This is a genomic window from Rhizobium sp. SVR5-9E (assembly GCF_056755095.1).
On sequence record NZ_JBNDHS010000026.1, the window covers coordinates 1 to 54675 of the forward strand.

The window sequence follows — 54675 nt, forward strand, 5'->3', positions numbered from 1 at the left end:
GACTTCGCTATATCGGCAATCGTAGCGCACGAGCTGTTCCACGGTGCCTACAAGAGCCTGCGGACAAGCGAAAATCTTGCGCGTATCGACGCATTGCAATTCCAAATTCTCGAATTCGATCAAGACGACGCCCGGAAGGCCGGCGAGATCCGCGCTATGCTCGACGCCGCCGGAACGCCGATCGGTCCTTATGATGTGTTGATTGCAGGCCAGGCCGTATCACGAGACCTGACGCTTATCACGCATAATTTCAAGGAGTTCGGGCGTATTGCCGGGCTACGGATCGAGGATTGGGAAAAATAGCGGCATCAGAGATGCCGCGTTTCAGCCGGCGGACGATCAAAGCGATCGTCGCGGCCGTCGAAATAGCCGACAGGAAAGGAGGCGAGCTCCTCGTCGGTGGCATCGTCGAGGCAGCTGACGCTGATCGCATAGAACTTGCCAGGATTTTCGCCCCAATTGAAGGAGCTGATTCCGCAATTCTTGCAGAACAGATGATGCAATCTGTGTGAGCCGAACTGATATTCGCTGATGCTGTCTTCGCCCGAGATCAGGCGGAAATCGGCCAGCGTGGCAACTGCCAGCCAATTGCGTTTCTTCTTGCAGATCGAGCAGTTGCATTTGAACGTGCCCCCCTGCAGATCAAGATCGGCCTCGTAGCTGACAGCGCCGCAATGGCAGCTTCCATGATAGGTTCTCTTCATCATTTCCTCCCTTTGGCGGCGGCTTCCGCATAGGCGGTGGCCTTATCGAGCGCCTCGCTCCAGCCTTCCGACTGCAATTTGAACTCGGTGTCGTTCGGCAGCTCGCGCTTGCGGAAGATGAGGCGCGTACCCTCGCCTTTTTCCTCCAGCTCGACGGTTACCTGCATCTCGTGCTCGGGCTGGCCGGCATCATTTTCCCAGGCGAAGGTGAAGACGAGGCGTTCCGGTGGGCTGATCTCGATGTAACGGCCCTGGCTCCAATATTCCTTGCCATCCGGCCCGAGAATGCAGTGACGCCAGGCGCCGCCTTCGCGCAGATCGACCGAAACCGAGGGTGCCGAACAATTGTGCGGGCCCCACCATTGCAGCAGATGCTCCGGCTCGGTCCAAAGGCTGAATACCAGTTCGCGCGGGGCGTCGATCTCGCGGGTAAGCAGGATCTCCCGGCTGCGGCCGGAGAGGCGGATTTCATTTGCGGTGTTCATCGTCATTCCTCCTCTGCTTGACGGTGGCGGCGTAGGCTTCGAGTTTGTCGAGGCTTTCGCTCCAGAACCGGCGGTAGGTTTCCAGCCAGTCGTCCACACCGCGAAGTGGCCCGGTTTCCAGTCTGCAGGGTCGCCACTGGGCTTCCCTTCCCTTCGCAACAAGGCCAGCTTTTTCGAGCACCTTCAGATGCTTCGATACGGCAACGAGCGACATGTCGAAGGGTTCGGCGAGTTCCGACACCGAGGCCTCGCCGAGCGCCAGCCGCGCAAGGATCGCCCGGCGCGTGGGATCCGCAAGGGCTGAAAACGTCATGCTCAGTCGATCGGCAGGCATAATAAACTCATCTGTTAATTAACTTTTGAGTTAAGTAATGCGGATGAACACGCGTGTCAAGCCCAGTTGCGCTTAACCGATACGCTTCGAGAGGCTGCGTGCGGTGCAGGCTGCCGCAAAGGCAAAAGCCAGCATGGCGAGCGTGAAGAAGACGACGGCAGACCAGCCTTCGATCGCAAAGAACCAGCCGCCAGCCGAACCAGCAACGCTGGAGCCGATGTAATAGGCCAGCAGATAGAGCGAGGAGGCATGCCCCTTGGTGCCGCGGGCAAGCCGACCGACCAGCGCGCTGGCGGCTGAATGCGCCATGAAGAAGCCAACCGTCAGAAACACGATGCCAAGAACAATCAGCGGCAGCGGTGCAAGAAGCGTAACCGCGACGCCGATCGCGGCGCAGAGGATGCCGGCGAGCAACACGACGAAATGACCGAACCTGTCGCCCAGCAGGCCCGCCGCCCAGGAGGCCGCGATACCGAAGAGGTAGACGGTGAAGATCAGGCCCAGCTCGGTCTGGTTCAGGCTGTAGGGCGGCTGCACGAGGCGGAAACCGGCATAGTTATAGATCGTCACGAAGGCGCCCATGACCAGGAAGCCGATGGCGAAGAGGAAGGGCAGCGCCGGGCTGCGGATATGACCGATCCAGGCCATCAGGTGGAAATGCGCGTTGAAGCCCTTGCGCGGCTTGAAATTGCGGGAGGCGGGCAGCAGCAGCCGGAAGCCGATAGCGGCGGCAAGGCCGAGCAGGCCGATGACGGCAAGCGCCGGGCGCCAGGAGAAATATTCGGCGAGCGTGCCGGTGACGACGCGCCCCGCCATGCCGCCGAAGGCATTGCCGGCGATATAGAGGCCCATCGAAGCGCCGAGGCCGCGCGGTTCGACCTCTTCCGAGAGATAGGCCATGGCGACGGCCGGCACACCGCCGAGCAGGAAGCCCTGCAGTGCGCGGATGGCGAGCAGCATATGCCAGTCCGGAACGATGGCGCAGGCGATCGTACAGAGCGCCGAGCCAAGCAGCGAGACGAACATCATGCTGCGGCGTCCGACGCCTTCGGAGATGGCCGCCGCACAGAAGATCGCGACGGCGAGGAAGCCGGTCGCAAGCGACAGCGACAGCGAGCTTGCCGCCGGGCTGACTCCGAAATCCTCGGCGAAGATCGGCATCAGCGGCTGAACGCAATAGAGCAGCGAGAAGGTGGCGAAGCCGGAGAGGAAAAGCGCCAGGCTGGCCCGGCGATAGGCCGGCGTGCCTCGAACGAGGAACTGGCTGGCCTGCGCCTCGTCGCTCTCGGTCGCGACATGGAGCGGCGGGCGGGCAGGCTGTGCGGCTTCTGGGGGTATGTCGGACATCTTCGTGGAGGTAATGCGGGGCATAGGAGAACCAACCTTTCGCCCTGCTATCTAGCCAGCGACGCATCATTTGTCCAATATATGGCACCGGCAATCGCAATAGCTTTTGGAGATACCATGGAACTGCGCCATATCCGCTATTTCCTCGCCGTCGCCGAAGAGGGCAATTTCACCCGGGCGGCAGCCAGGCTCGGCATCGGTCAGCCGCCGCTCAGCCAGCAAATCCGCGACCTCGAGGAGGAAATCGGCGCGCAGCTCTTCCACCGCGTGCCGCACGGGGCGGAGCTGACGGCGGCGGGTAGCGCCTTCCTCCCGGAAGCGCGCGACGCGGTCGCGGCTGCCGAAAAGGCGAAACTTGCAGCGCAGCGGGCGATGCGCGGCGAGACCGGCCGGCTGCTTCTCGGCTTTACGGCCTCCTCCGCCTTCAATCCCGCCGTCAGCGGCGTGATCCGCCGGTTTCGCGGCCGATGGCCGGATATCGGGCTCTCGCTCACCGAAATGAACAGCAATGGCCTGATGGAAAAGCTGATGCGCGAGGAGATAGACGCCGCTTTCATCCGCCCCGGACTGGAGGACCCCAAGGATGTGCGGCTGAAGCGGCTGGCGGACGAACCGATGCTCGTTGCCCTACCCGCACATCATGCGCTCGCGCGCCACGCAGAGGTACCGCTCTCGGCACTTGCGGGCGAGCCCTTCATCCTCTTTCCGCGCACCGTCGGTCTCAGCCTCTATGACGATATCGTGCGCGCCTGCCGGGATGCTGGCTTCGAGCTCGTCGTGACACAGGAGGCGCCGCAGATCCCTTCCGTCGTCAACCTCGTGGCAGCCGATCTCGGCGTTTCGATCGTGCCTGCCTCGATCGCCCAGATCAAGCTCGACGGCGTCGCCTACCGGCCGATCGAGGGGCCGTCGCTCGTCGCGAGACTAGGGCTCGCGGTGCTGAAGGCGCAGCGCTCACCCGTGACGGAAAACCTCATGAGTCTGCTCTAACCTGCCGGATCCCAATACGGCGGATCGCCGAAAGCCTTTTTCAGGTGATCAGCGATGGCGCGGAGCTTGGCGGAGGGATTGCGACCTTCGGGATGTGCCATGTAGATGAATTCGGCTTCCGGCTTGTAGCCGACATCGATTTCGACGAGCTTGCCTTCGCGGATCGCCGGACCGGCAATGAAGGCAGGCAGCAGCGCAATCCCGAGTCCGGCGATTGCCGCATCGCGCAGCATATCGCCGTTGTTCATGCCCATGGCCAGCCTGGCACGCACGATGGTCGCGCCCTCCGCAGTCTGGAAGCGCCAATCGGCGATACCGCGGTTGGTGTAGAACAGGCCCTGGTGGTCATCGAGATCGGTCAGCGTCGCCGGCGTCCCGTAGCGGTCGAGATAGTCGGGCGAGGCCGTCAGAAGACGGCGGCTGCGCGTAAGCTTCCAGGCAACGAGACGTGAGTCAGCGATTGGACCATTTCGGATGACGGCGTCATAGCCTTCCGAAGACGCATCCACTCGCCGGTCGTCTATATCGAGCGTCAGCGCGATTTCGGGATGCTTCGCCAGAAATGGATAAAGCGCCGGCCCGAGATGCATGCGGCCGAACGTGACAGGGGCAGCGATGCGCAAGGGGCCGGCGAGCGTGCCGCGCCGTTCGGCCATATCGGCCGTCGCTTCATCGATCTCGCGGACGATGCGCAGTGCGCGTTCGAGGAAGGCCGTGCCGTCCTCCGTCAGCGTCAGCTTACGCGTTGTGCGGTGGAGCAGCGTTCCGCCAAGAGTTCTTTCCAGTTCCGCCAGCCTTTCGCTAACGACGGACTTCGATAGCCGCAGACGCCTTGCCGCCTCGCTGACGGACCCTGATTCCACCACGGCGACGAAAGCAGCTACCCCTTCGATCCTTATCATCGTTCGGTGTTTCCGAATTCGAGTTCCACTATATGGAGACTAATCCGAACGGCGGGAAAATGCCATCTTCCGAGCATCGAATGGGACTGCAGACGCCAGCCCATCCTCAAATCAGGAGATGGAACCATGAACCGCTTGAGTAACAAAGTCGCAATCGTCACCGGCGCAAGCTCCGGCATCGGGCGCTCGACAGCAAAGCTTTTCGCCGCCGAAGGCGCCAAGGTCGTCGTTGGCGCTCGCCGTCAGGCGGAACTCGACAGCCTTGTTGCAGAAATCAAGGCAGGCGGCGGCGAAGCCGTTGCAGTCGCCGGCGACGTTCGCTCGGAAGACTATCACAAGACGCTCGTTGCTGCCGCCGTCCAAAACTACGGCAAACTCGACATCGCCTTCAACAATGCCGGTGTCATCGGCGAAGCCGGCCCGAGCACCGAAGTTTCCGAAGCAGGCTTCAGCGAGGCGCTGACGATCAATCTGACCGCCTCCTTCCTAGCCGCCAAACACCAGATTGCCGAAATGGCGAAACATGGCGGCGGTTCGGTGATCTTTACCTCCACCTTCGTCGGCTACAGCTTCGCCTTCCCGGGAGTCGCCGCCTATGCCGCCAGCAAATCCGGCCTCATCGGCCTGACGCAGGCGCTTGCCGCCGAATTCGGCCAGCAGAATGTCCGTGTCAACGCCATCCTGCCCGGTGCGGTCGATACCGATATGTACCGCGAGATGAACGACACGCCGGACAAGCAGGGGTTCATCACCAATCTGCACGCGCTGAAGCGTGTCGCCACACCGGAGGAGATTGCCCGCTCGGTTCTCTACCTCGCTTCCGACGATTCGAGCTTCGTGACAGGCACAGCTTCGCTGCTCGACGGCGGCGCTTCGATCACCCGCACCTGAAGTCTTCGTAAATCGAATGAAAAGGCCGCGGTCCGCGGCCTTTTCGCCTTCGATCAACGTGCGGACGGTTGCCTCGAAGGTCGTCTTCCCCTTGCGCGGACCGGGATTCTGCATGCCAATATGAGGATCCGCTGACCGGCAAACCCTTCGAATGGGCGTTGTGGCGAGGCAAGGAGGTCGTGCCGATCGAGATGCGGCGGCATCACGTGCCGGCCAAGGTCCGCGCCTTCATCGACTTCTGTGTCGAAATCATCGGATAGATGTCGCAGGCGAGACTTGTTTCTCGCCTCCATCCCGCCTACCACCCGGAGACACTGCCTTCCTCTTCTTCCGGCAATCTCGCCCGCGGGTGAACCATGCTTCTCGGTATTCTTTGCGGCCTCGCCACATGCGCCTTGTGGGGGCTGACGTTCGTCGTGCCGCGCGCCATCGCACCTTTCAACACGATGGACCTGACAATCGCGCGCTACGGCCTCTTTGCGCTCGCGAGCATCGTGCTGATGGTCAGTCCGCGGTTCCGGCCGAAGAACATCGAGCCACGCATGGCAATCACTGCGCTACTCCTCGGCGGCATTGGTTATGTCGGCTATTTCGTCAGCATTGCCTATGCCGTGCGGCTTGCCGGCGCCGCCATTCCGCCGCTCGTCATCGGCACCATGCCGGTGCTCCTTGCAATCATTGCAAATTTTCGTGACCACTCCGTTGCCTGGCGGCTGCTCGCCTTGCCGCTGATGTTGATCGCCGCCGGCATCGGCTGGGTGAATGTCTCGATCTTTTCCTCCGCGCCTTCCGGCGATCAGGCGGCGATCGTCCTCGGTATCGGCTCCGCGCTGATAGGCCTTGCACTATGGGTCGCTTATGGGCTTGCGAGTACAGCGGCGATGCAATCGCCGAATCCGCCGGATATTCTGCAATGGACCGGCCTTCAGGGCATCGGCGCGGGGATCGGCAGCCTCATCTTGATCCCTTTCACATCGATCGGCACGGATATCGCCTTCACCGGTGCAGAATTGCTTCGTTTCATCCTCTGGTCGCTGATCATGGGCCTCGCTGGCGCCTGGCTCGCCACGCTTCTTTGGATGATCGCCTCGAAGCGCCTGCCGCTTGCGCTTGCAGCGCAGCTGATCGTGGCCGAAACCGTCTTCGGACTGATCTTCGGTTTCCTCTTCGAGCAGCGCCTGCCGACGATCGCCGAAGCGGGCGGCTCCATCCTTCAGCTTGCGGGCGTCGGGCTTGCCATCGCGATCTTCACGCCCGGCGGCCGCAAGGCTTAGGCGTTAAGCCCGGCCTCTTCCGCGAATAGCCGGCATGCCGGGCGATTGCATGTTATCCGCCAAAGGCTTAGGGTCGACGGCGGTCAACAGGGCAACGGGTAGAAGGCCATGGTTCTCAGCGGCAAACGCATCCTGCTTATCATTTCGGGCGGCATCGCGGCCTACAAGAGCCTCGATCTCATCCGGCGCCTGCGGGAGCGGGGCGCTTCCGTGCGTCCGGTGATGACGAAAGGTGCGCAGGAGTTCGTGACGCCGCTCGCCGTCGGCGCCCTTGCGGCCGACCACGTCTTCACCGATCTCTTTTCACGGCAGGACGAACAGGATGTCGGCCATATCCGCCTTGCGCGCGACTGCGACCTCGTTCTGATCGCGCCGGCGACGGCCGATCTGCTGGCGAAAATGGCAAACGGCCTCGCCGACGATCTGGCCTCGACGATATTGCTTGCGACCGACAAGACCGTTCTCGTGGCCCCCGCCATGAACCCGAAGATGTGGTCGCATGCGGCGACGAAACGCAATTCCGAGACTTTGAGAGGCGACGGCGTCCATTTCATCGGCCCGATGGCGGGCGAGATGGCGGAAAGCAGAGAAGCTGGTCTTGGGCGCATGGCCGAACCGCTGGAGATCGTCGCGGCAGCCGAGGCGCTTTTCGACGGCGGGCCGAAGCCGCTTGCAGGGCGGAAGGCCGTCGTCACCTCGGGGCCGACGCATGAGCCGATCGACCCTGTGCGTTACATCGCCAACCGCTCTTCCGGCAGACAGGGTCACGCAATCGCCGCAGCACTCGCCAAACTCGGCGCGGAGGTGACGCTCGTTTCCGGCCCTGTGACGATTGCCGACCCGGTTGGCGTCAGGATGATCCATGTCGAGCGGGCCGAGGAAATGCGCGACGCCGTGCTTGCTGCCCTGCCCGCCGATATCGCTGTCATGGTCGCAGCCGTCGCCGACTGGCGCGTCGCCTCCGCATCCGACCAGAAGATCAAGAAGCATCCGGGCGAATCCATTCCCACGCTGGCGCTGACCGAAAACCCGGACATCCTGAAGACCGTCGGTCACCACACGATGCGGCCGAAGCTGGTGATCGGCTTTGCCGCCGAGACACAGGACGTCGAAAGCAACGCCAGGGCCAAGCTCGAGCGCAAGGGCGCCGATCTCATCGTTGCCAACGACGTGTCGCCGGCCACAGGCATCATGGGCGGCACGCGCAATAGCGTGAAGCTGATTAGCCAAAGCGGCGTCGAGCAATGGCCCGATCTCGCCAAGGAAGAGGTTGCGGAAAAGCTGGCGAGACTGATCGCCGAACGCATCAAGCAGGGATAGCCAGATCCGGCGTCGCGCTGAGGCGCCTTTCCGGCCGAAAGGGCGCAATCTCGATTCCCATTTCGCTCACCGTAACGGCGCTGCCATCGGGTATTTCGGTCCAGGCATCGACGTCGTCGTTCAGCGGTTCCGAGACAAGACAATAGCCTTTGCCCATCGGCGAGGCATAAAGCGTCGGGGCCTTGCGATCAGTCGCATAGCGAATGCCGAAGAGTGACCGCCCGTCCGAGAGGGCTGCGGTGAAACGCAGATGAACACTGCCCAGAATGCTATCCGCAAGTCCCTCGACGAAGCTCACCATTTCGGCCATCGCGGCAAGGGGCGCGCGGCGCAGACCGAACTGCAGCGCGAGCAGGAACATCAGCTCGGAATCGGTCGTGCCGCTCCGGGCGTTGAAGAGCGCGTCATCCAGCATCGCCTCCATCGGGCGGCGCAGGCGCTCGAAGCCGCCGATCTGGCCGTTGTGCATGAAAGACCAGTTTTCATGCGTGAAGGGATGGCAATTGTCGCGCCGGGTGCCGCCGCCGGTGGCCGCCCGCACGTGGGCAAGAAAGAGCGGCGAGCGGATCTGCCGCGCGAGGCTCTTCAGATTGCAATCCGACCAGGCCGGAAGGATGTCGCGGTAGCGGCCCGGTTCCGGCCGGTCGCCATACCAGGCGATGCCGAAGCCATCGCCGTTCGTTGCGGTCTTGGCGCGAGTGGCGCAGTGGGATTGTTCGATGAGGGAATGCGCGGGCGAGGACACCAGCTCCTCCAGATAGAGGGGGTCTCCACGATAGGCTGCCCAGCGACACATGCTCTCTTGCTCCGAACCCCGCCCTTGCCCGGCAGGACTGCTTGGAATTGCCTGCTCGATTGTCGAGCGCGATGGTGAATAAAAACTTAATGATTGCAGGTTTTGCAATGGATTCGTGGGAATTGGCGAGGCCTCCGACGATCACTTTCGGCGATCAGGCATCTTCTTTTGTGAACACTGAGTTCTGTCCGCCACGGGTTTCGCGCCGTTCAGCACTACCGATATAGTCGCCAGCAAGTTGAACCCACATAAGAGGATTCCATGTCGATCCGTCCCGTCAAACACGAAAGCACAGCCGTCCCCACGATGGAAGGCGCAGGCGTGAAGCTGCACCGCGTCTTTGGTTTCGGCGATCCGTCGATGACCGATCCCTTCCTGATGATGGATGATTTCCGCAACGACAATCCGGCCGAATACATCCGCGGCTTTCCATGGCACCCGCATCGCGGGATCGAGACGATTACCTACGTGCTCGCCGGAACCGTCGAGCATGGCGATAGTCTCGGCAATCGCGGCCTTCTCGGCGCGGGCGACATCCAGTGGATGACGGCCGGCAGCGGCATCATGCATCAGGAAATGCCGAAGGGCGATTTCGCGGGCCGCATGCACGGCTTCCAGCTTTGGGCCAATCTGCCCTCTTCCCTCAAGATGACCGCACCGCGCTATCAGGACGTCAAATCCTCCGACATCCCGGTCGTCGTCGATGACGACGGCACCGCCGTCCGTGTTATCTGCGGCAATTTCTGGGGCAAGGGCGGTCCCGTGGACGGGGTCGCCGCCGAGCCGATCTATCTGGACGTTTCAGTACCTCCGGGTAAGAAGAAGCGCTTGCCGGTCGATACCTACCGCAATGCCTTCGCCTATATCTTTGCCGGCTCAGGGACGTTCCGCGACGCCTCGAAACCCTTCGGCGTCCGGGTCGAGAAGGAAGTGAACGGCGAAGAGATCAACATTCGCGACATGTCCGGCAACCGCACGCTCGTCGTCTTCGACAGCGGCGATGAAGTGACCGTCCAGGCGGGCGACGAGGGAATCCGCTTCCTACTCGTCTCCGGAAAACCAATCGAAGAGCCGGTCGCCTGGCACGGTCCTATCGTGATGAATTCGCGCGAGGAAATCATGCAGGCCATGCGCGAACTGCAGAACGGAACCTTCATCAAGGCGGGACATTAAGACGATTTGTCTTGCATCGCCGAAATTTTTACCTACCTTCCAACTATCGACAACAGAACGAAAGGAAGGTGATCCAATGTCTAATGAGATTTCGGACCTCGCAACGGGCATGGGAGAGGTGAAGAAGGCGAGGCAGCCCTCGCTTTAATCCCGCCTTCCTGGGGCCGCCTTTGCGGTCCAGGCCAGTTAGAGGCCAAACTCATGGAAAGGGTCGCTGACGCGGCCCTTTTTTATTGCTGAAATTTTCTTTGACTGACGCCGAGTTCTGCCATATTCATCAAGTCATCTGATGACTTGATGAATGGCCATGCAACCTCTCAACAAAACAAATCTCGCGGATACGGCAATCGAAGCGATCCGTGGCGAGATTCTCGCAAGGCGGTGGAACGTCGGCGACAAGCTGCCGAATGAAGCGGCTCTTTCCGCCGCGCTGTCGGTCAGCCGGGGCACGATCCGTGAGGCCGTGCGCGTGCTTGTCTCGCAGGGCCTGCTCGAAACACGGCAAGGATCCGGGACCTATGTGGTCTCGACAACGGATGCGAGCCGGGCATTGACGATGGCCCGGCGGGCGAGTCTGCGCGATCAATTCCAGGCGCGTTGTGCTTTGGACGTCGAGGCAGCCCGCCTCGCCTCGCTGCGCCAGACGCCGGAAATTATTGCTGCCTTGCGCGACCTCCTCGCAAAGCGAGGCAATTACGAAGGTGGCGATAAAGCGGCTTTCGTCGAGCGCGATCTTGCCTTTCACCGGGCGATCATCGCGGCGTCTGGCAATCGGGCGATGATCGAGATCTACGAATTCTTTTCGGCTTCCATCGCCGAAACGATCGAAGCGACACTCGGCCAGGATATCCCCGAGCCCGACATGAAAGCGCATGCCGATATCATCAACGCTATCGAAACGGGGCAGCCCGCGAAAGCGGATGCCGCCGTGCGACGGTTCATGGCTCCTGTGATTGCCGCCCTTGAAAGAATGATCCTGTCATGAACACCTCCATTTCCGAAAGTGCCCCGGCTCTCGATGCCATCGACGAGCAGTTGATCGATGCCGAGGCGGATAGCGTTCCCGCACCGCAAGCGCCGGCACAGCCGACAGCGGCAAGCCGCGTTATTCTCGGCGTCAGCCTGGTGCTCATCGCCTTCAACCTCCGCCCCATCTTTTCCAGCGCCTCGGCGCTGTTGCCGGAAATTCGCGCGGGACTCGGTCTTTCGGCTCTTGGCGCAAGCCTGCTGACCACACTTCCTGTTGTTTGCCTGGGCGCCTTCTCCCCGCTTGCGCCAAAACTGGCGCAGCGCATCGGCACCGAACGAACGCTGCTCGGCGTGCTCTTGCTGCTGGCGCTCGGAACGGCCTTGCGCGGGCTGTCCTCCATCCCGCTTCTCTTTTTCGGAACCGCGCTTGCGGGCGCCTGTATCGCAATCGGCAACGTCCTGCTTCCGGGCTTGGTCAAGCGCGATTTCGCCGATCGCGCGGCGCTGATGACCGGTTGTTACACAATGGCGCTTTGTGCCGGCGCCGCAAGTGCCGCCGGCTTCAGCCTGCCGATCGAGCACGCGCTAGGCGGCTCGCTGGAAGGGGCTCTTGCTGCCTGGGCGTTGCCCGCGTTCATCGTCGCCTTCCTCTGGCTCCCGCAGGTTCTTGGAATTCCGGCTCAAGCGCGGCGAAGCGGCTTCCGGGTCGAGGGCCTTTGGCGGGACCGGCTTGCCTGGCAGGTCACTCTTTTCATGGGCCTCCAATCGGCGCTGGCTTACTGCGTCTTCGGCTGGCTCGTGCCGATCCTGCGCGAGCGCGGGCTTGATGGCGTAACGGCCGGCGCCATCGTTTCCGTATCCGTCATGGTGCAGGCGACGGCCTGCCTCGTCGCGCCGCAGATCGCCGTGCGCGGCAAGGATCAGCGGCTAATCAACGCTTCGCTATGCATCATTGCGGTGGTTGCCCTGCTCGGCCTGCTCTTTGCGCCGCTTTCGACCGTCTGGCTCTGGGCGGTGCTGCAGGGGATAGGGCAAGGCGGCCTGATCGCGGTGGCGATGACGGTGATCGTGTTGCGCTCACGCGATCCCCATGTCGCGGCGCATCTCTCCGGCATGGCACAGTGCGTCGGCTATCTGCTGGCCGCCGTCGGCCCGCTGATCGTCGGCCTCATTCGCGGCGCCACAGGCGGTTTCGCCTGGAGCGCCGTGCTCTTCGTGCTGCTCGGACTGGGAGCCGCAATCAACGGCTGGAACGCCGGACGTGCGCTTCATGTCGAGGCCCGGACGATCGAGAAGCCGTAAGCGCGCGGTCCTCACGTCTGCATCACCATCTCTTGATGTCTCTGCAAGGCAGCGGATGCTACGCTATCTCCGGTCGCGCAATTGCCCGGGAGTAAACGAGTGTATCTACGATCTGCAATCCTGTTCGCCCTGCTGACCGTTGCCATACCGGCTGCCTCGAATGCCCAAGAGCGGCCGGGGGTGCTGAAACTGCTGCCGTCCGATTCCGTCACGCAGCATGAGGCCAATATCGGCGGCCGCAGCCTGGCCTATACCGCGACAGCTGGAACGCTTGATATCTTTGGTCAGGATGGCACCCAGACCGGGGCTATATTCTACACCGCCTATGTCGCCAAAAACGGTGCCGCCAACAGGCCGATCACCTTCGCCTTCAACGGTGGCCCAGGTGCTGCCTCGGCATTCCTGCATCTTGGAGTCGTCGGCCCGCGCGTACTGGACTTTGGTCCGCAGGGCCGGGACGGCGCAGATGCCAAACTGGTCGACAACCCGCAAAGCTGGCTGGATTTCACCGATCTCGTGCTGATCGATCCGATCGGCACGGGATGGAGCCGCACGGCAAAGGCCGACGACGCTTCGAATTACTACAACGTCAACGCCGATGCGCAGAGCATTGCCAAGGCGATTGCGCTTTACGTGGCGCATAACAACCGCTCGGACTCTCCAAAGTATCTTCTCGGCGAAAGCTACGGCGGCTTCCGTGCGGCAAAGGTCGCCGCCACCCTGAAGGAGAGCCAGGGCATCATCGTCACCGGTGCTGTCATGCTCTCGCCGTTGCTCGAAGGGCGGCTGATGTTCGATGCCGATCAGTTTGCGTTGGGAGCTGCTCTCGAACTCCCCTCGCTCGTTGCCGCAGAAGCCGAACGGCGCAAAACCTTCAGCGAAAAGACCCAGCAGGAGGCCGAAAAATTTGCCCTCGGCGAATATCTGACGACATTGGCTGGGCCTGCCCCGAAGGGAGATGCCGCCAAAGCCTTCTATGGCAAGGTCTCAACGATGACCGGCATTCCCGCGGATATCGTTACCCGAACTCGCGGCTTCCTCGGCAATGCCTTTGCCAAAAACTCCGCCAGGCAGCAGGGCGAGGTGATGAGCCCCTACGACGCGTCGTTCGCCACGCCCGATGCCTACCCGGAATCGGACTCTGATCGGGGCGACGATGCCATCCTCGACGGCTTCGCCCGCGCTTATGGCGGCGCGTTTTCCAGCTACGCGCGCAACGAGCTCGGCTTCAAGACCGAGATGACCTATACGTTGCTCGACGGCGATGTCAGCCGGCAGTGGCAATGGGGCGGTGGACACGGCAGCGGCCGCCTGCAGGCGAGCGCAACGGACGACATCCGCGAACTTCTCGCGTCCAATCCGGCATTTCACCTGATGATCGCGCATGGCTATAGCGATCTCGTCACGCCCTACGGCGTCAGCCGCTACGTTGTGGATCACCTGCCGGAAACTCTGACGAGGGGCCGCGTGAGCCTGGACGTCTATCGCGGCGGCCATATGTTCTACACCAATGCCGAGGAGCGTGCCGCTTTCACGGCCGATGCCAAAACTTTCTATGGCCAGCATCAGGCGGCGCAGATGGCGGAATGAGGAAGGCATGCGCGTTACCGGAGGATGCCATTGCGGCGCAATTGCCTATGAGGCCGAAATCGATCCCGAGCGCGTCAGCATCTGCCATTGCACCGACTGCCAGCGGCTGACGGGAACGGCCTATCGCGTCAGCACGGTCGCGCGGCAAGAGGATTTCCGGCTTCTCCGCGGGACGCCCAAAACCTACGTCAAGCGCGGCGATAGCGGGGCGCCGAGCCAGCAGTTCTTCTGCCCCGACTGCGGCTCGCATCTCTATCGCAAGGGAGAAGACAACGCCTTCGTCGGCATCCGTGTCGGCACGATCGACCAGCGGGCCGAACTGCAGCCGCGCAAGCAGATCTGGTGTTGCTCAGCACTGCCCTGGACAGCCAATATCGAAGCCCTGCCGCGCTTCGAGACAGAAAGCTAGGGTTGCCGGAAGGGGGCGCTGACATAGATAGAGCCTCATGTCATACCAGAAGCAGTCTCTCAGCACCTCGAAATCGGATGCGGTTTCAGGGAAGGACTCTATTCTCGCCGCTCTCTCTGACAATCCGCAGAGCTGGGCTCTCTTCCTCGATATCGACGGCACTTTGCTTGACATCGCACAAACGCCGGACGCGATAGCCGTTCCGCCGTCTCTTCCGGCAAATCTCGATGCCTTGTCGAACAAGCTCGGGGGTGCCCTGGCGCTCGTGACTGGCCGCGGGCTTGATTTTGTGGACGGCGCTTTTTCACCGTTTCGTTTTCCGATCGCGGGACTTCATGGTGCCGAGCGCCGCGATCCGAACGGGCATGTTCACAAAATCGAAACGACGGCGGACTTCGAGCGACTGAAGGCAGACCTTGTTGCTGAGACGGCCGGCTGGACGGGCGTCCTGATCGAGGACAAGGGAGCGGCCGTCGCCGCGCATTACCGGCTTGCGCCGGAGAGACATGTTGAACTTGAACCGCTGATGGAGCGGGCGCTCAGCCGAGCAGGACCGAACTGGACCATCCAGCACGGCAAGATGGTGATCGAGATCCGCCCGGCGGCCGCCGACAAAGGCCATGCCATGGAGGCATTTCTGGCGCAACCGGTTTTCGCCGGCAGACGCCCGATCGCGATCGGCGATGATGTGACCGACGAAGCGATGTTTCGCACGGCCAACCGGATCGGCGGTCATTCGATCCGCATCGGGCCGCTTTCGCCTGCCAGCGAAGCGCGCTGGTCCATCCCCTCCTCCCAGGAACTGCGGGCCATTATCGCTGAGTTAGTCTCCTAAGATTTGAGTACCTGACATTTTATTCGCGTTTGAAAGGAATTTGGCATGAGCCGCCTCGTCATTGTGTCCAATCGCGTGCCCGTTCCGGATAAGGGCGGCATTGCGCCCGCCGGAGGGCTGGCGGTCGCGCTGAAAGCGGCTCTCGAAGAGCGTGGCGGCATATGGATGGGCTGGTCGGGAAAATCGAGCGGCGAACATGAGCCGCAGCCACTTGCGCAGCTGCAGCAAGGTAATATCACCTACGCACTTACGGACCTGACCGATACCGATGTGCAGGAATATTACCACGGCTTCGCCAACCGCGTTCTCTGGCCGATCTGCCATTACCGGCTGGATCTTGCCGAGTACGGCCGGAAGGAAATGGCCGGCTATTTTCGCGTCAACCGCTTCTTCGCGCATCGGCTGGCGCCGCTTATCGAGCCTGATGACGTCATCTGGGTGCACGACTACCACCTGATTCCGCTTGCCGCGGAGCTGCGTCAGATGGGCTTGAAGAACCGCATCGGCTTCTTCCTCCATATTCCCTGGCCGCCTGCCGACGTGCTCTTCACGATGCCGGTCCACGAGGAGATCATGCGCGGCCTGTCCCATTACGATCTCGTCGGCTTCCAGACCGATCACGACCTCGAGAACTTCGCCGGCTGTCTGAGGCGTGAAGGCATCGGCGATGATCTCGGCGACGGCCGCTTCAGCTCCCATGGCCGGACCTTCAAGGGCGGAGCCTATGCAATCAGCATCGAGACTGAGGCCTTTGCCGAATTTGCGAGAAAGGCATCGACCAACAGCATGGTCAAGAAGGCGCGGGAAAGCGTCGAAGGCCGCAGCCTGATCATCGGCGTCGATCGCCTCGACTATTCCAAGGGAATTACGCAGCGCATCGATGCCTTCGAGCGTTTCATCCTGACCAATCCGGCACAGCAGGGACGCGTCACCTATCTGCAGATCACTCCGAAATCGCGCTCCGAAGTCCCGGAGTATGAAGCCATGCAGCGTACCGTTGCTGAACAGGCCGGCAGGGTGAACGGAGCCTTGAGCGCCGTCGACTGGGTGCCGATCCGCTACATCAACCGCTCCGTGGGCCGCCATATTCTTGCAGGACTCTACCGGCTCGCCAAAGTCGGGTTGGTGACGCCGCTTCGAGACGGGATGAACCTCGTCGCGAAAGAATATGTGGCGGCGCAGGATCCAAACGATCCGGGCGTGCTGGTGCTTTCGCGTTTCGCCGGTGCGGCGCGCGAGCTAAAGGGAGCGCTGCTGGTCAATCCCTACGACATTGAAGGGGCCGCAAATGCATTGGCGCGGGCACTCAGCATGCCGCTGGAAGAGCGGCTTGAGCGTTGGAAGGTGATGATGGATCATTTGCTGGAGCATGACGTTTCTCGCTGGTGCCGGGACTTTCTGAATGATCTTGCACCACGATCAGTTCAGTCGAGCTGAGCCTCTGAGATCAGCCAGGCTACCAGCCGATCGGTTTCAGCGCTCCGCGATTTCGGCGGCAGAAGCCAGTAGCCGCGGTCCTGCGCTTCAAGTATCGGTCCGGCCGCGACAAGCATGCGGGACGACAGCAGCGAATCCACCAGGCCGAGCCAGCCGATTGCCAGCCCCTGCTCGCCGATCGCCGCCTGCACGACAAGCGAGTAGGTGTTGAAACTAAGCTCTCCGTGCCCTGCGGCCGGATCGCGGCCGATCCCGAGTTCGGCGAGATAGCTCTTCCAATCGAACCAGGGCGACGGCCCGCGCGTATCGAGATGCAGAAGGCGTGCCTTGGCAAGATCGGCGGGGTCGGTTAAAGGGCCGTTTCGATCGAGAAAGCCCTGCGTACAGACCGGGACCACTTTTTCCGGCAGGAGCAGTTGCGTGTCGCCGCCGAACTCGCCCCGCGTCCCGAAGACAACGGCAAAGTCGGCGCCGTCCAGCAGGCCCTCCATCCGCTGTGTCGCAACGATCTGGATATCCATTTCCGGGTAGAGCAGGCGGAAGGCATGCATGCGCGGTATCAGCCACAAAGAGGAGAAGGCATAGTCCGTTCTCAGCCTGATTGCCGGGCGTTCGGATTGGTTGCGGAAGCTGCGCACCAGCGTGTCGATATCACCAACGGTGCGTGAGGCGATGTCGAAAAGCCTCCGTCCTTCGGGTGTCAACTCCACCCCGCGATGTTGCCGCTGCAGGAGATCGACGCCCATCTGCTCTTCCAGGCGACGAATCTGATAGCTGACGGCAGGCTGGGTGAGACCCAGAATTTCGGCGGCGGACGACAGACTGCCGAGCTTGCCGACCGCGGCAAATACGCGAACCCACCCCAGGTCAACCGGCCGCTCTGCCATAAAATTTCCTTTGGCCATCCATCGAAAAAACCCAGCTTCACAAGGGAAACCAAGTTGATGTTCAATAAATTGCTCGAATAACAGGGGAACTGCAATGAAAAGAATTTCGCGCATGAACCGGTTTGCTGCCGGCCTCCTCCTTTCCGTCGTCTCTTTCGGCGCTGCTTCCGCTGCCGACGACGCATCCTGCAAAACCATTCGCATGTCCGATCCGGGCTGGACCGACATCACTGCCACCAACGGCGTGACCTCGGTCGTTCTGGCTGCGCTCGGCTACGAAGCCGACGTCAAGACGCTCTCGGTCCCGATCGGCTACCAATCGATGAAGAATGGCGAGATCGATGTCTTCCTTGGCAACTGGATGCCGGCGCAGAAGGCTTTCATCGACGACCTGACATCTGCGAAGGCAACCGTGGTGCTGAACAAGAACCTCGAAGGTGCAAAGTTCACGCTCGCCGTCCCGACCTACGTCGCCGAAAAGGGCGTGAAGGACTTCGCCGACCTGCAGAAGCACGCCGACGAATTCGATCACAAGATCTACGGCATCGAGCCGGGCGCTCCGGCGAACTCCAATATCCAGAAAATGATTGACGCCAACGACTTCGGCCTCAAGGACTGGAAGCTCGTCGAATCCGGCGAGCAGGCAATGCTGGCGCAGGTCGAGCGAGCCGGGAAGGACAAGAGCGCGGTTGTCTTCCTTGCCTGGGCGCCGCATCCCATGAACGAGCAGTTCTCGCTCGAATACCTGTCCGGCGGCGACGCCTATTTCGGCCCGAATTTCGGCGGCGCCGAGGTCTATACGCTGGCGCGCACCGGTTGGCCGGAAAAGTGCCCGAACGCGGCCGCGCTGTTCAAGAACCTCAAGTTCGAAATCGGCATGGAGAACTCGCTGATGGGCTCGATCCTGGGCGGCGACGATCCGAAGGCCGCGGCAACGGCATGGCTGAAGGCCAATCCGAAGGCCGTCGATCCCTGGCTTGCCGGCGTGACGACGATCGACGGGAAACCCGCTGCAGACGCAGTGAAGAGCTCTCTCGGCCTCTAAGACCCAAGGACAGAATACCCATGGCGCGCCCCAACATCCTTATCCTCATGGTTGACCAGTTCAACGGAACGCTGTTTCCGGATGGGCCAGCCGAGTTTCTTCACGCGCCGCATCTGAAGGCATTGGCGAAGCGCTCCGTGCGCTTTGCCAATACCTATACGGCGAGCCCGCTCTGCGCGCCGGCGCGGGCCTCCTTCATGTCGGGCCAGCTTCCGAGCCGCACGCGTGTCTATGATAACGCCGCGGAATTCGCCTCCGACATCCCCACCTATGCGCATCATCTACGGGCCGCCGGTTATCAGACGGCGCTATCCGGCAAGATGCACTTCGTCGGCCCGGATCAGCTTCACGGCTTTGAGGAACGGCTGACGACCGATATCTACCCTGCCGATTTCGGTTGGACCCCCGACTACACGAAGCCCGGCGAACGCATCGACTGGTGGTATCACAATCTCGGTTCCGTCACCGGCGCCGGCGTCGCCGAAATCACCAACCAGATGGAATATGACGACGAGGTCGCCCACCACGCCGTCCGCAAGCTTTATGACCTTTCCCGCCGGCAGGACGAGCGGCCTTGGTGTCTCACCGTGAGCTTCACGCATCCCCACGACCCTTATGTCGCGCGGCGGAAATTTTGGGATCTCTACGAGGATTGCGCGGCGCTCGACCCGGAAGTGGGGCCGATCCCGTTCGATCGGCTTGATCCGCATTCCCAGCGCCTGCTCGAAGCCTGCGATTACAAGGCTTTTGACATTTCACCCGAAGAGATCCGGCGTGCGCGCAGAGGCTACTTCGCCAATATCTCCTACATCGATGAGAAGATCGGCGAGATCCTCGACGTGCTGGAACGCGGACGGATGGCCGAGAACACCATCATTCTCTTTGTCTCCGACCACGGCGACATGCTCGGTGAACGCGGGCTCTGGTTCAAGATGTGCTTCTTCGACGGCTCGGCGCGCGTGCCGCTGATGATCGCCGCACCGGGCTGGAATGCGGCCCGCATCGATCAGCCGGTTTCGACACTGGACGTGACGCCGACGCTGGCTGGTCTTGCCGGTCTCGACATTACCTCGCTGAAGAAATGGACCGACGGAGAAGACCTTGGCCCGCTCGCAACCGGCACAGGCGGCCGCGGCGCGGTACCGATGGAATATGCAGCGGAGGGCTCGATCGCGCCGCTCGTCTGCCTGCGCGACGGCCGCTACAAGCTGTCGCTCTGCGAAAAAGACCCGCCGATGCTCTTCGACCTCGATGCCGATCCGCACGAGTTGAAGAACCTGGCCAACGACCCTGCCTACGCCGGAACTCTGGAAGAGTTGACCAAACAGGCCGGCAAGCGCTGGAACCTCGCAAGCTACGACGCAGCCGTGCGCGAAAGCCAGGCGCGCCGTTGGGTCGTCTATGCGGCGCTGCGTAACGGCGCCTATTATCCCTGGGACTATCAGCCGCTGCAGAAGGCCTCGGAGCGCTATATGCGTAACCACATGGACCTGAACGTGCTGGAAGAAAACCAGCGCTATCCGCGCGGGGAGTAGGATTGCTGCGGCTAATCTCCGCCGCTACACTTAGTCGTTGCGAAACGGGAGGCGTCTCATGAAGATCAGTGCACGCAATCGACTGAAAGGCCGAATCGTCGAGGTGAAGAAGGGTGCGACCACGGCGCATGTCCGAATCGATATCGGCGGTGGATCGATCGTTACGGCTTCCATCACCAACGAGTCCGTCGACGAACTCGGGCTTGCGGTCGGTCGTGAGGCCTATGCAGTCGTCAAGGCCTCCGATGTCATGATCGCCGTCGACTGATCGTCAGGCCTTCTTGCAATAGTGCGCCACGTCGTCGCCGGTCTGGAAATCGCCGGCCTGCGGCGGCGCGATGGGCTTAAACAATGTGCGATCCGGCTTCAGATCGAGAAGCGGCGTGCCGTCGAGGCAGTCCATCCCGCGAACCAGCAAAGTGTCGTCATCAATGCCCTCCAGCTTGACGATGGCCGTCCCGATCGGATTCGGGCGGACGGGCGAGCGAAGCGAAAATGTGCCATGCACCTTCCCGCTATTGGCGGGGCTCTGAAGCACGAGATCGCGCCGTGCTCTGTCCAGCCAATAGAGCACTTCCAGCCGTTCGAACGCCTCCACGCCCTGGAGCGCCTGTTTCCACGGCTCGAAGATCTCGATCCTGCAGAGCGGACCGTCGTGCCGCCCCTGACGCGGCGTCTCCATGCGCGACGTCCAGGGCGTCAGGATACGCCCGATAAACACCAGCCCCGCGTCGGTCGCCGACGGCGATTCGACAGCGACTTCGTTTTCCCTGATTTCGTTTTCTCGAACCATGATCTTCCCCTTCGGTGCAGGGCATCATGACAGATCGTTATATCTCATCCAATATCACGCTGCCTTGGCGACGTGATATTCCTTGATCGCAGCCATCTTGATCGCCGGGTAGCGCTCCGCCTCATAGCGCAGGGAGAAGCCGTCCTGCGCCAGAAACACCGGATCGCCATCGAGATCGCGGGCGATATCGCCGCGCTTGGCCGTGAGAAACTTGTCGAGTTCGCTCGGCTGGTCGGACGAGACCCAGCGGCAGACGGAGAAGCGCGACATTTCGAACGAGACCGGCAAGCCGTATTCCGCCTGCAGACGCTCCTTCAGAACGTCGAGCTGCAGGGCACCAACGACGCCGACGATAGCCGGGGAGCCGTCTTCCGGAGAAAACAGCTGGACAACGCCCTCTTCGGCCATCTGCTGCAGGGCTTCCTTCAGCTTCTTCGCCTTCATCGCATCTTCGAGACGGACGCGGCGAAGAATCTCCGGCGAAAAGTTCGGCACCCCTTGGAACACCAGAGGTTCACCCTCGGTCAGCGTATCGCCGATGCGCAGCGTGCCGTGGTTCGGAATGCCGACGACATCGCCGGCATAGGCGGTGTCGGCGAGCTGCCGCTGCGAGGCGAAGAAGAATTGCGGCGCGGTGAGGCCGAGCTGCTTGCCCGTGCGCGAAAGACGCGCCTTCATGCCGCGCTCGAGCTTGCCCGAGCAGATACGGGCAAAGGCGATGCGGTCGCGGTGGTTCGGGTCCATATTGGCCTGGATCTTGAAGACGAAGGCCGTCATCTTGTCTTCGCTTGCATGCACCTTGCGAATATCGGCAATTTGATCGCGCGGCGGCGGCGCGAATTCGCCGAGCGCGTTGATCAGATCGCGGACCCCGAAGTTGCGCAGCGCCGAGCCAAAGAACACCGGCGTCATGTGGCCTTCGAGGAATGCCTGGCGGTCGAACGGCCGGCAAGCTTCGATCGCAAGTTCCGTTTCATCAATGAACGCCTGCCGCTCGTTTTCCGGCAGCCTGTCGGCGACGCTCTGCGGACCGTTCACCGGCGTCGCCTCGACTTCCGTATCTGAGCCGCGCACCGTATTGGTCGCCAGATGATAGGAGCCGCAGAAGGTCTTGGAGCGGCCGATCGGCCAGGTAATCGGCGCAGTGTCCAGCGCGAGCTTCTCTTCCACCTCGTCGAGAATTTCGAAGGGATCGCGGCTCTCGCGGTCCATCTTGTTGATGAAGGTGATGATCGGAATGTCGCGCATGCGGCAGACTTCGAAGAGCTTCAGCGTGCGCGGCTCGATGCCCTTGGCCGCATCGATGACCATGACCGCCGCGTCCACCGCCGTCAGCGTGCGATAGGTATCGTCCGCGAAGTCTTCGTGGCCGGGCGTATCCAGGATGTTGAAGACGTTGTCGTCATACTCGAAGGTCATGACGGAGGTGACCACCGAAATGCCGCGCTCGCGCTCGATCTTCATCCAGTCCGACCGAGTCTGGATGCGGTCCTTCTTCGCCTTGACTTCGCCGGCGAGCTGGATCGCCCCGCCGAAGAGCAGCAGCTTTTCGGTGAGCGTGGTCTTACCCGCATCCGGGTGCGCGATAATAGCGAATGTGCGGCGGCGGGAAACCGCCTCGGCGAGACTTTCGGCCATGATGTGAATCCTGTGGAATTGCGGCGTATCTAGCGATTAAAGCCCGCCATTGCAATTGACCTTGGCCTTTCCGGTGCAAAGTAATGCCCGCATGACCATTCATGACGACATCCGCCCCAAGCTCAACCTTATCCGTTTGCCGAACGGCGAAGGCCTCGACCTGCCCGCCTATGAAACGAGCGGTGCCGCCGGCATGGACCTACGCGCGGCCGTGGCTGTTGACGCGCCGCTGACCATCGCGCCGGGCAAGCGCGCGCTGGTGCCGACCGGCTTCATCTTCGAGATTCCCGATGGCTACGAGGCGCAGATCCGCCCGCGCTCCGGGCTCGCCTTCAAGCACGGCATCACCTGCCTCAACACGCCCGGAACGATCGACAGTGATTATCGCGGCGAAGTGAAGGTCCTCCTCATCAATCTCGGCGAAGATCCCTTTGAGATTACGCGCGGCATGCGCATTGCCCAGATGGTGATCGCACCGGTCACTCAGGTGCGCGTCGCCGAGATAACCGAAGGCAGCGCGACGACGCGTGGCGCCGGCGGCTTCGGCTCAACCGGCGTATGAGCAAGCCATTCGACGGCTCAGGGCTGACCTTCCGTCAGGACTATTTTCATGATCCCGTCGCGTGGAGGGCACTCGTTTCTCTCCTCGACGACACGTTCGGTATCGACATCGGTCCGCTGCAAGACCTCGGCGGCCCTGATCCGACGAGCATGCCCTTTGGCTGGTTTGCCGCCGATGGGACGCTTGCCGCCAACCTATCCGCCTTTGCCATGCCGCTCGTCATGAACGGCCGGCAGATCAACGCGGCCGCCTTTCAATCCGGCGCGGTTCGTCCGCCATGGCGAGGGCGCGGGCTTTACCGTGATCTGACACGGAAGGCGCTTGAGTGGTGCGGAAGCCGGGAGTTCGAGGCGATCGTCCTCTACACCGACAAACCCTCACTCTACGAACCTTACGGCTTTCGCAGCCTGCCGATGCACCGCCACTCCGGAAAGGCGCCGAGGCCCAATTTCACGGCAAAGCCTGCCCAACCGCTCGATCCGCGAAACAGCGGCGATTTCGCTCTCCTGCAGGAAGCGCTGAAAACGCGCGCTCCGGTTTCGGACGTGCTCGCCGTCTCACACAACGCGGCAATGTTTCTCATCAATACGCAACTCGATCCCGAGGTCTCCCTGAGCTGGCTCGATGAGGAGCACGCCGTGATCGCTTGGAAACAGGATGAGCCGGGCCGCTTCAGTCTCCTTGATGTCGTCGCCAAGAAAATTCCGCCTCTTGGTGTCATCCTCGGCGGGCTCGGCGTGGCCCCTGCGCAGGTCGACGTCTTCTTTGCGCCGGACAAGCTTGATTGGCACGGCGAGGCCCTCTTCCTCGAAAGCGGCACGGTCTTCATGCTGCGCGGCGCGGAGGACCTGGCACCCGCGGCTGCCGCCATGCTGTCGCCGATGGCGGACTTCTAGACAACGCAGAACCGCCGCGACTTACGGGCTATCGGTCTTCCGATTGGCAAGCGGCGGGAGGCGGCGCTTGACCGGCGAGGCCTTGATCATCGAGGTATTCGTCTCCGCCTTCTCGGCCACCTTGTCCAGAATGCCGTCAAGCTCTCCCATCGAGCGAACGACCAGGCGTGCGATGAAGCAATCGTCGCCCGTTACCTTGTCGCATTCGATGAATTCCGGTGTGTCCTGGATAATCCGTTCGACGACGTGGAGTTGCCCCGGCAGCGGCCGGACCCGGACGATGGCCTGCAGCGGATACCCGAGAGCCGCCGGGTCTATATCGATCGTGAAGCCCTTGATGACGCCGCGCTCCTCAAGCCGGCGCAACCGCTCCGCCGCACTTGGCGACGAGAGATTGGCGGCCTGCGCCAGCTCCTTCAGGGAAATGCGTGCGTTCTCAGCCAGCGCATCGAGGAGCCGCTGATCGATGCCGTCCAAGCGAAACACGTCATTAGCCATTTATACCAATTCGCCTTTTATTTTTAGGGAAAACAGCATTCATACACCTTCCATATTATAGAAACAGGCGCGCATAGGCAATAATCTCCAGCAGATCAGAGGAGATGGTGATGCAGAACGACATAGGCAGAGGCGCCGCGGAGATGACGGCAGCCATGGTGATTTCCGGGACAATCGGCTGGTTTGTCGTCATGTCTGGACAGCCGGTGAGCGGTGTCGTCTTCTGGCGCTGCCTCTTCGGCGCGGCGAGCCTGCTTGTCATCTGCGGCGCCTTGGGGTTCCTGAAACCGTGTATTCTCTCGCCGAAAGCCTTTGGCATAGCCGTCCTCGGCGGGATCGCCATCGTGCTGAACTGGCTGCTGCTTTTCGCCTCCTATTCCCACGCATCCATTTCGATCGCGACGACCGTCTACAACACGCAGCCCTTCATGCTGCTGGCGCTTGGTGCCGCGTTTCTCGGAGAGAGGATCACGGCGGCCAAACTGTTCTGGCTGGCGCTTGCCTTTGCCGGCATGTTGGCGATTGTCGAAGCCAAGCCTGAGGCCGGGGCCGTTTCAGGCAGCTATGGTGTGGGTATTGCGCTGGCGCTCGGAGCGGCCTTCTTCTATGCACTCGCCGCACTCGCCGCAAAGTGGCTGAAGGGCACGCCGCCGCATCTGATCGCACTCATTCAGGTATCGACCGGAGTGCTGATGCTGCTGCCGACCATGAATTTCTCTGACCTGCCCACGGATGGCCAGTCATGGTCGATCCTGATCACAATGGGCATCGTGCATACAGGGCTGATGTATGTGCTGCTCTACGGCGCGATCCAGAAGCTGCCGATCCATCTGACCGGGGCGCTGTCATTCATCTATCCGATCGCCGCAATTCTCGTGGATCGACTGGCATTCGGACACGAATTGCAGCCTCTGCAACTGGTCGGCGAAGCCATCATCCTGGTCGCCGCGGCAGGCATGAACCTTGGTTGGACGCCCGCGCAGCTGTTGCGCGCGCGGGCGGGCTGATGATCTGAGAAACGAGCGAGGCTATTTCGGCTGGCGGGTCGTCTCGAACAGGAACCAGGTCCGGCGCTCGGCCTCGTCGATCCACACTTCCAGCAGGCTCGTGGTGGCGAAATCATTGTGCTCGGAGCAGACATCGTGGGTCTCGCGCAACAGCGATACCAGCTGCCTGTTGTCGTCGCGCAGTTCCGCCAGCATATCCTCCGGCGTGACGTACTCCGCGTCATTGTCATTGATGCGCTGCAGGCGACCGATATGGCCGATGGAACGCAGCGTCGTGCCGCCGATCTTGCGGGCGCGTTCGGCAATCGCATCGGTCGTAGCAAAAATCTGCTCAGCCTGCTCGTCCAGCATCAGGTGATAGTCGCGAAAATGCGGCCCTGACATATGCCAATGGAAATTCTTGGTCTTCATGTAAAGCGCAAAGACATCTGCCAGCAGCGCAGCCAGAGCGCCCGAAATATCCTGAATGGCATTGCTTTTCAGGTCCGTGGGGGTGGCAAGCGGGGCGAGTTTGCGCTTTTCGGCGTCTGTGGGGCTCATAAGGTGTCTCCTTTGGCGAGCGTCAGTGTCAGGCAATGGCAAGTGCCGGAACGGCTTGTGGTCCCGGATTTGGCGGCTCCGGCAGTGCCGGCTTCGATCGGCGATCAACCACCGCCTTGGAACTAGAACCGCGCCAGCCAGCGTCAATAGCGGCAAGCGACCGCAGCATGATGACAAAGTGCCGGGTGTTGAAACCAACGGGTTGCAGGCGTAGAAGGCGATGGAAGCAGGAGCCACATCATGTCGTTCACCGCCCTATTCGCCTATGCAGCGGCGCTCTTCATCGCGGCGGCAATCCCCGGGCCGGGCATCACTGCGATCGTCGCCCGCGCGCTCGGCTCGAATTTTCGCGAGACGTTTTTCATGGGGCTAGGCCTTGTTCTTGGCGACATCACTTACCTGACAGCGGTGATCCTCGGCCTTGCCTTCGTGGCGCAGACCTTCACCGGAATTTTCCTCGTCATCAAATTCGCCGGCGTGCTTTATCTCTGCTATATCGCGTACAAGCTATGGACGGCCGGGCTCCTGCCGCAGAATATTGCCGCGCGCAAATCAAGCAGCATTGGCATGAGCTTCCTGTCCGGCCTGCTGGTGACGCTCGGCAACCCGAAGACGATGCTCTTCTATGTCGCCCTCGTCCCGACGTTGATCGACATAAGTCACATCGGGCTCCGCGAATACAGCATCCTCCTGGCAACCACCTTCATCGTGTTGCTGGTTGTTCTGGTGCCCTATATGCTCCTTGCCTCGCGCGCGCGAATGATGCTCAAGCAACCACGCGCGCTACGGGCGCTGAACAAGACGGCCGCCGGCATTCTGGCCGGCACTGCCGCTTTCATCGCCACCCGCGCGGCCTGAAAAATTCGTTCTGCAAAGCAGCTGTTCCAAACGATATTTTCCCTCCAATCATGCTCCCGTGAAGCAAGGCACTCTGGCCTGCTTCAGACTTTGACCCTATTCTCTTCCCCAACCATCATTAAGGGAGCGTATTCATGCTGAGGAAACCGGGCCGTGGCCGCATCTACTCGTCGATCACCGAGACCATCGGCGATACGCCGATTGTTCGCCTCGACAAGCTCGCCAAGGAAAAGGGCGTCAGGGCAAATCTTCTTGCCAAGCTCGAATTCTTCAACCCGATTGCCTCGGTCAAGGATCGCATCGGCGTCGCCATGATCGAGAGTCTCGAAGCTCAGGGCAAAATTACGCCCGGCCGCTCGACGCTCATCGAACCGACCTCGGGCAATACTGGCATCGCGCTCGCCTTCGCAGCCGCGGCCAAGGGCTATAAGCTCATCCTTACCATGCCGGAGACCATGTCGGTCGAGCGCCGCAAGATGCTGGCGCTGCTCGGCGCCGAACTCGTGCTGACCGAAGGGTCGAAGGGCATGAAGGGCGCAATCGCCAAGGCGGAAGAACTTGCCGCGTCGCTTCCCGACGCCATCATCCCCCAGCAGTTCGAGAATCCGGCAAACCCGGAAATCCACCGCAAGACAACGGCCGAGGAAATCTGGAACGATACCGAAGGCACCGTCGACATTCTCGTTTCCGGCATTGGCACGGGCGGCACAATCACAGGGGCCGGCCAGGTTCTGAAGTCGAAGAAGCCGGAAATCAAGGTGATTGCGGTCGAACCGGAAGAGTCTCCTGTTCTATCCGGCGGCCAGCCAGGCCCGCACAAGATCCAGGGCATCGGCGCCGGCTTTGCCCCTGCGATCCTCGATACCAAGATCTATGACGAGATCGTCACCGTCAACAGCGCCCAGTCCATGGAGATAGCCCGCCTCGTCGCCAAGCTCGAGGGTGTTCCCGTCGGCATTTCCTCTGGTGCGGCGCTGGCGGCTGCCATCGAGATCGGTCGCCGCGAGGAGAATGCGGGCAAGAATATCGTCGTTATCATTCCGTCTTTCGCAGAGCGCTATCTTTCGACGGCGCTATTTGAAGGACTAGGGAACTGAATAGCGAGAGGCTACCGCCTTCGAGGCTGCAGGCAAGCCATGTAACTATTCGCTATTTGCGACTTCCTACTCGCTCATCTCACGCAGCCACCGTCAACCGCTCGCCGGCAATCCGGTAGGAAATGGCTTCCGCAAGATGAATACGCCCGACCATGGGCTTGCCGTCGAGATCGGCAAGTGTCCGCGCCACCTTCAGCACGCGGTGATAGCCGCGTGCTGAAAACCGCATTTTCTCGGCGGCGTCGCGCAGTAGCTGCAGGCCGCCGGCATCCGGTTCGGCATATTTTTCGATCGCTGCCGTCGAACAGCGGGCATTCGTGACAATCCCTGCAAGACCCGCCGCAATGAAGCGATCCTGCTGGATCTCCCGGGCGAGCGCGACGCGGGCTGCCACCGCGGCACTTGTCTCGGCTGCCATCGGGCGAATGAGGTCGGCTGCGGACACCGCAGGAACGTCGATGCGGATATCGATGCGGTCCATCAAGGGTCCGGAAATTCGCGCCTGGTAATCCGACTGGCAACGCGGGCCGCGGGCGCAGCTGTGGCCCGGTTCGCCGGCCATGCCGCAGCGGCAGGGGTTCATAGCCGCGACAAGCTGGATGCTCGCCGGATAGGAAACCCGGTGGTTGGCACGGGCGATGATGCACTCACCCGTTTCCAGCGGCTGGCGCAGTGCATCCAGCGCCTGCGGCGAAAATTCGGGAAACTCGTCCAGGAAGAGGACGCCGTGATGCGCCAGCGACGCTTCGCCGGGCCTCGCACGCAGGCCGCCGCCGACCATCGCCGCCATCGTCGCGGAATGATGCGGCGTGCGGAACGGACGGCGATCCGAGAGCTTGCCGCCGGAAAGCTGGCCGGCAATGGAATGGATCATCGAGACTTCGAGAAGCTCGGCCGCCGAAAGCGGTGGCAGGATGGAGGGTAGCCGCGCTGCCAGCATCGACTTGCCGGAGCCGGGCGGACCGACCATCAGGAGATTATGCCCGCCGGCGGCTGCCACTTCGAGCGCGCGCTTGGCGCTCTCCTGCCCCTTGATGTCGGCAAGGTCCGGCAGGTTGGCCGCATTGGCGCGGATAGATGGCTCCGGTCGCGAAAGCACCTGCGTTCCCCGGAAATGATTGGCGAGCGCGATCAGGCTGCGCGGTGCGAGGATGTCGAGGTCGGCGCCTGCCCATGCGGCTTCCGCGCCACTTTCAGCCGGACATATCAGGCCCTTGCCCATAGCGTTGGCGCCGATCGCCGCCGGGAGCGCGCCGGAAACCGGCGCAATCGTGCCGTCGAGATTGAGTTCGCCAAGCACGACGAACTCGGAAAGCGCATCCGCCGGTATGGCCCCAAGCGCCGCCATCAGGCCGAGCGCGATCGGCAGATCGAAGTGGCTGCCTTCCTTCGGCAGATCGGCAGGCGCGAGATTGACCGTTACTCTCTTTGCCGGCAACGCGAGACCGGAAGCATGGAGTGCCGCCTGCACACGATCGCGGCTTTCCGCCACGGCCTTGTCGGGCAACCCGACGATCTGCATTCCCACTTTACCGGGAGCGACCATCACCTGGACCTCCACAGGTACGCCTTCAATGCCTTGAAATGCAACCGTACTGACGCGCGCGACCATGCCCATCCCCTGCCCGCAACTTTTACGCCCGTTTTGCGACTTGTTGTCGCCACAGATTGCAATCTTACATAGAAGAAAGAATAAAACAAGAACAATAAAAGAACGGACTCACGTACTCGTTGCAGCCGGGTTGCAGCGAGTACGCAGAGCGCGAACGAAAGGGAACAGAAGCCGGAACGGTCAGGCGCGCTTGCGCTCGATGGCATCCCAGAGGAGGCTTGCGATATCGGCACCGCCGAACTTGCGGACCTCCCGGAGTCCCGTCGGAGAGGTGACGTTGATCTCGGTCAGGTAGTCGCCAATGACATCGATCCCGACAAGCAGGAAACCGCGTTCTCTCAATGCCGGGCCAATGCGCCTGCAGATTTCCTTTTCGCGGGCCGTCAGTTCGGTGGCCTCCGCGCGGCCGCCGACATGCATATTGGAGCGGCTGTCGTGCTCGGCCGGCACCCGGTTGATGGCGCCGACCGGCTCGCCGTCGACGAGGATGATGCGCTTGTCGCCCTTGCGGACATCCGGCAGATATTGCTGGGCGATGAAGGGCTCGCGGAAAAGCTGGCCGAACATTTCGAGCAGCGAGGAAAGGTTGCGGTCGTCCCTGGTCGAGTGGAAAACGCCGGCACCGCCATTGCCGTAGAGCGGCTTCAGAATGATGTCGCCCATCTCTTCGCGGAAGCGGCGGATCTCCTCCGCATCCTTGGTGATCAGCGTCTTCGGCATGAGATCGGCAAATTCGGTAACGAAAACCTTCTCCGGCGAATTGCGCACCCAGGCCGGATCGTTGACGACGAGCGTCTTCGGATGGATGCGCTCCAGGAGATGTGTGGAGGTGATGTAGGCCATGTCGAAGGGCGGGTCCTGGCGGAGCAGCACGACGTCCATGGTCGAAAGATCGACACGCTCGGGGGCGCCGAGTTCGAAATGGTCGCCCTTCACGTCGCGCAGCAGCATCGGCTCGACGGAGGCGTAGAGCCTGCCGTCACGGAAGCTCAGCCGCTCGGGCGTATAATGGAAAAGCTTGTAGCCGCGCGTTTGCGCCTCGAGGCTCATGGCGAAGGTGGAATCGCCTGCGATATTGATGCCCGCGACATGGTCCATCTGGACCGCTACGTTCTTGATCTTGGCCATTTCCGTCCCTCATTGAATGCCGGACAGATGTAGGTCTCAAGCAGCGCAAACGCAACGCCAATCAATGACGTCAGGCCACTCACGTCTAGGATTTTTCAGGCCGCGAGGCCCTGCTGTTCGCCGTTTCGCAGGAGGTTGCGAAGACGGTAGAGGATCGCAACCGGCTTCGGGAACGGCTTGCGAAGGAACGCGACCTTCCGCACGTAGTTGTCCACCCGCCAGCTTGCCCATGTGCCGCCTGCGAAGAAGGCGACGTCGCCGGCACGCAGCATCCGTTCGGTTCCATCTTCCGCGGTGACATGCACTTCGCCTTCGAGGATCATCACCGTCTCGTCCCAGCCGAAGAACCAGCGGAATTCGCCGGCGGTGCAGTCCCAGATCGCCGTCACTGATGCGTCGTCATGGCCGCGGGAATGCTCCGCGGTACGCGCCTGCGGGTCGCCGGCTACGACCCAATCCGGGTTGATCGGCGTCGATTTCATCGGCAGGCGGTCGCTGGAATGCGCAACGAAGTTCTTGCCGCGCGCCGGCACAATGACCTGCGGTACGGAACGCGCCGCCATCGCGACCGCGCTTGCGAGCATCAACTTCCAGGCCATGCACAACCCCCTAATTGCTATCCCCGGTCATTGCGGAATAGCAGAGAGTCGTAACGGCTCCGTTCAGGCGACTGTTAAAATCTTAACAATGCGTTTCAAGCGATCGCATGAGCCGCGGCGGCCGGACTATCGGCAGCCGTAGCGCCGCCAGCGATGCGCTTGCCGGTGTCATGCGCGAAGAAATGCAGCTTTTCCGGCGCGATCACGAAGCGCAGTTCCGCTGCCATCGCCGTTTCCGGGGAGACGACCGCCGTCAACGGCTGGTCGCCCAGAAGCCCGTGGACGAGGCGTTGCGAGCCGAGTTCTTCGACATATTCCACCGTCAGCGGCATGGCGTATTCGTCCGGCTTGGCTAGGCGCAGGTCTTCCGCGCGCATCCCGATGGTGACGGGGCCGGAGGTTGGGGCATTGCCCGCGAGATCGATCAGGCTCGGGCCAATCGCCAGCTTGTCGCCATGCAGCTCGCCTTTCAGAAGATTCATGGCGGGAGAGCCGATGAAGCTCGCCACGAAAGTGGACGCGGGCGTGTGATAGACGTCGAGCGGCGCGCCGACCTGCTCGATCCTGCCGCCATTCAGCACCACGAGGCGGTCGGCGAGCGTCATCGCCTCCAGCTGGTCATGGGTGACATAGATCGAGGTCGTGGCGAGACGGCGCTGCAAGCGCTTGATCTCGCCGCGCATCGAAACACGCAGCTTGGCATCGAGGTTCGAGAGCGGCTCGTCGAACAGGAAAACGGCAGGCTTGCGGACGATCGCGCGTCCCATCGCAACACGCTGGCGCTGGCCACCGGAGAGCGCCTTCGGCTTGCGCTCCAGATATTGCGCGATCTGCAGCATGCGCGCGGCTTCCGCGACGCGGGCGTCGATTTCATTCCTTGGCGTCTTGCGGTTCTTCAGGCCGTATTCGAGGTTCTGCCGGACAGACATATGCGGATAGAGCGCGTAGTTCTGGAAGACCATGGCAATGTCGCGTTCAGCCGGCTCGACATTGTTGACGACGCGGTTGCCGATTTTCACCTGCCCTTCAGAAATGCTTTCAAGACCGGCGATCATGCGCAGCAGCGTGGACTTGCCGCAGCCCGAAGGCCCGACAAGCACGATGAACTCACCATCCTTGATATTGATGCCGACATCGGAGACGGCCTTGACCCCACCGTGATAGATCTTGCCGACGCCTTCTACATCGATAGAGGCCATTGTCATTTCTCCGTTTCGACCAGGCCTTTGACGAAAAGGCGCTGCATGACGATGATGATGAGGACCGGCGGCAGGGCAGCCAGGATAACGCCCGCCATGACGAGGTTCCACTGCGTGTTGCCGTCGAGGACTGCGGCCAGGCGCTTGATGCCCATCACCGCGGTGTAATAGCCGGGGTCGGTGGTGATCAGCATTGGCCAGAGATACTGGTTCCAGCCGTAGATGAAGAGAATGATGAAGAGAGCGGCGATATTGGTACGCGACAGCGGCAGCAGGATATCGACGAAGAACTTCATCGGTCCGGAGCCATCGACGCGCGCTGCCTCCATCAGTTCCTCCGGGATCGTCAGAAAGAACTGGCGGAACAGAAAGGTTGCGGTCGCCGATGCGATCAGCGGAATGATCAGACCCGGATAGGAATTCAGCATGCCGAGGTCGGCGACCACCTTGTAGGTCGGCAGGATACGCACTTCGACCGGCAGCATGAGCGTCAGGAAGATGACCCAGAACGCGGCCATGCGGAACGGGAAGCGGAAATAGACGATCGCGAAGGCGGAGAGGATCGAGATTGCGATCTTGCCGACGGCAATCATCACCGCCATCAGCAAGCTGTTTGCCAGCATCAGCGCGAAGGGTGGCGCACCGGCCACCGAGTTGCCGTTGCTGAGCAGCTGGCTGAAATTTGAAACGAGCTGATCGCCGGGAAGGAGCGGCACCAGGCCGGTCATGAAATCCGTCGAGCCGTGGGTCGCGGCGATGAAGGCGAGATAGACGGGGAAGATCACCGTTACCACGCCGACGATCAGCACGAGATGCGTGAGGAAGTTCAGAAAGGGACGGTTCTCGATCATCGCGCGGGCCTCAATACTGTACTTTTTTCTCGACCCAGCGGAACTGGATCACGGTCAGGGCGACGACGATAAGCATCAGCACGACCGATTGAGCGGCGGAAGGACCGAGGTTGAGGCCTACGAAACCATCGGCATAGACCTTGTAGACCAGCGTGTTGGTGGATTGCGAGGGGCCGCCGGAGGTGGTCGAGTCCACAACAGGGAATGTGTCGAACAGCGCATAGGTGATGTTGACGACCGCCAGAAAGAAGGTTGTCGGCGAAAGCAGCGGGAAAACCACCGTCCAGAATCGCTTGAACGGACCGGCGCCATCGATGGCGGCAGCTTCCGTCACCGATTGCGGAACGGACTGCAGGCCGGCGACGAAGAAGAGGAAATTGTAGGAAATCTGCTTCCAGGCCGAGGCGACGACGATGAGGATCATCGCATCATTGCCGTTCAGGCGGTGGTTCCAGTCATAGCCGAGATGGCGAAGGATATAGGGCAGGATGCCGATGCTGGGGTTGAACATGAACCACCAGAGAAGGCCGGCCGCGGCGGGTGCGACGGCGTAGGGCCAAACGAGCAGCGTGGTATAGAGCCTTCCGGTCTTCAGCACGCGGTTCACGCAGACGGCGAAGAGCAGCGAAAGCCCCATCGAAAGCACGGTAACGGACACCGAAAAGATCAGCGTCACCCATAGCGCATTCATGTAATCGGCGCTGCCGAAGAGCTTCGTGTAGTTGGCAAACCAAACAAAGGTCGTCTTCATGCCGAAGGGGTCTTCGCGCAGGAACGACTGGCGGAATGCCTGGAACGCAGGCCAAATGAAGAAAACAAGTGTAATCGCGAGCTGCGGCGCCAGAAGGAAATATGGCAGGACGCGGTTCAAGAAGATTGTGCGCTTTGTCTGCATGGCTCGCCCAACATGGAAAGGCCCTCCCCGGCGTGGGGAGGGCTTGGATTCAACCTCGAAGGCTTAGTTCGAGTTTGCGGCTTCGAATTCGCGCAGGATGGCGTTGCCTTCCTTGACGGCTTCATCGAGCGCCTGCTGACCGGTCTGCTTGCCGGAAAGCACGGTTTCGAGTTGCTGGTCGATGATGTCGCGGATCTGCGTCAGGTTGCCGAAGCGAACGCCCTTCGAGTTGTCGGACGGCGTGCCGCGGGTGATCTGCTTGATACCGACGTCGGAGCCCGGGTTCTTTTCGTAGTAACCCTGCGACTTGCCGAGATCGTAGGCAGCGTTGGTGATCGGCAGGTATCCGGAGAACTGGTGCCAATCAGCCTGTACTTCCGGCTGGCTGAGATAGGTGAAGAACTTGGCGGCACCCTTGTAGACTTCCGGCTTCTGGCCGTTCAATACCCAGAGGGTTGCGCCGCCGATGATCGAGTTCTTCGGATCCTTGGTCACGTCGTCGTAGTAGGGGAGCGTCGAGAAACCGACCTGGAAATTCTTGGCGTTGGCGATGACGCCTGCGCGCGAGCCCGAGGAGCCCATATAGATGGCACATTCCTGCGAATAGAACTTCGGAGCCGAGTCGGGACCGCCGCCCGGGCCGCCGTACTGGAAGTAACCGGCGTCCTGCCACTTCTTCAGGTCGTCCCAGAGACGAGCCTGGTTCGGGCCATTAAAACTAAGTTCAGCCTTGGTGCCGCCGAAGCCGTTCTGCAGCGTGCCGTAAGGCAGGTCATGAATGGCCGAGAAGTTTTCGAGACCGAGCCAGGTGGCAGCATAGGTGATGGTGAAGCCGCACTTGGCAGCGCCGGAATCGACGATCTTCTTCGAGAAGTCAGCCAGTTCGGCATAGGTCTTCGGAGCGACTTCCGGATCAAGGCCGGCCTTCTTGAAGACGTCCTTGTTGTAGTAGAGGATCGGCGTCGAGGAGTTGAACGGGAAGGACAGAATGTTGCCTTCCGGATCGGAGTAGTAGCCGACGACCGGCGCGATGAACTTCGACGGATCCCACGGCTCGCCTTCATCAGCCATCAGCTTGTAGACCGGGTAAACGGCGCCCTTGGCAGCCATCATCGTACCGGTGCCGACTTCGAAGACCTGAACGATAGCCGGCTGTTGACCTGCGCGGAACGCTGCGATCGCGGCCGTCAGGGTTTCCGGATAGGTGCCCTTGAAGACCGGCGTGACGTGGTATTCGGTCTGGCTGTCGTTGAACTTCTGGACGATCTGCTCGAGCTTCTGGCCGAGCTCGCCGCCCATGGCATGCCACCAGGTGACTTCAGTCGCGGCGAACGACGTCGACGAAGACAGTACGACCGCAGCAGCGGCCAGCGCAAACTTCTTGAACATGGATAAACCCTCTCACCAACTATTGGTGAGAGACGCAATAGAGGGCTACTGTGACGCCTCCTTAAAAGTTTCATGACAGGACCGTCACAAAATCCGGCATTTTGCACAGCTATGCAAGCCGATCAGAATGCATCTGGAAAATGCCGCGGCAGACGGCCGGGCAATACCGCTACAATATCATATCGTTGAGAGAGGCGGCTGTAATCCGGCTGGCGCGCGAGCCACAGATCACTGGCGTTCCGGATGCGTTTTTGGGCGGCGTACGAAACCGCATCTACGGCGCGTAATTCGTCGCACCGGGCCTTCACCTCGACGAAGACCGCGAGGTCGCGCTTTCGGGCAATGATATCGATCTCGCCGAGCTTCGTGCGGTAGCGGAACGCTACGATGCGATAGCCCTTCAGCATCAAAACGACCGCCGCGATATATTCCGAGATATGGCCGCGGCGTTCAGCCTTTCTCCGGCTAAGGGTTACATCCCTATCGCTCATCCCTGACCTTCATATCGAGCAGACGCTGGTAAAGTTCCTTGCGTGGCAGGCCGGTAAGCCGGGCAGCTTCAGCGGCCGCCTTGGCCGTCGGCATGGAAGTCGCAAGATTGGCGAGAATTGCCTCAACGTCCGCCTCGTCCGCCTGCTTCTCTTCCGGGGGGCCGATCACGAGCACGATCTCGCCCTTCACGTTGTCGTTTTCGGCGTAGTGCGCGGCAAGTTCCGTGAGCGTGCCTCGGCGGAACTCCTCATAGGTCTTCGTCAACTCACGGCAGACGGATGCGTTGCGGGTGGGCCCAAGCACATCGGCAGCGGCAGCCAGCGTCGCGCCGATGCGGTGCGGCGATTCAAAGAAGAGCAGCGTTGCCGGGGTGGCGGCAAGTTCCGCCAGCCGGTCGCGCCGAGCCTTGTCCTTGACGGGGAGGAACCCTGCAAACAAGAAGGCATCGTTCGGCAGACCCGAGCCGACGAGCGCGGCGAGCGGTGCGGATGCCCCTGGAACGGGAATAACACGATAGCCTGCTTCGATCGCCGCCTGCGCGAGGCGATAGCCGGGATCGGAAACGAGCGGCGTTCCGGCGTCGGAGACCAACGCGACGGACTTGCCAGCCGCAAGCGCAGCCAACAATCGCGGACCTGCCTCATCGGCATTATACTCATGATAGGCAAACGGCCGGTTGCGGATACCGTACCGATCCAGAAGAACGCGGGTCACGCGCGTGTCCTCGCAGGCAAGCACATCGGCACCCGCAAGCGTTTCCAGCGCCCGCAACGTGATATCACCGAGATTGCCGATCGGCGTAGCGACGAGATAAAGCGCCGGCTCCAGCGGGCGGGCCGGAATGGCGACGTTGTGCAAGCGATAGCCGCGGTGCCCACCGCTCTCGCTTGGCGTATCCTCATTATTCAAGTTCAAGGCCCCTTTTGCTCTTTAATCTTTATGCGCGAGGGCTTTGTCGGCGGCAAGTGTCGGGAATTCTGTGAGCATCATCGCGGAAAACCGCAATTGGAGCCCCGCTTGGCCTCGCACCCCTTGCATTCGGCCGCAAAGTTCTGCCATTTTGCCTATCCACTCCTCCGGTCCGGAGCCGAAAAGCATCTTCTGGCGCGCCTTTGTACGCCGGGACAGTAACGGTCGAAAAGCGGTAGCATCCCATGCGTATTACAATTGAGCGGTCAAACCTGTTGAAGTCGCTGAACCACGTTCACCGCGTGGTCGAACGTCGCAACACGATCCCGATCCTGTCCAATATCCTGCTGCGCGCCGATGGTCAGAACCTCGACATGAAGGCGACCGACCTCGACCTCGAAGTGACCGAAGCCACGCCCGCCAATGTCGAGCAGCCTGGCGCGACGACAGTCCCGGCGCATCTTCTTTACGACATCGTCCGCAAGCTACCGGACGGCTCGGAAGTTCTGCTTGCGACATCGACGGATGGCGGCTCGATGGCGGTCCAGTCCGGCCGCTCGAAATTTTCGCTGCAGTGCCTGCCGCAATCCGACTTCCCGGATCTGACCGCCGGCACCTTCACGCATTCGTTCAAGCTGAAGGCATCCGATCTCAAGATGCTGATCGATCGCACGCAGTTTGCGATCTCGACCGAAGAGACGCGCTATTACCTGAACGGTATCTTCTTCCACACGATCGAAAGCGGCGGCGACCTGAAGCTACGCGCGGTCGCCACCGACGGCCATCGCCTCGCGCGCGCCGATGTGAAGGCGCCCTCGGGTTCCGAAGGCATGCCGGGCATCATCATTCCTCGCAAGACGGTCGGCGAACTGCAGAAATTGGTCGACAATCCTGATGCGGTCGTCACCGTGGAAGTCTCGGACGCGAAGATCCGCCTCAGCATCGGCTCGATCGTCATGACCTCGAAGCTCATCGACGGCACTTTCCCGGACTACCAGCGCGTTATCCCGACGGGCAACGACAAGGAGATGCGTGTCGATTGCACGACATTTGCCCAAGCTGTCGATCGCGTCTCGACGATTTCCTCCGAGCGTGGCCGCGCCGTGAAGCTGGCGCTCTCCGACGGCCAGCTGCTGCTTACGGTCAACAATCCGGACTCCGGCAGTGCCACGGAAGAGGTGGCGGTGGACTACGACACCGATTCCATGGAAATCGGCTTCAACGCCAAATATCTGCTCGACATCACGGCCCAGCTTTCCGGCGATCAGGCGATCTTCCAGCTTGCCGATGCAGGCTCGCCAACGCTTATTCGCGACACCGCCGGCGACGATGCGCTCTATGTCTTGATGCCGATGCGCGTGTAATCGCGCGTCGCATTTACCGCGTGAAGTTTGCCGATTGCGACATTTGGTCTTGTTTTCGTATCCGAGGACTGCAAATAGAGAACTGACGATTTGTTTGCGTGATCGTGGAGGACGGCATGGCGTTGCGGCTGAAGGAACGGCTCGGCAAAAAGTTCGATGAGGAAATCCGCTTCTTCAAGGGCATGATGCAGGGGCCGAAAACGGTCGGCTCCATCGTTCCGACGTCCTCGATCACCGCCCGCAAGATGGCAAGCGTCGTCAACGTGAACTCCGGTCTCCCGGTTCTGGAACTCGGTCCCGGCACTGGCGCCATTACCAAGGCCATCCTCGGCCGCGGCGTGAAGCCGGAAAACCTCGTCGCTATCGAGTATTCGACCGATTTCTACGAGCATCTCGTCCGCCTCTATCCGGGCGTGCGCTTCATCAACGGCGATGCGTTCAGCCTGGACAAGACGCTGGGCGCGCTCAAGGATCAGACTTTCGATTCCGTCGTTTCGGCCGTGCCGCTTCTAAACTTCCCGATGCAGGCGCGGATCGCCCTTCTCGAAAGCCTCCTCGACCGTATGCCGGCAGGCAGGCCCGTCGTCCAGATTTCCTATGGTCCCGTCTCGCCGATCATCGCCCGGCCGGAGCGATACCATATCAAGCATTTCGATTTCATCGTCCGCAATATCCCGCCGGCCCAGCTTTGGATCTACCGCCGCAGCTGAGATGCACGGGCTTTACATCACCCATCCGCAAGTGAAGATCGACCCAGGTGTCCAGGTGTCCCAATGGGGTCTGTCGGAGACCGGCGAGGCTCGCGTCCGCACCATCGCTAGGAGCGTGTGGGCGAGGCGACTGCGCCGCATCGTTTCCAGCGACGAGACAAAAGCCATACAGACCGCAGCTATCCTTGCGCAAGCGGCGGGCGTGACGATCGAAATTGTCCCCGGCATGCACGAAAACGACCGCTCGGCGACCGGCTTCCTGCCGCCTGCGGAATTCGAGAAGGCAGCTGACTGGTTCTTCGCGCGCCCGGAAGAGAGTTTTCGAGGCTGGGAAAGGGCGATCGACGCCCAGGCCCGGATCGTCTCTGCCGTCGAGACCATTCTTGACGACCACGATCCCTCGGCACCGATCGCCTTCGTCGGCCATGGCGGTGTCGGAACGCTGCTGAAGTGCCATCTCGAGCGCCGCACGATCTCGCGCGATGGCGATCAGCCGGGCGGCGGCGGTAATCTCTACTGTTTCAGCCTTGCAGAGCGGCGCCTGTCGTGCGACTGGACACCCATCGAAGACTGGCAGGGATGGATGTGATATGAGCGCACGCGAGCGGCTGATCGTCGGGCTGGATGTTCCGACACTTGGCGAGGCGGAAAAGATCGTTTCAACGCTCGGCGACGACATTCTTTTCTACAAGATCGGCTATCAGCTCGTCTTTGCCGGCGGTCTGGAATTCGCGCGCGAACTCGCGCAGAGCGGCAAGAAGGTCTTCCTCGACATGAAGTTGCTCGATATCGACAACACGGTCGCTTCCGGCGTGGAGAACATCGTGAAGATGGGCATGTCGATGCTGACACTGCATGCCTATCCGAAGGCGATGAAAGCTGCCGTCGAGGCGGCAAAGGGCTCCGACCTCTGCCTGCTCGGCGTCACGGTTCTGACGTCCATGGACGAGCAGGACCTGATCGCTGCTGGCTATGAATACGACCCGCACACCTTGGTCCTCCGCCGCGCTGAACAGGCCCATCTAGCCGGCATGGGCGGCGTCGTGTGCTCGGCAGAAGAATCGGCTGCCGTTCGCAAGATCGTCGGCCCCGATATGGCGATCGTCACGCCCGGCATCCGCCCGGCCGGCAGCGAAAAGGGCGACCAGAAGCGCGTCATGACGCCCTCCGATGCGCTGAAGGCCGGCTCGAGCCACCTGGTCGTCGCCCGGCCGATCGTCAAAGCGTCCGATCCGCGCGAGGCGGCGCGCGCAATTCTTGCTGAGATGGACGCCGCGCTCTGACGTGTGTTGCGGCCAGCTATTGATCGAACTCATCATTTGACGGGTACACGCAAGGACGCGGTGTATTGACGCCTCCTGCAATTTGGATGAAGACAAATACAACCGTCAACCGGAGGAAAACCATGGCCAAGGGATACTGGATCGCGCGCGTCGATGTTCGCGACCCCGAGCGTTACAAGGACTATGTCGCGGCAGCAAAACCGGCCTTTGAAAAGTACGGTGCCAATTTCCTCGCCCGCGGCGGCGCAATGACTGAACTTGAAGGCAAGTCGCGCGCGCGAAACGTCGTCATCGAATTCCCTTCCATGCAGCATGCGGTCGATTGCTACAACTCGCTGGAATATCAGATCGCCGCCAAGATCCGCCAGGAAGTCGCCGACGCGGAAATGATTGTCGTCGAAGGAATCTGATCCCCTGCGTATCTTGACTTCGGGCGCATGTGGACCTTTCCGCCGCGCCCGGATTCGGCTAAAAGCTTGCCGATGAACGCATCCCATCCAAGCCTTTCGAGGAGCCTGCCATGACCCTTGCCAACCTGCCGCCGCTCGTGACCGTATTCGGAGGTTCCGGCTTCATTGGCAGGCATGTGGTAGGCGCGCTGGCAAAACGCGGCTATCGCATCCGCGTCGCTGTACGCCGGCCCGATCTTGCAGGTTTTCTGCAGCCGCTCGGAAATGTCGGCCAGATCTCTTTTGTTCAGGCGAACCTGCGTTACCGCAACTCGGTCGATCGCGCCGTCGAGGGTGCCGATTTCGTCATCAACTGCGTCGGCGTCCTTTTCGAAGCCGGCCGCAACACCTTCGACGCAGTGCAGGAATTTGGCGCACGCGCCGTGGCCGAAGCTGCCCGTGCGAGTGGCGCGAAACTCATCCATATCTCGGCGATCGGCGCCGATGCGAATTCCGATTCAAGCTATGCCCGCACCAAGGGTCGCGCAGAGGCGGCAATCCTTTCGACCGTAAGAGAAGCGGTGATTTTCCGCCCGTCGATCGTTTTCGGCCCGGAAGACGGCTTCTTCAACAAGTTCGCCGACATGGCTCGCCTTTCGCCGGTTCTTCCGCTCATCGGTGGCGGCAACACGAGGTTTCAGCCGGTTTATGTCGGGGATGTCGCCGAAGCTGTAGCTCGCGCTGTCGATGGCAAGGCTACCCCCGGGACAATCTATGAACTCGGCGGTCCGGAAGTTCTCACCTTCCGCCAGTGCATGGAGACTATGCTGAAGGTCACCATGCGCAAGAACGCGCTGGTCTCCATCCCGTTCAGCATCGCATCGCTCATGGGCAGCGTTGCGTCGCTCATCCCTCTTATCACCCCACCCATTACGGTCGACCAGGTTCGTCTGCTGAAGCGCGACAATGTCGTTTCGAACGCGGCCGAAACGGAAGGCCGCACGCTGAAAGCCCTCGACGTCACACCGACGCTGCTGGTTTCCGTGCTGCCGTCCTACCTCGTGCAATATCGCCCGCATGGCCAGTACACCGGCTCGGGGAAAGCCGCTTAACCCCCCTCCTCCAGCGTTCGAACGTCGCTTGTGCTTGGCCACGGGCGACGTTTTTCATTTGTACCGGGCGGAAAGCCTGACGCACGTTTCGCGTGTTTTCTTCAATCACGTCATGGTTGACGTTGCATAAAAGACGCATCAAAAATTTAGTGAAATTAACGGCGCATTTAGCGGGAACATTTATTGCTATTTCCTATTCCACTGACTACACACCCCGCGCGTCCTGAGACGGACTCAGCGCCTTTGGCGGCGCGCTATTTTGATTTGAGAGGCTTTATCAAATGGGCAAGTCAATCGCGCTTCTTTTTGCGTGTGCGGCACTGGTTATCCTTGCAGGCTCCTTCATTGCGCCCGGTTCGGTCGCCGCAGTGAAAGGTGGTTGCGCGCCGGCCTACGGCGTTGATCCTTGCTCGACTGCCTCCATCAACCGCTGACGGAAGACCGGCGCGTTAGTGCCGGCGTTGTTCTTGCGAGCAGAAGCGAGCAGTTCGATCAGACCTGCCTGAAGCATCTGGCTTCAAGATGCATGTTCGCCGTTTCCGGTTGTGTGTGAAGCTGATGTGATGACCGTATTCGCGCCGCGGGCTGCGCGAATACGGAAAGCGACGGGTGTCTCAGGCAATCGCCCCGGTCGCGGCCATACCGAGCAGAATGACTCCGAGAATGATGCGGTAGATCGCAAACATCGTAAATCGGTTGCTCCGGATATACGACAGCAGCCACTTCACGGCGACGAAAGCGACGACAGTGGAAACGACGAAGGCGATCCCAAGGCCCGTCCAATCCTCGTTTGCCGCTCCGCCATCCTTCAGCGTCTTCAGCAATTCGTAGGCACTCGCGGCATACATGGTCGGGATACCGACGAGAAAAGCGAATTCGGTAGCCGCGGCGCGGTTGCCCGTGCCCGCCAGCATGGCAACGAAAATCGTGGCGCCTGAGCGTGACGTTCCCGGGAAGACGCCGGCGACCACCTGGGCAATGCCGACCAAGATGGCAACGAGCCAGGTAATCTCCTTGTAAGGCGGCCGACGCGCGGCGGCCCATTCGGCAAATATCATCCAGACACCACCGATAATGAGTGCCCAGGCGATTGGCGTCGCAGTCTCAGGCAGTTCGAAGCCGAGCTTCTTGACGATCAGTCCGAGGATAGCGGTAATGAGAAATGCGACAATCAGCTTGGCAGCGTAGGAGCGGTTCCCTGGATCCCGCCAGCCGACCACGAGGCTCGCGAGACGACGCCAGTAAATGATAGTGACGGCGAGGATAGCACCCGCCTGGATAACGATATTGAACATGTCCGACCGGTGGCCGAGCCATTGCTCCGCAATGATGAGATGGCCAGTGCTCGAGATCGGTAGAAACTCGGTGATCCCCTCTATGACGCCTAGAATTATAGAGCTCATGTAGTCCATATATAGTCTCCGGTTTAAAGGTCGGTCGGACGCGAAGCGGTTACGTCGCTCGAGACGGTTCCCGTCTTCTTTAGTCAGTGGCGTGGCGAAAAAAGGCCGGTGTCCATCGGATGGGCATAAAAACTCATGTTTGCCGGCGGGGAAGGGGTAAGCTTGGTCTCCGAACCTTGATACGCGGTTGAACCGATCACGCGTTCCTATATCTTTTTTAAACTCTGATTGTTAGGAGTTTAATAAGGGAGACAATCGCCAAAACGCCAAAAAGGCAGCTGAACGGATAAATGCCAGTACTCTATCATCACCCCATCTCCACAGCCTCCCGGTTCATCCGGCTGGTACTTGCAGAATACGGTTACCAGGTCGAACTCGTGGAAGAGCAGACCTGGGACAAGCGGCGCGACTTTTTGGCGCTCAATCCGGCGGGTACCTTGCCCGTCTACGTGGACGACAGCATGCGGGCGCTGTGCGGCGCCACGGTCATCTCCGAATATCTCGACGAAACGCATGGTGTGCTGAAGCGCGACCGGCGTCTTCTTGCAGAGGACCCTTTCCAGCGAGCGGAGATCCGCCGCCTCGCCGAGTGGTTCATGCAGAAGATGGAGACGGACGTAACCCGGCCCCTGGCGCGGGAGCGGGTCTATAAGCTGCAGATGAGCGCAGATCAGGGCGGCGGCGCACCGGATTCGAAGATCCTGCGTACGGCGCGGGCGAATATACGCCAGCACATGAAATACCTGACCTGGCTTGCAGGTTCGCGGCAGTGGCTGGCAGGCGATCGCATGAGCTATGCCGATCTCGCCGCGGCCGCTTCGATATCGATCCTCGATTATCTCGGCGAGATCGACTGGACGGAATCGCCGATCGCCAAGGATTGGTACCAGCGGATGAAGTCACGGCCGTCCTTCCGTCCGCTTCTGGCCGAGCGGGTGCGCGGACTGACACCGGTCTCCCACTACGCAGACCTGGATTTCTGACGAGGGCTTCCGATGCCCGAACGGATAGCAGACGACAAGGAGCGCAAGCGCCGCGACAATCTGACCGCCTTCGTTCGCGCGGAGGCGGCAGCGTTCGGCTTCGATCTCTGTCGCATCACCCGGCCGGATTCGATTCCGGAAGCGAAAGAGCGGCTTCGCGAATTCATCGATGCCGGGCGTCACGGTACAATGGAATGGATGGCGGAGACGCAGGAGCGCCGCGCTGACCCGTTGACGCTATGGAGCGATGCAAAGTCCATCGTCGTCTTCGGCCTCAACTACGGCCCCGACGAGGATCCGCGCGATGTTCTGGAAAAGCCGGACAAGGCCGCAATCTCTGTCTATGCGCGCAATCGCGACTACCACGATGTCATCAAAGGGCGGCTCAAGGAAATCGCGACGCGCTTTGCGGCGCGGGCGGGAGCTGACGTGAAAGTCTTTGTCGATACCGCGCCGGTAATGGAGAAACCGCTCGCGGCGGCCGCCGGCCTCGGCTGGCAGGGCAAACATACCAATCTGGTCAGCCGCAGCCACGGCTCCTGGCTCTTCCTCGGCTCGATGTTCACGACAGCCGATCTCAACATAGATGAGCCGGAGCACGACCACTGTGGCTCTTGCCGGGCCTGTCTCGACATCTGTCCGACCGCAGCCTTCCCTGCGCCATACCAAATTGATGCTCGACGCTGCATCTCCTACCTGACGATCGAGCACAAAGGTCCGATCGACCCGGAATTCCGGCCGCTGATCGGCAACCGGATCTATGGCTGCGACGACTGTCTTGCGGTCTGTCCATGGAACAAGTTCGCCGCTTCGGCGTCCGAAATGAAGCTGCAGGCGCGCGACGACTTGAAAGAGCCGTCGATTGACTTTCTACTGACGCTCGACGACGCAGCGTTCCGAAGCTTCTTCAGCGGCTCGCCGATCAAGCGCATCGGTCGGGACCGCTTCATACGCAACGTTCTGATCGCGGCCGGCAATTCCGGCGACCGCGATCTTGTCGACCAATGCCGGCGGCTGGCTGTTGACGCTTCGCCTGCTGTTCGCGGCATGGCAATCTGGGCACTTTCGCGACTGATGGCGCGCGACGCGTTCGCAGCCTTTGCGGCCCAAAGGCCGGACGAGTCGGATGCCGACGTGCTTGCGGAGTGGCAATTGGTGGGGGTGGTATGATGCATGTGATGATCTTCGGCTGCGGTTATTCCGGCACAGCAATCGCCAAGGCCTTTGCAGGAGCAGATGTCCGCATTTCAGGCACGACGAGATCGGCCGACAAGGCTGAGACGCTCCGCAGCCAGGGCGTCGAAGCCTTCGTCTTCGACGGTGAAACGATCGGCAAGGAGTTGCTTCATGCCATGCAGGGCGTGACGCATCTCGTACAATCGATCGCGCCGAGAGAAGCCGGAGACCCGCTGATCAATCTTGCCAGTTGTTGGGTCGACGAAATGATGCCCGGGCTGCAGTGGATCGGCTATCTCTCGACCGTCGGCGTCTATGGCGACCACAAAGGCGGGTGGGTCACCGAGGAGACGGTCTGCGTCCCGGTTTCCGGACGATCGAAGGAACGACTTGAGGCCGAGGATGCGTGGCTGAATTTGGGCAAAGACCTCGGCATACCCGCCGCCGTATTGCGCCTCTCGGGCATTTACGGTCCGGGCCGCAATGCTTTCGTCAATTTGGATCGAGGCACTGCTCGACGTCTGATCAAGAAGGATCAGGTTTTCAATCGCATTCGCGTCGAGGATATCGGCGCGTCGGCGCGCTATCTCGCAGACCGCTCCCTCGGCGGCATTTACAATATCACGGATGACCTCCCTGGCCCGCCGCAGGATGTCATCGTCGAGGCGGCGCGCCTCATGGGCGTCGAACCGCCGCCGGAGCAGCCCTTCGAAACCGCCGAACTGACGCCGATGGCGCGCTCCTTCTATGGCGAGAACAAACGCGTTTCGAACGCAAAGTTGAAGGCCGCAGGCTTTGCTTTTGCCTTCCCGAACTATCCCATGTCGCTCGCGCAGCTGTGGCAAGGCGGCATGTGGCGGGGTTAACCTGAGTGAGTTATTCCGGCCACCCCAAAAGAGTAGAAATTTCCTACTTTCGAATTTTAGCAATCAAAATTTCGCTTCCATTTATGGTTAACGGCCTCTGAATTTGCTGAAATGAGGCAGCAAATGCGGCAAAGCCGAAAATTTATTTTTGTTACTGCGACAACATCCCGCCATGCCCGGGATGGCGAAGAAAATTCGTTCGAATTCTAACTGATTTTCTTATCTTTTTTCTACTTTTCGCATAGCCGGACCATTTTTGGGTTGTTTTCAAATAAATACCAAATGTTACAGACTGTAACAGTCCGTGATTAGGCGAGGCCCTTTTTCGCCACTTTTGCCCGGATTTAAGCCCCCACCGCCTGAAAGGGCGCAAGTTCAACAGTTGAGGGGTTATCCGTTTTGAAGAATATCAGCCGTTCTATTATCACCACCGTAGCTATTGCCGCTTCTTCTTTCATGCTTCCTGCTGAGGGATTTGCTGCAGCTGGCTGTGGCGGTGCTTCGTGGTACGCACTGCATTCCAAAACAGCGTCTGGCGAACGTATGAATCCTGCCACTTTAACTGCCGCACACCGTTCGCTCCGCTTCGGCACCAAGCTTAGAGTTACCAACCGCAACAATGGCCGCAGCGTCATCGTTCGCGTCAATGATCGCGGTCCATTCATTAGAGGCCGTGTCCTCGACCTTTCCCGTGCCGCCGCACAGAACATCGGCATGGTAAGCTCGGGCACCGCCAAGGTGTGCTACGAAGTCGTCGCCAGCGCTGGCTAAAGCGTTATAGCTGGCCAAACCGGGCCAGCGCTTGCTCTTCCCGTCAATCGCGGCTACCACGCGGTTGAGACTTGTGAGCTGTCTGCAGCGTCTGTCACGCTTCCCGCGGATCGTTCACAAGCCGAAGGCAACGGGAGACTTGTGAATGCGTTTGGGTGGCCGCCTCGAAGGGGCGATTTCGGTTCTTGCGGAGATCGATCAACGCAAGCGACCTGTCGCCGATGCGCTGAAGGACTGGGGCCTTGCGCATCGTTTCGCCGGTTCCGGCGATCGCGCCGCAATCGGCAACATCGTCTACGACGCGTTGCGCATGCGCCTTTCGCATGCTTTCCTGATGGATGATGACAGCGCGCTGGCAGCTGCCTACGCCGTCATGTTCCGCCAGTGGGGCCTTACGCCGGAAACGCTTGCCGCAGAACTCGCAGACGACAAGTTCGCACCGCCTGCCCTGCCCGATGCTTCTCTCACCGCCTTCGTTAGCCGCTCTCTTTCTTCGGCACCTTCCCATGTCCAAGGTGATATTCCCGAGTGGGTTCAAACCTCCTTCGAAACTGCCTTTGGCGATAGCTGGCTTGCCGAAGCGCAGGCTCTTGCGGCGCGTCCGACACTCGATTTGCGCGCCAATATCTTGAAGGCCAGCCGCGAAAAGGCGGTCAAGGCGCTCGAAAGAGCCGGCGCGCATGAGACGAAGATCGCACGCTACGGTATCCGGATTCCCGCCGGCGAAGGCGCCTCAAGGTTGCCGAACGTCACAGCCGAGCTTTCGTTCCAAAAAGGCTGGTTCGAAATTCAGGACGAGGGCTCGCAGATCGTTGCGGACCTCGTGTTGCCCAAGGATGGCGAGCAGGTGCTCGATTACTGCGCTGGTGGCGGCGGCAAGACGCTCGCCATGGCGGCGGCGATGCACAATAAGGGTCAGGTGCACGCCTATGACGCCGACCGCAAACGCCTTGCTCCCATCATCGAGCGCCTGAAGCGCGCCGGCACACGCAACGTTCAGGTGCATGACGACGCAAAGGCGCTTTCGAGCCTCCGCGCGCGCTGCGACAAGGTGCTCGTCGATGCGCCCTGCACGGGAACCGGAACCTGGCGCCGCCGTCCGGATACCAAGTGGCGGTTGACGGCAAGGAACCTCGACGAGCGCACCCATCAGCAGCAGGACGCGTTGAAACAGGCGAGCGCCTTCGTACGTCCGGGCGGAGAGCTCGTTTACGTGACCTGCTCGGTGCTGCCGCAGGAGAATGAGGAACAGGTGCGCCGTTTTACGGCGGAGAACCCGGAGTTCTCGATTGTCAGTGCGTTGCCCGCTTGGGACAACCTCTTCGGCAAGGATGCACCGCGGCCGCGCTCACCCGACAACGAGACCATCACCCTGACGCCGGCCTCGACCGACACCGATGGTTTCTTTTTCTGCCGGATGCAGCGGAAGGCCTAGGATCGGGGCTTAGGGTGCCTCGGGCGCACGCAGCGGATATTGATGCCGTGGCGGTATGAAGTGGTGGACCACAGCGATCGTGACCAGCAGAATACCGCCAAAAAATACGATCAGGAAAAGCGTCGGCCCGCCCAGATGCGAGCCGAAGGCCACCAGGGGCACAGCGCCGGCGGGCGGATGGGTAATCCGCAGAAGCAGCATGCCCGCGATCGACAGCCCGACAGCGATAGCCGCTGCCCACCACAGGCCGGGGAACAAGAATACTGCCAAGCCGCCGACCAGCGCCGCCAGCAGATAGCCGCCGATGACGTTGGCAGGCTGCGCGAACGCGCTTTTCGGGTGGCCGAAAAGCAGAACGGCACTGGCGCCGAACGGCGCGATCAGGAGCGGGATACCGGTCGCGACTGTAAGCGCACCCACCGAGAGCATGCCGATGACAGCTCCGACACCGGATTTCAGGTGATGGTGGGCGTGGCCCTTGGGTTCATGACGATGGAGATAATGCCGGAGATGGCGGCGCATGCAGGCGAGATCCAGATCAAGAATTAAGCAATTGCCCGTTAATAGACCAGCTCATTGCCTCTTTCCAAGCAAAGTTCTTTCGAAGCAAAGGCTTTTTCAAAAATTCCATACTTAAAACCGTTCTAAACTAGAGTATTTGACACAAGTTTAGTTTTGCGCGAAGAGGCTTTGGCAATTCAGACGGAGTTCCGTCACAGGAGAGGACCATGAAGCTCAACAAGCATTTTTGCGCCGCACTGGCGCTGGCGGCAGTGCCCCTATCCGCCACCCAGGCTTTTGGCACTGACGCTGCAGCTGTCGTCAAACATTACGCCGAAGTCGCCCATGCCAAGTACGAGGACTCGCTCACGACCGCCAAGGCGCTCGACGCGGCGGTCGACGCTTTTCTGAAAGCACCCAGCGACACGACGCTGCAGGCCGCTAAGGATGCCTGGATCAAGGCGCGCGTCCCCTACCAGCAGACGGAAGTCTATCGCTTCGGCAATCCGATCGTTGATGATTGGGAGGGCAAGGTGAACGCCTGGCCCCTGGACGAAGGATTGATCGACTATGTCGATGCGTCCTACGGCACGGAAAGCGATGAGAACTCGCTCTATGTCGCAAACGTCATCGCCAACAAAACGATCAAGATCGATGGCAAGGACGTCGATGCTTCCAAGCTGACCCCGGAATTCCTTTCGGGCACGCTGCAGGAAGCAGGCGGCGTCGAAGCGAACGTTGCCACCGGCTATCATGCCATCGAATTCCTGCTCTGGAGCCAGGACCTGCATGGCACGGGAGCGGGGGCCGGCGAACGCCCGGCAACCGACTACGACCTCAAGAATTGCACCCACGGCAATTGCGATCGCCGCGCCGACTACCTGAAGTCCGCTTCCACACTGCTCGTTTCCGACCTTCAGGAAATGACCAACAACTGGGCTCCTGATGGCGCTGCTACCAAGCATGTCGAAGAAAACCCGACGGCCGGCCTCACCGCCATCCTGACCGGCATGGGTTCGCTCTCCTATGGCGAGCTCGCCGGCGAGCGCATGAAGCTTGGCCTGTTGCTGCATGATCCGGAAGAAGAGCACGATTGCTTCTCGGACAACACCTACAATTCGCATCTCGACGACGCGATCGGCGTCGCTGCCGCCTACACCGGCGAATATACCCGCGTCGACGGCACGAAACTGACCGGCCCGTCGCTGCACGACCTCGTTGCCGCCAACGACAAGGGGCTCGACACGGAGATGACCGGCAAGCTCAACACGACGCTCGATGCCATGCATGCAATGGCAAAGCGCGGCGAGACCGTCGAGAAATACGATCAGATGATCGCCGAGGGCAACAAGGAAGGCAACGCCACCGTCCAGGCGGCCATCGATGGCCTGATTGACCAGACGAAGTCGATCCAGCGCGTGATTGCTGCACTCAACCTCGGTACGGTGCAGCTTGAAGGTTCCGACAGCCTGGACAATCCTAACGCTGTTTTCCAATAAGCAAAGGCGGGCCGTCCTGAAGCAGGGCGGCCCGAACTCCGAAATGCCGCATAACCCGGCTCGCCGTCTCTATTTCAGCGTGGCGCTTCTAGCGACGCTTGCCGGTCTGCCGGTGGCCCTTGCCGCCGGCTTCGATCTGCCGGCAAGACGCGTCGATCTCTCAGATGCCGATCTGAGACGCGTTGAAACCGTAACGCGCCCGACGAGCGATTTTTCCAAGGCTGAACCCTATGAGGCGATGCAGGCGGGAGCTGCGACCTCGATCAATCCTGTCACACAGGACAGCTTTTCGCGTATTTCGGCCAATATCCCCTTCAAAGAGGAACAGAACTTCAAGCTCGGCAACGCGCTCTTCAAGAAACTGTGGGTTTCCGCCCCTTCTTCGACACAGGCCTCCGATGGCCTCGGTCCGCTCTTCAACGCCCGCTCCTGCATGAGCTGCCATGTCAATGACGGACGCGGCAAGCCTCCCGAAGGCGGCGTCAGCGCGACCTCGATGTTCCTTCGCCTTGCGCGGGCACCGACGACGGCCGAGGAAGAAAGAGCCGTCGCCAATGCCGAGACGGTGAACTTTCCCGACCCTGTCTATGGGCACCAGCTGCAGGACCTTGCCGTTCCCGGCCTTGCCGCCGAAGGCAAGATGGCCATGCGCTACACGGAAAAAGCCGTGACTCTTGCCGGCGGCGAGACGATCTCGCTGCGGGCGCCAAGCTACGAAGTCAAGGACCTTGCCTATGGTCCGCTCGATCCGGCAACGACGATATCACCGCGCGTCGCGCCGCCGATGATCGGCCTCGGCCTCATCGAAGCGATTCCGGCTGCCGACATCCTGGTGCATGCCGATCCCGATGATAAAGATAGCAACGGTATCTCGGGAAGGGCGGCCATCGTTCGGGATCATCGCACCGGCAATATCGCCCTTGGCCGCTTTGGCTGGAAGGCACAGAATGCAACGGTGCGCGACCAGAGCGCCGACGCTTTCTCGGGCGACATCGGCATTTCCACTCCCGACCGGCCGGACGCTCACGGCGATTGCACGAAGGCGGAGACGAAGTGCCAGGAAATGCCGTCCGGTGTGCAGAAACGGCTTGGCAACGAGGAGGCTCCCGGGCCGATCCTCGACCTCGTCACTTTCTACTCCGCCAACCTTGCGGTGCCTGCCCGGCGAAAGGCAAGCTCCCCGGTGACGCTCAGAGGCAAGGAGCTTTTCTACCGCTCCGGCTGTATTTCCTGCCACGTGCCCAAGTTCGTCACGCGCCGGGACACGGCCGAAAAAGCCCAGTCTTTCCAGCTCATCTGGCCCTATTCGGATTTCCTGCTGCACAACATGGGCGAGGGCCTTGCCGATGGCCAACAAGTCGGCGTTGCAAGCGGACGTGAATGGCGCACGCCGCCGCTATGGGGTATAGGACTGACCCAGACTGTCAGCGGACACAGCTTTTTTCTTCACGACGGCCGCGCCAGGAATCTCACCGAGGCGATCCTATGGCATGGCGGAGAAGCCGAAAACGCCCGCGATGCATTCTCCTCTCTGCCGAAAGACGATAGAGAGGCTCTGATCAGATTCCTGGAGTCCCTGTAATGCGCCTTTGGCAACCTCTCCTGCTTTCGCTTTTTCTCGCGACATCGGCGACGGCACAGACCGCAGCGCCGCCCGCAGGGCTTGCCGACGAAGCAGTCCAAAGCGTCATGGCACGCGCCGTCGACGAGGTGATCCGTCCCGGCTACCGCAACATGCAGCAATCCGCGGCACGCCTGACGACGGCGATGAAGGACCTCTGCGACAGCGGGACGCAGCAGACCCTGGATAAAGCCAAATCCGCTTTCGACGATACGGTTCGCTATTGGTCGATCATAGAGATCGTGCAAACCGGCCCGGTGATGCAGGACAATCTTTTCGAGCACGTTCTTTTCTTTCCCGACCGCAAGGGCCTCGGCCTCAAGCAGGTGCAGGCGCTGATTGCCAAGGCCGATCCAAAGGATGCAACGGTTGATGCGATCGCCGGAAAGAGCGTTGCCGTGCAGGGCCTGACGGCGCTTGAATATGTGCTTTACGGAAATGGCTCCGACGAGCTTATCGGGCAAAAGAACGGCTTCCGTTGCCAATATGGCGCGGCTGTCGCGGGCAATATCCAGCGTGAGGCAGGAGAAGTCGTCGCGGCCTGGGAAAAGCCGGATGGCGTGCAGGCAAGCTGGAAGCATCCCGGCCCGCAAAGTGAAGACTTCATGGACAACAAAGAGGCGGTGACGGCGCTGCTCGGCATTCTCGTTCACGGCGCGGAGACTGTCCGTGATCAGCGGCTCGAGCAATTCTACAAGGGCAAGGAGACGACGCCGCGTCCGCGCATGGCCATTTACTGGCGCTCGAAAAACACCTGGAAGTCGATGGCGGCAAACCTCGAGGGCCTTCGTACGCTCTGGCAAAAGGCCGGAATGGCCGAGCTTCTGCCAGCAGACAACAAGCCCGTTGCCGATGCCATCGAGGCGGATTTCAAGACGCTGCTGGACACGGTGCCGAAGCTCAATCCTGACATCGAAGTTGCAACCGGCGAGCCCGAAAAGGCCAAGCTCGATGCGCTTCTCGCGACAAGCCGCGAGCTGATCACGGCTATCAGCGACCAGTATGGCGGCGCGATCGGCCTTTCGGCCGGCTTCTCGTTCTCCGACGGAGACTGAGCATGTGGTGGAGCGGCCAGATCGACCGGCGCGCCTTCGTCAAGGCGGCCGGGCTCGGTTTTCTCGCTGCCTTGCAGCCGCGCGGGCTTCTGGCGCTTGGGCGTGCCGATGCTGTCTACGCTTCGGGCATCCGGACAGCGAAGGGCTCTTTTGCGGTCGCCACCGTGACCGAGCGCGGTGAGATCGTCGACCAGGTCGAGCTTCCCGCGCGCGCCCACGGCATGGCATTCAGCCCCGTCACCGGCAAGACGGTCGCATTCGCCCGCCGCCCCGGCACTTTTGCCATGATCTTCGATCCCCGGAACAAGGCCGAGCCGATCGTCATCACCTCGGTCGAAGGCCGCCACTTCTACGGACACGGCACCTTTTCGCCGGACGGCCGGCTGCTCTATGCCAGCGAAAACGATTTCGATGGCAATCGCGGCATGATCGGTGTCTACGATGCGACGAACCGGTTCAGCCGGATCGGCGAGTTCGAAACTTACGGCATCGGCCCCCACGATATGACGGTCTCCGATGACGGGCGCTGGCTCATCGTCGCCAATGGCGGTATCGAGACCCATCCGGATTTCGGCCGTACGAAGCTCAATCTCGGCAATATGCAGCCCTCGCTGACACTGGTCGATGCTGCGACCGGCACGCTGATCGAAAAGCACGTGCTGCCTAAGCAACTGTCAGCACTTTCAACCCGTCATGTCGATATCGATGCCGACGGTCGTGTCTGGTTCGCATGCCAATATGAAGGTCATCGCAACGACCTGCCGCCGCTTGTCGGCCACTTCGCCAAAGGCGAAGAACTGACTTTCGTCGACATGCCGGAAGAAACGACCCGACGGCTTGGCAACTACATCGGCGCGATCGCGGTCAACCGAAACGATGGCCTTGTCGGCGTGACTTCGCCGAAGGGCGCTTTCGTGACGATCGACGCCCGTTCCGGTAGCGTACTGGCCGAGGAAATCATCTCCGACGCTGCGGGCATCGCGCCAGCGCAGCATGGATTTGCGGTTTCCTCCTACGACGGGAACTTCCTTGCGACACATAGCGACGTTGCCTGGGATCAACACATCGCCATGATTGCGCCCTAACGCGCGTGAGCGAGCCGCTGCATCCTTGTCGAATCCGGCACGGCGTGCCACTTTCGCCATCGCAAGGAGGCAGGTGCATGAGCATTAGGGACAGCGGCGATTTTCGCGAGCGCATCCGTCAAAACTTTGCCCGCCAGCGGGCGATGGAAACGATCGGTGCAGAGCTGACGCGGGTCGAGCACGGCGTGGTCGAAATCGAGCTACCCTTCGACGTGAAGCTCACACAGCAGCATG

General features: G+C 61.0%; 59 protein-coding genes (1 of these 59 only partly in view). 37 read left to right on the top strand and 22 right to left on the bottom strand.

Annotated features, from left to right (window positions below; genetic code table 11):
* Window positions 1–303, top strand: a 303-nt coding sequence (locus tag ACPYOJ_RS14305; protein WP_481416841.1) for a PIN domain-containing protein, incomplete at its 5' end; no start/stop codon positions are given.
* A gap of 5 nt (window positions 304–308) precedes the next feature.
* On the opposite strand, the gene ACPYOJ_RS14310 is transcribed toward ACPYOJ_RS14305, so the two are convergent.
* The 4 genes from ACPYOJ_RS14310 to ACPYOJ_RS14325 all read right to left on the bottom strand — a co-directional run bounded on the left by ACPYOJ_RS14310 (window position 309) and on the right by ACPYOJ_RS14325 (window position 2894).
* Window positions 309–704, bottom strand: a complete 396-nt coding sequence (locus tag ACPYOJ_RS14310; RefSeq protein WP_481416842.1) for a GFA family protein — start codon at window positions 702–704, stop codon at window positions 309–311.
* Window positions 704–1189, bottom strand: a complete 486-nt coding sequence (locus tag ACPYOJ_RS14315; protein WP_481416843.1) for an SRPBCC family protein — start codon at window positions 1187–1189, stop codon at window positions 704–706. Before ACPYOJ_RS14315 ends, ACPYOJ_RS14310 begins: the two co-directional genes overlap by 1 nt.
* Window positions 1173–1523 carry an ArsR/SmtB family transcription factor gene (locus ACPYOJ_RS14320; protein ID WP_481416844.1) on the bottom strand — a complete coding sequence of 117 codons (351 nt, stop codon included), beginning with the start codon at window positions 1521–1523 and terminating at the stop codon, window positions 1173–1175. The genes ACPYOJ_RS14315 and ACPYOJ_RS14320 overlap by 17 nt, the downstream gene beginning before the upstream one ends.
* Window positions 1524–1595: 72 nt before the next feature.
* Window positions 1596–2894 carry an MFS transporter gene (locus ACPYOJ_RS14325; protein ID WP_481416845.1) on the bottom strand — a complete coding sequence of 433 codons (1299 nt, stop codon included), beginning with the start codon at window positions 2892–2894 and terminating at the stop codon, window positions 1596–1598.
* A gap of 93 nt (window positions 2895–2987) precedes the next feature.
* Here ACPYOJ_RS14325 and ACPYOJ_RS14330 point away from each other — a divergent pair, with 93 nt between their 5' ends.
* Entirely contained in the window at window positions 2988–3860 is an 873-nt protein-coding gene (locus ACPYOJ_RS14330) for a LysR family transcriptional regulator (RefSeq protein WP_481416846.1), read from the top strand.
* On the opposite strand, the gene ACPYOJ_RS14335 is transcribed toward ACPYOJ_RS14330, so the two are convergent.
* Entirely contained in the window at window positions 3857–4762 is a 906-nt protein-coding gene (locus ACPYOJ_RS14335; RefSeq protein WP_481416847.1) for a LysR family transcriptional regulator, read from the bottom strand. The two genes, ACPYOJ_RS14330 and ACPYOJ_RS14335, sit on opposite strands and share 4 nt — an antisense overlap.
* Window positions 4763–4888: 126 nt before the next feature.
* On the opposite strand from ACPYOJ_RS14335, the gene ACPYOJ_RS14340 reads away from it, so the two are divergent.
* The 3 genes from ACPYOJ_RS14340 to coaBC all read left to right on the top strand — a co-directional run bounded on the left by ACPYOJ_RS14340 (window position 4889) and on the right by coaBC (window position 8247).
* The gene (locus tag ACPYOJ_RS14340) at window positions 4889–5653 is read left to right on the top strand and encodes an SDR family oxidoreductase (RefSeq protein WP_481416848.1); all 765 of its coding nucleotides are present in this window, start codon (window positions 4889–4891) and stop codon (window positions 5651–5653) included.
* Window positions 5654–6009: 356 nt separating this feature from the next.
* The gene (locus ACPYOJ_RS14345) at window positions 6010–6927 is read left to right on the top strand and encodes a DMT family transporter (protein ID WP_481416849.1); all 918 of its coding nucleotides are present in this window, start codon (window positions 6010–6012) and stop codon (window positions 6925–6927) included.
* Between the two features lie 108 nt (window positions 6928–7035).
* Entirely contained in the window at window positions 7036–8247 is a 1212-nt protein-coding gene (gene coaBC / locus ACPYOJ_RS14350) for a bifunctional phosphopantothenoylcysteine decarboxylase/phosphopantothenate--cysteine ligase CoaBC (protein ID WP_481416850.1), read from the top strand.
* On the opposite strand, the gene ACPYOJ_RS14355 is transcribed toward coaBC, so the two are convergent.
* Window positions 8234–9043, bottom strand: coding sequence for a class II glutamine amidotransferase (locus tag ACPYOJ_RS14355; RefSeq protein WP_481416851.1), 810 nt, complete (start codon window positions 9041–9043; stop codon window positions 8234–8236). The two genes, coaBC and ACPYOJ_RS14355, sit on opposite strands and share 14 nt — an antisense overlap.
* 261 nt (window positions 9044–9304) lie before the next feature.
* Here ACPYOJ_RS14355 and ACPYOJ_RS14360 point away from each other — a divergent pair, with 261 nt between their 5' ends.
* From ACPYOJ_RS14360 to otsA, 7 genes are all read left to right on the top strand, one after another.
* Window positions 9305–10216 carry a pirin family protein gene (locus ACPYOJ_RS14360; protein WP_168828056.1) on the top strand — a complete coding sequence of 304 codons (912 nt, stop codon included), beginning with the start codon at window positions 9305–9307 and terminating at the stop codon, window positions 10214–10216.
* Window positions 10217–10523: 307 nt separating this feature from the next.
* Window positions 10524–11201, top strand: coding sequence for a FadR/GntR family transcriptional regulator (locus ACPYOJ_RS14365; RefSeq protein ID WP_481416897.1), 678 nt, complete (start codon window positions 10524–10526; stop codon window positions 11199–11201).
* A complete protein-coding gene (locus ACPYOJ_RS14370; protein ID WP_481416852.1) occupies window positions 11198–12487 on the top strand; it encodes a CynX/NimT family MFS transporter in 1290 nt (429 codons plus the stop codon). Before ACPYOJ_RS14365 ends, ACPYOJ_RS14370 begins: the two co-directional genes overlap by 4 nt.
* Before the next feature lie 99 nt (window positions 12488–12586).
* On the top strand, window positions 12587–14077 hold the full coding sequence (locus ACPYOJ_RS14375; RefSeq protein ID WP_481416853.1) for a S10 family peptidase: 1491 nt from the start codon (window positions 12587–12589) through the stop codon (window positions 14075–14077).
* 7 nt (window positions 14078–14084) lie between these two features.
* Entirely contained in the window at window positions 14085–14486 is a 402-nt protein-coding gene (locus ACPYOJ_RS14380; RefSeq protein ID WP_481416854.1) for a GFA family protein, read from the top strand.
* Window positions 14487–14523: 37 nt separating this feature from the next.
* Window positions 14524–15321: a trehalose-phosphatase gene (gene otsB, locus ACPYOJ_RS14385; RefSeq protein ID WP_481416855.1), complete on the top strand. Its 798-nt coding sequence runs from the start codon at window positions 14524–14526 to the stop codon at window positions 15319–15321.
* A gap of 45 nt (window positions 15322–15366) precedes the next feature.
* Window positions 15367–16758 (top strand): alpha,alpha-trehalose-phosphate synthase (UDP-forming), encoded by a 1392-nt coding sequence (otsA, locus tag ACPYOJ_RS14390; protein WP_481416856.1) that lies wholly within the window; start codon window positions 15367–15369, stop codon window positions 16756–16758.
* Here the strand turns inward: otsA and ACPYOJ_RS14395 are convergent.
* Window positions 16746–17645 (bottom strand): choline sulfate utilization transcriptional regulator, encoded by a 900-nt coding sequence (locus ACPYOJ_RS14395; protein WP_481416898.1) that lies wholly within the window; start codon window positions 17643–17645, stop codon window positions 16746–16748. The genes otsA and ACPYOJ_RS14395 overlap by 13 nt on opposite strands.
* Window positions 17646–17757: 112 nt before the next feature.
* On the opposite strand from ACPYOJ_RS14395, the gene ACPYOJ_RS14400 reads away from it, so the two are divergent.
* From ACPYOJ_RS14400 to ACPYOJ_RS14410, 3 genes are read left to right on the top strand one after another with little or no spacing between them, the layout of a single operon-like run.
* A complete protein-coding gene (locus ACPYOJ_RS14400; protein ID WP_481416899.1) occupies window positions 17758–18690 on the top strand; it encodes a choline ABC transporter substrate-binding protein in 933 nt (310 codons plus the stop codon).
* A gap of 20 nt (window positions 18691–18710) precedes the next feature.
* The gene (gene betC / locus ACPYOJ_RS14405; RefSeq protein WP_481416857.1) at window positions 18711–20225 is read left to right on the top strand and encodes a choline-sulfatase; all 1515 of its coding nucleotides are present in this window, start codon (window positions 18711–18713) and stop codon (window positions 20223–20225) included.
* 58 nt (window positions 20226–20283) lie between these two features.
* Window positions 20284–20493 (top strand): TOBE domain-containing protein, encoded by a 210-nt coding sequence (locus ACPYOJ_RS14410; RefSeq protein WP_168828046.1) that lies wholly within the window; start codon window positions 20284–20286, stop codon window positions 20491–20493.
* 3 nt (window positions 20494–20496) lie between these two features.
* Here ACPYOJ_RS14410 and tsaA read toward each other — a convergent pair whose 3' ends face one another.
* Window positions 20497–21018, bottom strand: a complete 522-nt coding sequence (gene tsaA / locus ACPYOJ_RS14415) for a tRNA (N6-threonylcarbamoyladenosine(37)-N6)-methyltransferase TrmO (protein ID WP_481416858.1) — start codon at window positions 21016–21018, stop codon at window positions 20497–20499.
* A 54-nt stretch (window positions 21019–21072) separates the two neighbouring features.
* Window positions 21073–22656, bottom strand: coding sequence for a peptide chain release factor 3 (locus ACPYOJ_RS14420; RefSeq protein WP_481416859.1), 1584 nt, complete (start codon window positions 22654–22656; stop codon window positions 21073–21075).
* 91 nt (window positions 22657–22747) lie between these two features.
* Here ACPYOJ_RS14420 and dut point away from each other — a divergent pair, with 91 nt between their 5' ends.
* Together dut and ACPYOJ_RS14430 are read left to right on the top strand one after the other, a co-directional pair.
* Window positions 22748–23218, top strand: coding sequence for a dUTP diphosphatase (dut, locus tag ACPYOJ_RS14425; RefSeq protein ID WP_481416860.1), 471 nt, complete (start codon window positions 22748–22750; stop codon window positions 23216–23218).
* Complete coding sequence (locus tag ACPYOJ_RS14430; RefSeq protein WP_481416861.1) at window positions 23215–24114, top strand: GNAT family N-acetyltransferase; 900 nt, start codon at window positions 23215–23217, stop codon at window positions 24112–24114. Before dut ends, ACPYOJ_RS14430 begins: the two co-directional genes overlap by 4 nt.
* A 21-nt stretch (window positions 24115–24135) precedes the next feature.
* Here ACPYOJ_RS14430 and ACPYOJ_RS14435 read toward each other — a convergent pair whose 3' ends face one another.
* Window positions 24136–24612, bottom strand: a complete 477-nt coding sequence (locus ACPYOJ_RS14435) for an Lrp/AsnC family transcriptional regulator (RefSeq protein ID WP_481416862.1) — start codon at window positions 24610–24612, stop codon at window positions 24136–24138.
* Window positions 24613–24722: 110 nt separating this feature from the next.
* Here ACPYOJ_RS14435 and ACPYOJ_RS14440 point away from each other — a divergent pair, with 110 nt between their 5' ends.
* Window positions 24723–25619, top strand: coding sequence for a DMT family transporter (locus tag ACPYOJ_RS14440; protein ID WP_481416863.1), 897 nt, complete (start codon window positions 24723–24725; stop codon window positions 25617–25619).
* A 21-nt stretch (window positions 25620–25640) separates the two neighbouring features.
* Here the strand turns inward: ACPYOJ_RS14440 and ACPYOJ_RS14445 are convergent, their stop codons facing one another.
* Window positions 25641–26159: a Dps family protein gene (locus ACPYOJ_RS14445; protein ID WP_168828036.1), complete on the bottom strand. Its 519-nt coding sequence runs from the start codon at window positions 26157–26159 to the stop codon at window positions 25641–25643.
* Between the two features lie 240 nt (window positions 26160–26399).
* On the opposite strand from ACPYOJ_RS14445, the gene ACPYOJ_RS14450 reads away from it, so the two are divergent.
* Both ACPYOJ_RS14450 and cysK read left to right on the top strand, forming a co-directional pair.
* Window positions 26400–27017 (top strand): LysE family translocator, encoded by a 618-nt coding sequence (locus tag ACPYOJ_RS14450; RefSeq protein ID WP_481416864.1) that lies wholly within the window; start codon window positions 26400–26402, stop codon window positions 27015–27017.
* Between the two features lie 134 nt (window positions 27018–27151).
* Window positions 27152–28114 (top strand): cysteine synthase A, encoded by a 963-nt coding sequence (gene cysK, locus ACPYOJ_RS14455; protein ID WP_481416865.1) that lies wholly within the window; start codon window positions 27152–27154, stop codon window positions 28112–28114.
* Between the two features lie 79 nt (window positions 28115–28193).
* Here cysK and ACPYOJ_RS14460 read toward each other — a convergent pair whose 3' ends face one another.
* The 9 genes from ACPYOJ_RS14460 to rsmI all read right to left on the bottom strand — a co-directional run bounded on the left by ACPYOJ_RS14460 (window position 28194) and on the right by rsmI (window position 37188).
* Entirely contained in the window at window positions 28194–29726 is a 1533-nt protein-coding gene (locus ACPYOJ_RS14460; RefSeq protein ID WP_481416866.1) for a YifB family Mg chelatase-like AAA ATPase, read from the bottom strand.
* A 180-nt stretch (window positions 29727–29906) separates the two neighbouring features.
* Complete coding sequence (gene gshB, locus ACPYOJ_RS14465; RefSeq protein WP_481416867.1) at window positions 29907–30854, bottom strand: glutathione synthase; 948 nt, start codon at window positions 30852–30854, stop codon at window positions 29907–29909.
* A 95-nt stretch (window positions 30855–30949) separates the two neighbouring features.
* Window positions 30950–31453, bottom strand: a complete 504-nt coding sequence (locus ACPYOJ_RS14470; protein ID WP_481416868.1) for a cupin domain-containing protein — start codon at window positions 31451–31453, stop codon at window positions 30950–30952.
* Window positions 31454–31548: 95 nt separating this feature from the next.
* The gene (gene ugpC, locus ACPYOJ_RS14475; RefSeq protein WP_481416869.1) at window positions 31549–32652 is read right to left on the bottom strand and encodes a sn-glycerol-3-phosphate ABC transporter ATP-binding protein UgpC; all 1104 of its coding nucleotides are present in this window, start codon (window positions 32650–32652) and stop codon (window positions 31549–31551) included.
* A gap of 2 nt (window positions 32653–32654) precedes the next feature.
* The gene (gene ugpE, locus ACPYOJ_RS14480) at window positions 32655–33503 is read right to left on the bottom strand and encodes a sn-glycerol-3-phosphate ABC transporter permease UgpE (RefSeq protein ID WP_168828019.1); all 849 of its coding nucleotides are present in this window, start codon (window positions 33501–33503) and stop codon (window positions 32655–32657) included.
* Window positions 33504–33513: 10 nt separating this feature from the next.
* Window positions 33514–34398: a sn-glycerol-3-phosphate ABC transporter permease UgpA gene (gene ugpA / locus ACPYOJ_RS14485; protein WP_481416870.1), complete on the bottom strand. Its 885-nt coding sequence runs from the start codon at window positions 34396–34398 to the stop codon at window positions 33514–33516.
* A gap of 63 nt (window positions 34399–34461) precedes the next feature.
* Complete coding sequence (gene ugpB / locus ACPYOJ_RS14490; protein WP_168828017.1) at window positions 34462–35787, bottom strand: sn-glycerol-3-phosphate ABC transporter substrate-binding protein UgpB; 1326 nt, start codon at window positions 35785–35787, stop codon at window positions 34462–34464.
* Between the two features lie 122 nt (window positions 35788–35909).
* Complete coding sequence (locus tag ACPYOJ_RS14495) at window positions 35910–36278, bottom strand: YraN family protein (RefSeq protein WP_481416871.1); 369 nt, start codon at window positions 36276–36278, stop codon at window positions 35910–35912.
* On the bottom strand, window positions 36268–37188 hold the full coding sequence (gene rsmI / locus ACPYOJ_RS14500; RefSeq protein WP_481416900.1) for a 16S rRNA (cytidine(1402)-2'-O)-methyltransferase: 921 nt from the start codon (window positions 37186–37188) through the stop codon (window positions 36268–36270). The genes ACPYOJ_RS14495 and rsmI overlap by 11 nt, the downstream gene beginning before the upstream one ends.
* A 245-nt stretch (window positions 37189–37433) precedes the next feature.
* Between rsmI and dnaN the strand changes: the two genes are divergently transcribed.
* From dnaN to ACPYOJ_RS14535, 7 genes are all read left to right on the top strand, one after another.
* Window positions 37434–38552: a DNA polymerase III subunit beta gene (dnaN, locus tag ACPYOJ_RS14505; RefSeq protein WP_481416872.1), complete on the top strand. Its 1119-nt coding sequence runs from the start codon at window positions 37434–37436 to the stop codon at window positions 38550–38552.
* 116 nt (window positions 38553–38668) lie between these two features.
* On the top strand, window positions 38669–39262 hold the full coding sequence (pmtA, locus tag ACPYOJ_RS14510; RefSeq protein WP_481416873.1) for a phospholipid N-methyltransferase PmtA: 594 nt from the start codon (window positions 38669–38671) through the stop codon (window positions 39260–39262).
* A 1-nt stretch (window position 39263) separates the two neighbouring features.
* A complete protein-coding gene (locus ACPYOJ_RS14515; protein ID WP_481416874.1) occupies window positions 39264–39851 on the top strand; it encodes a histidine phosphatase family protein in 588 nt (195 codons plus the stop codon).
* 1 nt (window position 39852) lies between these two features.
* A complete protein-coding gene (pyrF, locus tag ACPYOJ_RS14520; protein WP_481416875.1) occupies window positions 39853–40545 on the top strand; it encodes an orotidine-5'-phosphate decarboxylase in 693 nt (230 codons plus the stop codon).
* 122 nt (window positions 40546–40667) lie between these two features.
* Entirely contained in the window at window positions 40668–40955 is a 288-nt protein-coding gene (locus tag ACPYOJ_RS14525; protein WP_481416876.1) for a DUF1330 domain-containing protein, read from the top strand.
* A 110-nt stretch (window positions 40956–41065) separates the two neighbouring features.
* The gene (locus tag ACPYOJ_RS14530) at window positions 41066–42046 is read left to right on the top strand and encodes a complex I NDUFA9 subunit family protein (RefSeq protein ID WP_481416877.1); all 981 of its coding nucleotides are present in this window, start codon (window positions 41066–41068) and stop codon (window positions 42044–42046) included.
* Between the two features lie 281 nt (window positions 42047–42327).
* On the top strand, window positions 42328–42480 hold the full coding sequence (locus tag ACPYOJ_RS14535; protein WP_168828009.1) for a hypothetical protein: 153 nt from the start codon (window positions 42328–42330) through the stop codon (window positions 42478–42480).
* A gap of 180 nt (window positions 42481–42660) precedes the next feature.
* Here the strand turns inward: ACPYOJ_RS14535 and ACPYOJ_RS14540 are convergent, their stop codons facing one another.
* Entirely contained in the window at window positions 42661–43458 is a 798-nt protein-coding gene (locus ACPYOJ_RS14540) for an undecaprenyl-diphosphate phosphatase (RefSeq protein WP_168828008.1), read from the bottom strand.
* 281 nt (window positions 43459–43739) lie between these two features.
* Here ACPYOJ_RS14540 and ACPYOJ_RS14545 point away from each other — a divergent pair, with 281 nt between their 5' ends.
* The 5 genes from ACPYOJ_RS14545 to ACPYOJ_RS14565 all read left to right on the top strand — a co-directional run bounded on the left by ACPYOJ_RS14545 (window position 43740) and on the right by ACPYOJ_RS14565 (window position 48680).
* Window positions 43740–44432 (top strand): glutathione S-transferase family protein, encoded by a 693-nt coding sequence (locus ACPYOJ_RS14545; RefSeq protein WP_168828007.1) that lies wholly within the window; start codon window positions 43740–43742, stop codon window positions 44430–44432.
* A gap of 12 nt (window positions 44433–44444) precedes the next feature.
* Window positions 44445–45602, top strand: coding sequence for a tRNA epoxyqueuosine(34) reductase QueG (gene queG, locus ACPYOJ_RS14550; protein WP_481416878.1), 1158 nt, complete (start codon window positions 44445–44447; stop codon window positions 45600–45602).
* Entirely contained in the window at window positions 45602–46474 is an 873-nt protein-coding gene (locus ACPYOJ_RS14555; protein WP_481416879.1) for an SDR family oxidoreductase, read from the top strand. The genes queG and ACPYOJ_RS14555 overlap by 1 nt, the downstream gene beginning before the upstream one ends.
* 399 nt (window positions 46475–46873) lie before the next feature.
* Window positions 46874–47245, top strand: a complete 372-nt coding sequence (locus ACPYOJ_RS14560; RefSeq protein WP_168828004.1) for a septal ring lytic transglycosylase RlpA family protein — start codon at window positions 46874–46876, stop codon at window positions 47243–47245.
* Between the two features lie 145 nt (window positions 47246–47390).
* A complete protein-coding gene (locus ACPYOJ_RS14565; RefSeq protein WP_481416880.1) occupies window positions 47391–48680 on the top strand; it encodes an RsmB/NOP family class I SAM-dependent RNA methyltransferase in 1290 nt (429 codons plus the stop codon).
* Window positions 48681–48689: 9 nt separating this feature from the next.
* On the opposite strand, the gene ACPYOJ_RS14570 is transcribed toward ACPYOJ_RS14565, so the two are convergent.
* Window positions 48690–49202, bottom strand: coding sequence for an HPP family protein (locus tag ACPYOJ_RS14570; RefSeq protein WP_481416881.1), 513 nt, complete (start codon window positions 49200–49202; stop codon window positions 48690–48692).
* A gap of 206 nt (window positions 49203–49408) precedes the next feature.
* Between ACPYOJ_RS14570 and ACPYOJ_RS14575 the strand changes: the two genes are divergently transcribed.
* From ACPYOJ_RS14575 to ACPYOJ_RS14595, 5 genes are all read left to right on the top strand, one after another.
* Window positions 49409–50680, top strand: a complete 1272-nt coding sequence (locus tag ACPYOJ_RS14575) for an imelysin family protein (RefSeq protein WP_481416882.1) — start codon at window positions 49409–49411, stop codon at window positions 50678–50680.
* Between the two features lie 43 nt (window positions 50681–50723).
* Entirely contained in the window at window positions 50724–52262 is a 1539-nt protein-coding gene (locus tag ACPYOJ_RS14580) for a di-heme oxidoreductase family protein (RefSeq protein WP_481416883.1), read from the top strand.
* A complete protein-coding gene (locus ACPYOJ_RS14585) occupies window positions 52262–53356 on the top strand; it encodes an imelysin family protein (RefSeq protein WP_481416884.1) in 1095 nt (364 codons plus the stop codon). The genes ACPYOJ_RS14580 and ACPYOJ_RS14585 overlap by 1 nt, the downstream gene beginning before the upstream one ends.
* A 2-nt stretch (window positions 53357–53358) precedes the next feature.
* Window positions 53359–54441: a DUF1513 domain-containing protein gene (locus ACPYOJ_RS14590; RefSeq protein WP_481416885.1), complete on the top strand. Its 1083-nt coding sequence runs from the start codon at window positions 53359–53361 to the stop codon at window positions 54439–54441.
* A 77-nt stretch (window positions 54442–54518) separates the two neighbouring features.
* On the top strand, window positions 54519–54675 hold the 5' portion of the coding sequence (locus ACPYOJ_RS14595) for a PaaI family thioesterase (protein WP_168827997.1). The gene runs 293 nt beyond the window's last position; the window shows 157 of its 450 coding nt (coding positions 1–157); the start codon lies at window positions 54519–54521; its stop codon lies beyond the right edge, outside the window.

Coding starts and splice junctions, on each gene's coding strand:
- ACPYOJ_RS14325 (WP_481416845.1), bottom strand. CDS start 2,894: ATGCCCCGCATTACCTCCACGAAGATGTCCGACATACCCCCAGAAGCC.
- queG (WP_481416878.1), top strand. CDS start 44,445: ATGCCCGAACGGATAGCAGACGACAAGGAGCGCAAGCGCCGCGACAAT.
- ACPYOJ_RS14545 (WP_168828007.1), top strand. CDS start 43,740: ATGCCAGTACTCTATCATCACCCCATCTCCACAGCCTCCCGGTTCATC.
- ACPYOJ_RS14410 (WP_168828046.1), top strand. CDS start 20,284: ATGAAGATCAGTGCACGCAATCGACTGAAAGGCCGAATCGTCGAGGTG.
- ACPYOJ_RS14360 (WP_168828056.1), top strand. CDS start 9,305: ATGTCGATCCGTCCCGTCAAACACGAAAGCACAGCCGTCCCCACGATG.
- ACPYOJ_RS14515 (WP_481416874.1), top strand. CDS start 39,264: ATGCACGGGCTTTACATCACCCATCCGCAAGTGAAGATCGACCCAGGT.
- ugpC (WP_481416869.1), bottom strand. CDS start 32,652: ATGGCCTCTATCGATGTAGAAGGCGTCGGCAAGATCTATCACGGTGGG.
- tsaA (WP_481416858.1), bottom strand. CDS start 21,018: ATGGTTCGAGAAAACGAAATCAGGGAAAACGAAGTCGCTGTCGAATCG.
- pmtA (WP_481416873.1), top strand. CDS start 38,669: ATGGCGTTGCGGCTGAAGGAACGGCTCGGCAAAAAGTTCGATGAGGAA.
- otsB (WP_481416855.1), top strand. CDS start 14,524: ATGTCATACCAGAAGCAGTCTCTCAGCACCTCGAAATCGGATGCGGTT.
- ACPYOJ_RS14525 (WP_481416876.1), top strand. CDS start 40,668: ATGGCCAAGGGATACTGGATCGCGCGCGTCGATGTTCGCGACCCCGAG.
- ACPYOJ_RS14535 (WP_168828009.1), top strand. CDS start 42,328: ATGGGCAAGTCAATCGCGCTTCTTTTTGCGTGTGCGGCACTGGTTATC.
- ACPYOJ_RS14460 (WP_481416866.1), bottom strand. CDS start 29,726: ATGGTCGCGCGCGTCAGTACGGTTGCATTTCAAGGCATTGAAGGCGTA.
- ACPYOJ_RS14590 (WP_481416885.1), top strand. CDS start 53,359: ATGTGGTGGAGCGGCCAGATCGACCGGCGCGCCTTCGTCAAGGCGGCC.
- ACPYOJ_RS14310 (WP_481416842.1), bottom strand. CDS start 704: ATGAAGAGAACCTATCATGGAAGCTGCCATTGCGGCGCTGTCAGCTAC.
- dut (WP_481416860.1), top strand. CDS start 22,748: ATGACCATTCATGACGACATCCGCCCCAAGCTCAACCTTATCCGTTTG.
- cysK (WP_481416865.1), top strand. CDS start 27,152: ATGCTGAGGAAACCGGGCCGTGGCCGCATCTACTCGTCGATCACCGAG.
- ugpB (WP_168828017.1), bottom strand. CDS start 35,787: ATGTTCAAGAAGTTTGCGCTGGCCGCTGCTGCGGTCGTACTGTCTTCG.
- pyrF (WP_481416875.1), top strand. CDS start 39,853: ATGAGCGCACGCGAGCGGCTGATCGTCGGGCTGGATGTTCCGACACTT.
- ACPYOJ_RS14320 (WP_481416844.1), bottom strand. CDS start 1,523: ATGCCTGCCGATCGACTGAGCATGACGTTTTCAGCCCTTGCGGATCCC.
- ACPYOJ_RS14370 (WP_481416852.1), top strand. CDS start 11,198: ATGAACACCTCCATTTCCGAAAGTGCCCCGGCTCTCGATGCCATCGAC.
- ACPYOJ_RS14365 (WP_481416897.1), top strand. CDS start 10,524: ATGCAACCTCTCAACAAAACAAATCTCGCGGATACGGCAATCGAAGCG.
- ACPYOJ_RS14570 (WP_481416881.1), bottom strand. CDS start 49,202: ATGCGCCGCCATCTCCGGCATTATCTCCATCGTCATGAACCCAAGGGC.
- gshB (WP_481416867.1), bottom strand. CDS start 30,854: ATGGCCAAGATCAAGAACGTAGCGGTCCAGATGGACCATGTCGCGGGC.
- ACPYOJ_RS14380 (WP_481416854.1), top strand. CDS start 14,085: ATGCGCGTTACCGGAGGATGCCATTGCGGCGCAATTGCCTATGAGGCC.
- ACPYOJ_RS14340 (WP_481416848.1), top strand. CDS start 4,889: ATGAACCGCTTGAGTAACAAAGTCGCAATCGTCACCGGCGCAAGCTCC.
- ACPYOJ_RS14400 (WP_481416899.1), top strand. CDS start 17,758: ATGAACCGGTTTGCTGCCGGCCTCCTCCTTTCCGTCGTCTCTTTCGGC.
- ACPYOJ_RS14495 (WP_481416871.1), bottom strand. CDS start 36,278: ATGAGCGATAGGGATGTAACCCTTAGCCGGAGAAAGGCTGAACGCCGC.
- ACPYOJ_RS14345 (WP_481416849.1), top strand. CDS start 6,010: ATGCTTCTCGGTATTCTTTGCGGCCTCGCCACATGCGCCTTGTGGGGG.
- dnaN (WP_481416872.1), top strand. CDS start 37,434: ATGCGTATTACAATTGAGCGGTCAAACCTGTTGAAGTCGCTGAACCAC.
- ACPYOJ_RS14330 (WP_481416846.1), top strand. CDS start 2,988: ATGGAACTGCGCCATATCCGCTATTTCCTCGCCGTCGCCGAAGAGGGC.
- ugpA (WP_481416870.1), bottom strand. CDS start 34,398: ATGCAGACAAAGCGCACAATCTTCTTGAACCGCGTCCTGCCATATTTC.
- ugpE (WP_168828019.1), bottom strand. CDS start 33,503: ATGATCGAGAACCGTCCCTTTCTGAACTTCCTCACGCATCTCGTGCTG.
- ACPYOJ_RS14435 (WP_481416862.1), bottom strand. CDS start 24,612: ATGGCTAATGACGTGTTTCGCTTGGACGGCATCGATCAGCGGCTCCTC.
- ACPYOJ_RS14530 (WP_481416877.1), top strand. CDS start 41,066: ATGACCCTTGCCAACCTGCCGCCGCTCGTGACCGTATTCGGAGGTTCC.
- ACPYOJ_RS14445 (WP_168828036.1), bottom strand. CDS start 26,159: ATGAGCCCCACAGACGCCGAAAAGCGCAAACTCGCCCCGCTTGCCACC.
- ACPYOJ_RS14440 (WP_481416863.1), top strand. CDS start 24,723: ATGCAGAACGACATAGGCAGAGGCGCCGCGGAGATGACGGCAGCCATG.
- ACPYOJ_RS14580 (WP_481416883.1), top strand. CDS start 50,724: ATGCCGCATAACCCGGCTCGCCGTCTCTATTTCAGCGTGGCGCTTCTA.
- otsA (WP_481416856.1), top strand. CDS start 15,367: ATGAGCCGCCTCGTCATTGTGTCCAATCGCGTGCCCGTTCCGGATAAG.
- ACPYOJ_RS14420 (WP_481416859.1), bottom strand. CDS start 22,656: ATGGCCGAAAGTCTCGCCGAGGCGGTTTCCCGCCGCCGCACATTCGCT.
- ACPYOJ_RS14335 (WP_481416847.1), bottom strand. CDS start 4,762: ATGATAAGGATCGAAGGGGTAGCTGCTTTCGTCGCCGTGGTGGAATCA.
- ACPYOJ_RS14355 (WP_481416851.1), bottom strand. CDS start 9,043: ATGTGTCGCTGGGCAGCCTATCGTGGAGACCCCCTCTATCTGGAGGAG.
- betC (WP_481416857.1), top strand. CDS start 18,711: ATGGCGCGCCCCAACATCCTTATCCTCATGGTTGACCAGTTCAACGGA.
- ACPYOJ_RS14470 (WP_481416868.1), bottom strand. CDS start 31,453: ATGGCCTGGAAGTTGATGCTCGCAAGCGCGGTCGCGATGGCGGCGCGT.
- ACPYOJ_RS14315 (WP_481416843.1), bottom strand. CDS start 1,189: ATGAACACCGCAAATGAAATCCGCCTCTCCGGCCGCAGCCGGGAGATC.
- ACPYOJ_RS14575 (WP_481416882.1), top strand. CDS start 49,409: ATGAAGCTCAACAAGCATTTTTGCGCCGCACTGGCGCTGGCGGCAGTG.
- ACPYOJ_RS14585 (WP_481416884.1), top strand. CDS start 52,262: ATGCGCCTTTGGCAACCTCTCCTGCTTTCGCTTTTTCTCGCGACATCG.
- coaBC (WP_481416850.1), top strand. CDS start 7,036: ATGGTTCTCAGCGGCAAACGCATCCTGCTTATCATTTCGGGCGGCATC.
- ACPYOJ_RS14540 (WP_168828008.1), bottom strand. CDS start 43,458: ATGGACTACATGAGCTCTATAATTCTAGGCGTCATAGAGGGGATCACC.
- ACPYOJ_RS14555 (WP_481416879.1), top strand. CDS start 45,602: ATGCATGTGATGATCTTCGGCTGCGGTTATTCCGGCACAGCAATCGCC.
- ACPYOJ_RS14565 (WP_481416880.1), top strand. CDS start 47,391: ATGCGTTTGGGTGGCCGCCTCGAAGGGGCGATTTCGGTTCTTGCGGAG.
- ACPYOJ_RS14395 (WP_481416898.1), bottom strand. CDS start 17,645: ATGGCAGAGCGGCCGGTTGACCTGGGGTGGGTTCGCGTATTTGCCGCG.
- ACPYOJ_RS14430 (WP_481416861.1), top strand. CDS start 23,215: ATGAGCAAGCCATTCGACGGCTCAGGGCTGACCTTCCGTCAGGACTAT.
- ACPYOJ_RS14450 (WP_481416864.1), top strand. CDS start 26,400: ATGTCGTTCACCGCCCTATTCGCCTATGCAGCGGCGCTCTTCATCGCG.